The organism is Stenotrophomonas rhizophila (genome assembly GCF_003651185.1).
In the GTDB taxonomy this organism is placed as follows: domain Bacteria; phylum Pseudomonadota; class Gammaproteobacteria; order Xanthomonadales; family Xanthomonadaceae; genus Stenotrophomonas; species Stenotrophomonas maltophilia_Z.
In genome coordinates, this window is sequence record NZ_RCDC01000010.1 from 1 (window position 1) to 46,298 (window position 46,298).

44 protein-coding genes and 4 tRNA genes are annotated in these 46,298 nt (G+C 67.2%); 22 read left to right on the plus strand and 26 right to left on the minus strand.

The window, feature by feature from the left end:
* The 6 genes from BCL79_RS19645 to BCL79_RS19670 form a co-directional block, all read right to left on the minus strand.
* Nucleotides 1-560: GTP-binding protein (locus BCL79_RS19645; protein WP_121044542.1), on the minus strand; the 560-nt coding region annotated here is incomplete at its 3' end.
* A 41-nt stretch (nt 561-601) separates the two neighbouring features.
* Nucleotides 602-677: transfer RNA gene (locus tag BCL79_RS19650), tRNA-Thr, on the minus strand.
* Between the two features lie 47 nt (nt 678-724).
* Nucleotides 725-798 (minus strand) — tRNA-Gly (locus tag BCL79_RS19655).
* A gap of 28 nt (nt 799-826) precedes the next feature.
* Nucleotides 827-912, minus strand: a tRNA-Tyr gene (locus BCL79_RS19660).
* A 138-nt stretch (nt 913-1,050) separates the two neighbouring features.
* Nucleotides 1,051-2,064, minus strand: coding sequence for an isoaspartyl peptidase/L-asparaginase family protein (locus BCL79_RS19665; RefSeq protein ID WP_183073842.1), 1,014 nt, complete (start codon nt 2,062-2,064; stop codon nt 1,051-1,053).
* A 111-nt stretch (nt 2,065-2,175) separates the two neighbouring features.
* Nucleotides 2,176-3,219: a cyanophycinase gene (locus tag BCL79_RS19670; protein ID WP_121044545.1), complete on the minus strand. Its 1,044-nt coding sequence runs from the start codon at nt 3,217-3,219 to the stop codon at nt 2,176-2,178.
* A 141-nt stretch (nt 3,220-3,360) separates the two neighbouring features.
* Here BCL79_RS19670 and BCL79_RS19675 point away from each other — a divergent pair, with 141 nt between their 5' ends.
* Nucleotides 3,361-6,108 carry a TonB-dependent receptor plug domain-containing protein gene (locus BCL79_RS19675; protein WP_121044548.1) on the plus strand — a complete coding sequence of 916 codons (2,748 nt, stop codon included), beginning with the start codon at nt 3,361-3,363 and terminating at the stop codon, nt 6,106-6,108.
* Between the two features lie 567 nt (nt 6,109-6,675).
* On the opposite strand, the gene ychF is transcribed toward BCL79_RS19675, so the two are convergent.
* The 8 genes from ychF to BCL79_RS19715 all read right to left on the minus strand — a co-directional run bounded on the left by ychF (nt 6,676) and on the right by BCL79_RS19715 (nt 13,667).
* Nucleotides 6,676-7,767: a redox-regulated ATPase YchF gene (gene ychF, locus BCL79_RS19680; protein ID WP_088434937.1), complete on the minus strand. Its 1,092-nt coding sequence runs from the start codon at nt 7,765-7,767 to the stop codon at nt 6,676-6,678.
* 121 nt (nt 7,768-7,888) lie between these two features.
* Nucleotides 7,889-8,467, minus strand: coding sequence for an aminoacyl-tRNA hydrolase (gene pth / locus BCL79_RS19685; RefSeq protein WP_121044551.1), 579 nt, complete (start codon nt 8,465-8,467; stop codon nt 7,889-7,891).
* Nucleotides 8,468-8,548: 81 nt separating this feature from the next.
* The gene (locus tag BCL79_RS19690) at nt 8,549-9,163 is read right to left on the minus strand and encodes a 50S ribosomal protein L25/general stress protein Ctc (protein ID WP_102789571.1); all 615 of its coding nucleotides are present in this window, start codon (nt 9,161-9,163) and stop codon (nt 8,549-8,551) included.
* A gap of 111 nt (nt 9,164-9,274) precedes the next feature.
* Nucleotides 9,275-10,234 carry a ribose-phosphate diphosphokinase gene (locus tag BCL79_RS19695; protein ID WP_026070235.1) on the minus strand — a complete coding sequence of 320 codons (960 nt, stop codon included), beginning with the start codon at nt 10,232-10,234 and terminating at the stop codon, nt 9,275-9,277.
* 136 nt (nt 10,235-10,370) lie between these two features.
* Nucleotides 10,371-10,447 (minus strand) — tRNA-Gln (locus BCL79_RS19700).
* Between the two features lie 9 nt (nt 10,448-10,456).
* Entirely contained in the window at nt 10,457-11,326 is an 870-nt protein-coding gene (gene ispE, locus BCL79_RS19705; protein WP_183073843.1) for a 4-(cytidine 5'-diphospho)-2-C-methyl-D-erythritol kinase, read from the minus strand.
* Complete coding sequence (gene lolB / locus BCL79_RS19710) at nt 11,323-11,982, minus strand: lipoprotein insertase outer membrane protein LolB (RefSeq protein WP_121044557.1); 660 nt, start codon at nt 11,980-11,982, stop codon at nt 11,323-11,325. Before lolB ends, ispE begins: the two co-directional genes overlap by 4 nt.
* A complete protein-coding gene (locus tag BCL79_RS19715; RefSeq protein ID WP_183073844.1) occupies nt 11,979-13,667 on the minus strand; it encodes a tetratricopeptide repeat protein in 1,689 nt (562 codons plus the stop codon). The genes lolB and BCL79_RS19715 overlap by 4 nt, the downstream gene beginning before the upstream one ends.
* A 65-nt stretch (nt 13,668-13,732) precedes the next feature.
* Between BCL79_RS19715 and hemA the strand changes: the two genes are divergently transcribed.
* The 4 genes from hemA to ppk2 are packed head-to-tail and all read left to right on the plus strand — an operon-like array spanning nt 13,733 to nt 18,660.
* Nucleotides 13,733-15,031, plus strand: coding sequence for a glutamyl-tRNA reductase (gene hemA / locus BCL79_RS19720; protein ID WP_121044563.1), 1,299 nt, complete (start codon nt 13,733-13,735; stop codon nt 15,029-15,031).
* Nucleotides 15,009-16,094 (plus strand): peptide chain release factor 1, encoded by a 1,086-nt coding sequence (prfA, locus tag BCL79_RS19725; protein ID WP_121044566.1) that lies wholly within the window; start codon nt 15,009-15,011, stop codon nt 16,092-16,094. The genes hemA and prfA overlap by 23 nt, the downstream gene beginning before the upstream one ends.
* Nucleotides 16,095-16,119: 25 nt before the next feature.
* Nucleotides 16,120-17,829 carry a tetratricopeptide repeat protein gene (locus BCL79_RS19730; RefSeq protein ID WP_121044569.1) on the plus strand — a complete coding sequence of 570 codons (1,710 nt, stop codon included), beginning with the start codon at nt 16,120-16,122 and terminating at the stop codon, nt 17,827-17,829.
* Nucleotides 17,830-17,880: 51 nt separating this feature from the next.
* Nucleotides 17,881-18,660 (plus strand): polyphosphate kinase 2, encoded by a 780-nt coding sequence (ppk2, locus tag BCL79_RS19735; RefSeq protein WP_121044572.1) that lies wholly within the window; start codon nt 17,881-17,883, stop codon nt 18,658-18,660.
* A 76-nt stretch (nt 18,661-18,736) separates the two neighbouring features.
* Here ppk2 and BCL79_RS19740 read toward each other — a convergent pair whose 3' ends face one another.
* Both BCL79_RS19740 and BCL79_RS19745 read right to left on the minus strand, forming a co-directional pair.
* Nucleotides 18,737-19,300: a TlpA family protein disulfide reductase gene (locus BCL79_RS19740; protein WP_121044575.1), complete on the minus strand. Its 564-nt coding sequence runs from the start codon at nt 19,298-19,300 to the stop codon at nt 18,737-18,739.
* Nucleotides 19,297-20,571: a YihY family inner membrane protein gene (locus BCL79_RS19745; protein WP_121044578.1), complete on the minus strand. Its 1,275-nt coding sequence runs from the start codon at nt 20,569-20,571 to the stop codon at nt 19,297-19,299. The genes BCL79_RS19740 and BCL79_RS19745 overlap by 4 nt, the downstream gene beginning before the upstream one ends.
* 105 nt (nt 20,572-20,676) lie before the next feature.
* Here BCL79_RS19745 and wrbA point away from each other — a divergent pair, with 105 nt between their 5' ends.
* The 3 genes from wrbA (at nt 20,677) to BCL79_RS19760 (ending at nt 22,200) form a co-directional block, all read left to right on the plus strand.
* Complete coding sequence (gene wrbA / locus BCL79_RS19750; protein ID WP_019186096.1) at nt 20,677-21,267, plus strand: NAD(P)H:quinone oxidoreductase; 591 nt, start codon at nt 20,677-20,679, stop codon at nt 21,265-21,267.
* Nucleotides 21,264-21,611: a DUF2069 domain-containing protein gene (locus BCL79_RS19755; RefSeq protein ID WP_121044581.1), complete on the plus strand. Its 348-nt coding sequence runs from the start codon at nt 21,264-21,266 to the stop codon at nt 21,609-21,611. Before wrbA ends, BCL79_RS19755 begins: the two co-directional genes overlap by 4 nt.
* 103 nt (nt 21,612-21,714) lie before the next feature.
* Nucleotides 21,715-22,200: an asparaginase domain-containing protein gene (locus BCL79_RS19760; protein ID WP_121044584.1), complete on the plus strand. Its 486-nt coding sequence runs from the start codon at nt 21,715-21,717 to the stop codon at nt 22,198-22,200.
* A gap of 65 nt (nt 22,201-22,265) precedes the next feature.
* Here BCL79_RS19760 and BCL79_RS19765 read toward each other — a convergent pair whose 3' ends face one another.
* The 3 genes from BCL79_RS19765 to sufT all read right to left on the minus strand — a co-directional run bounded on the left by BCL79_RS19765 (nt 22,266) and on the right by sufT (nt 26,107).
* Nucleotides 22,266-24,011, minus strand: coding sequence for a S8 family peptidase (locus BCL79_RS19765; RefSeq protein WP_183073845.1), 1,746 nt, complete (start codon nt 24,009-24,011; stop codon nt 22,266-22,268).
* A gap of 389 nt (nt 24,012-24,400) precedes the next feature.
* A complete protein-coding gene (locus tag BCL79_RS19770) occupies nt 24,401-25,498 on the minus strand; it encodes a branched-chain amino acid aminotransferase (protein WP_121044587.1) in 1,098 nt (365 codons plus the stop codon).
* A 57-nt stretch (nt 25,499-25,555) separates the two neighbouring features.
* A complete protein-coding gene (sufT, locus tag BCL79_RS19775; RefSeq protein WP_019182393.1) occupies nt 25,556-26,107 on the minus strand; it encodes a putative Fe-S cluster assembly protein SufT in 552 nt (183 codons plus the stop codon).
* A gap of 118 nt (nt 26,108-26,225) precedes the next feature.
* On the opposite strand from sufT, the gene BCL79_RS19780 reads away from it, so the two are divergent.
* On the plus strand, nt 26,226-26,645 hold the full coding sequence (locus BCL79_RS19780; RefSeq protein WP_121044590.1) for a hypothetical protein: 420 nt from the start codon (nt 26,226-26,228) through the stop codon (nt 26,643-26,645).
* Nucleotides 26,646-26,865: 220 nt separating this feature from the next.
* On the opposite strand, the gene BCL79_RS19785 is transcribed toward BCL79_RS19780, so the two are convergent.
* Both BCL79_RS19785 and BCL79_RS19790 read right to left on the minus strand, forming a co-directional pair.
* On the minus strand, nt 26,866-28,320 hold the full coding sequence (locus BCL79_RS19785) for an NAD(P)(+) transhydrogenase (Re/Si-specific) subunit beta (RefSeq protein WP_121044593.1): 1,455 nt from the start codon (nt 28,318-28,320) through the stop codon (nt 26,866-26,868).
* Nucleotides 28,317-28,625, minus strand: a complete 309-nt coding sequence (locus BCL79_RS19790) for an NAD(P) transhydrogenase subunit alpha (protein ID WP_121044596.1) — start codon at nt 28,623-28,625, stop codon at nt 28,317-28,319. Before BCL79_RS19790 ends, BCL79_RS19785 begins: the two co-directional genes overlap by 4 nt.
* A 130-nt stretch (nt 28,626-28,755) precedes the next feature.
* Between BCL79_RS19790 and BCL79_RS19795 the strand changes: the two genes are divergently transcribed.
* From BCL79_RS19795 to BCL79_RS19805, 3 genes are read left to right on the plus strand one after another with little or no spacing between them, the layout of a single operon-like run.
* A complete protein-coding gene (locus BCL79_RS19795; RefSeq protein WP_121044599.1) occupies nt 28,756-29,331 on the plus strand; it encodes an RNA polymerase sigma factor in 576 nt (191 codons plus the stop codon).
* Nucleotides 29,328-29,663, plus strand: coding sequence for a hypothetical protein (locus BCL79_RS19800; protein ID WP_428999478.1), 336 nt, complete (start codon nt 29,328-29,330; stop codon nt 29,661-29,663). Before BCL79_RS19795 ends, BCL79_RS19800 begins: the two co-directional genes overlap by 4 nt.
* Nucleotides 29,663-30,082: a DUF3106 domain-containing protein gene (locus BCL79_RS19805; protein ID WP_121044604.1), complete on the plus strand. Its 420-nt coding sequence runs from the start codon at nt 29,663-29,665 to the stop codon at nt 30,080-30,082. Before BCL79_RS19800 ends, BCL79_RS19805 begins: the two co-directional genes overlap by 1 nt.
* Nucleotides 30,083-30,171: 89 nt before the next feature.
* Here BCL79_RS19805 and BCL79_RS19810 read toward each other — a convergent pair whose 3' ends face one another.
* On the minus strand, nt 30,172-31,254 hold the full coding sequence (locus BCL79_RS19810; protein WP_121044607.1) for an NAD(P) transhydrogenase subunit alpha: 1,083 nt from the start codon (nt 31,252-31,254) through the stop codon (nt 30,172-30,174).
* Nucleotides 31,255-31,325: 71 nt separating this feature from the next.
* The gene (locus tag BCL79_RS19815; RefSeq protein ID WP_121044611.1) at nt 31,326-33,644 is read right to left on the minus strand and encodes a DUF1631 domain-containing protein; all 2,319 of its coding nucleotides are present in this window, start codon (nt 33,642-33,644) and stop codon (nt 31,326-31,328) included.
* A gap of 331 nt (nt 33,645-33,975) precedes the next feature.
* Between BCL79_RS19815 and BCL79_RS19820 the strand changes: the two genes are divergently transcribed.
* Genes BCL79_RS19820 through BCL79_RS19835 form a run of 4 tightly spaced genes read left to right on the plus strand, consistent with a single transcriptional unit; the run spans nt 33,976 to nt 36,868 of the window.
* Nucleotides 33,976-34,551, plus strand: a complete 576-nt coding sequence (locus BCL79_RS19820; RefSeq protein WP_121044615.1) for a nitroreductase family protein — start codon at nt 33,976-33,978, stop codon at nt 34,549-34,551.
* A gap of 1 nt (nt 34,552) precedes the next feature.
* Nucleotides 34,553-35,518 (plus strand): 5'-3' exonuclease, encoded by a 966-nt coding sequence (locus BCL79_RS19825; RefSeq protein ID WP_226956695.1) that lies wholly within the window; start codon nt 34,553-34,555, stop codon nt 35,516-35,518.
* A complete protein-coding gene (locus tag BCL79_RS19830) occupies nt 35,515-36,066 on the plus strand; it encodes an NUDIX hydrolase (RefSeq protein WP_121044619.1) in 552 nt (183 codons plus the stop codon). The genes BCL79_RS19825 and BCL79_RS19830 overlap by 4 nt, the downstream gene beginning before the upstream one ends.
* Nucleotides 36,059-36,868 carry an N-formylglutamate amidohydrolase gene (locus BCL79_RS19835; protein WP_183073846.1) on the plus strand — a complete coding sequence of 270 codons (810 nt, stop codon included), beginning with the start codon at nt 36,059-36,061 and terminating at the stop codon, nt 36,866-36,868. The genes BCL79_RS19830 and BCL79_RS19835 overlap by 8 nt, the downstream gene beginning before the upstream one ends.
* Nucleotides 36,869-36,907: 39 nt before the next feature.
* On the opposite strand, the gene BCL79_RS19840 is transcribed toward BCL79_RS19835, so the two are convergent.
* Nucleotides 36,908-38,344, minus strand: a complete 1,437-nt coding sequence (locus BCL79_RS19840) for an MFS transporter (RefSeq protein WP_121044623.1) — start codon at nt 38,342-38,344, stop codon at nt 36,908-36,910.
* A gap of 110 nt (nt 38,345-38,454) precedes the next feature.
* Between BCL79_RS19840 and BCL79_RS19845 the strand changes: the two genes are divergently transcribed.
* Nucleotides 38,455-39,342, plus strand: a complete 888-nt coding sequence (locus tag BCL79_RS19845) for a LysR family transcriptional regulator (RefSeq protein ID WP_121044627.1) — start codon at nt 38,455-38,457, stop codon at nt 39,340-39,342.
* 88 nt (nt 39,343-39,430) lie between these two features.
* Here the strand turns inward: BCL79_RS19845 and pip are convergent, their stop codons facing one another.
* Both pip and prmC read right to left on the minus strand, forming a co-directional pair.
* Nucleotides 39,431-40,375: a prolyl aminopeptidase gene (pip, locus tag BCL79_RS19850; RefSeq protein WP_121044630.1), complete on the minus strand. Its 945-nt coding sequence runs from the start codon at nt 40,373-40,375 to the stop codon at nt 39,431-39,433.
* Between the two features lie 102 nt (nt 40,376-40,477).
* Nucleotides 40,478-41,326, minus strand: a complete 849-nt coding sequence (gene prmC / locus BCL79_RS19855; protein ID WP_121044633.1) for a peptide chain release factor N(5)-glutamine methyltransferase — start codon at nt 41,324-41,326, stop codon at nt 40,478-40,480.
* A 426-nt stretch (nt 41,327-41,752) separates the two neighbouring features.
* Between prmC and ahpC the strand changes: the two genes are divergently transcribed.
* From ahpC to BCL79_RS19880, 5 genes are all read left to right on the plus strand, one after another.
* Nucleotides 41,753-42,316 carry an alkyl hydroperoxide reductase subunit C gene (ahpC, locus tag BCL79_RS19860; RefSeq protein WP_121044636.1) on the plus strand — a complete coding sequence of 188 codons (564 nt, stop codon included), beginning with the start codon at nt 41,753-41,755 and terminating at the stop codon, nt 42,314-42,316.
* Nucleotides 42,317-42,467: 151 nt separating this feature from the next.
* Nucleotides 42,468-44,060 carry an alkyl hydroperoxide reductase subunit F gene (ahpF, locus tag BCL79_RS19865; RefSeq protein ID WP_121044639.1) on the plus strand — a complete coding sequence of 531 codons (1,593 nt, stop codon included), beginning with the start codon at nt 42,468-42,470 and terminating at the stop codon, nt 44,058-44,060.
* A 91-nt stretch (nt 44,061-44,151) separates the two neighbouring features.
* Nucleotides 44,152-45,108, plus strand: a complete 957-nt coding sequence (oxyR, locus tag BCL79_RS19870) for a DNA-binding transcriptional regulator OxyR (protein WP_121044642.1) — start codon at nt 44,152-44,154, stop codon at nt 45,106-45,108.
* A gap of 138 nt (nt 45,109-45,246) precedes the next feature.
* Entirely contained in the window at nt 45,247-45,654 is a 408-nt protein-coding gene (gene rnk / locus BCL79_RS19875) for a nucleoside diphosphate kinase regulator (protein WP_019182413.1), read from the plus strand.
* Nucleotides 45,655-45,706: 52 nt separating this feature from the next.
* On the plus strand, nt 45,707-46,298 hold a 592-nt coding region (locus tag BCL79_RS19880), incomplete at its 3' end, for a transaldolase family protein (protein WP_310793650.1).

Genomic DNA, 46,298 nt, shown 5'->3' on the forward strand with positions numbered 1-46,298 from the left:
CCGATCTCGCTCTGGTCGCCTTCCAGCGCCAGGCGGGCCGAACCCGAGATGATCGGGGTGTCATCGCCCGGGAAGTCGTACTTGCTCAGCAGCTCGCGGACTTCCATCTCGACCAGTTCCAGCAGCTCGGCGTCATCGACCATGTCTGCCTTGTTCAGGAAGACGACGATGTACGGCACACCGACCTGACGCGAGAGCAGGATGTGCTCACGGGTCTGCGGCATCGGGCCGTCAGCAGCCGAACAGACCAGGATCGCGCCGTCCATCTGGGCAGCACCGGTGATCATGTTCTTGACGTAGTCAGCATGGCCCGGGCAATCGACGTGGGCGTAATGACGTTCGGTGGATTCGTATTCGACGTGTGCGGTCGAGATCGTGATGCCACGTGCCTTTTCTTCCGGCGCGGCGTCGATCGACGAGTAGTCCTTGAACTCACCGCCAAAGCGCTCGGCACCGATCTTGGTCAGTGCGGCGGTCAGCGTGGTCTTGCCGTGGTCAACGTGACCGATGGTGCCGACATTGACGTGCGGCTTGGTGCGCTCGAACTTACCCTTGGCCATGGCTGCTTATCTCGAAATCGTCTGAATTGGTAGCACTTAGATGGTGCTCACGAAAGGAATCGAACCTTCGACCTCCTCCTTACCAAGGAGGTGCTCTACCGACTGAGCTACGTGAGCGAGTTTTGTATTATGGCACGAATTTGAATATATTCAAACTCATTCAATGGAGCGGGAGACGGGGATCGAACCCGCACCATCAGCTTGGAAGGCTGAGGTTCTACCATTGAACTACTCCCGCATCGGAAGCTCTTGCCACAACATGAAACTGGTGGAGGGAGGTGGATTCGAACCACCGAAGGCGTAAGCCAGCAGATTTACAGTCTGCCCCCGTTGGCCGCTTGGGTATCCCTCCTTACCACCCTGTCCCGTGGCGCCGAAGCGTTTTCGGTGTGGGGTGGAAGAGCCGTGAATTTTGGGGATAAACGGGGGTTCTGTCAACAACCTTTTTGAATTTTTTCACATGATTGTCCAATTGCCTTGTCGGGACGGGCTATTGGCCCGGCAACGGCAGTGTTTCGCTGGCGAAGATCGCCACATGCGGCACGCCATCGGCACCGATCCAGCCGCGATACATGCCCTGGGTGTTGAACGGCGTCGCCGCGCGACCGTCGGCGGCGAGCACGATCGCGCCGCCATCGCCACCGAGGGCGGGAATGCGCTCGTTGATCACCGCACGCCCCGCGTCCACCGGGCCCTGCTTGAGGTACTGCATGCGCGCACAGATATCGTGCGCGGCTGCAGTGCGGATGTAGTACTCGCCCCAGCCCGTCCCCGATACCGCGCATCCTGCATCGGCATAGGTGCCCGCGCCGATGATCGGTGAGTCGCCCACACGGCCATAGCGCTTGTTGGTCATCCCCCCGGTGGAGGTGCCGGCGGCGAGCTTGCCGTCCTTGTCCAGCGCGACCGCCCCGACGGTGCCAAAGTGGCGCGCCGTTTCCAGATCCGCATGGGCCTGGCCGCTGGCCTCTTCCTTCAGCGCCTTCTGCAGCTGCTGCCAGCGCTTGTCCGTGCGGAAATACGACGGATCCACCAAGGGAATTCCCTGGGTGCTGGCGAAGGCCTCCGCGCCCTGCCCCACCATCATTACGTGCGCAGAGTGCTGCATCACCGCCTCGGCGAGCAGGATCGGGTTGCGCACGCGCTGCACACCGGCCACCGCGCCAGCCTTGAGCGTGGCGCCGTCCATCAGCGAGGCATCCAGTTCGTTGCGGCCATCGTGGGTGAACACCGCGCCCTTGCCTGCATTGAACGTGGGATCATCCTCGAGCACGGTGATCGCCGCAGTGACCGCCTCCAGCGCCGGCTTGCCGGCCGCCAGCGCGGCATGCCCTTTGAGCAGCGCCTGCTGCAGGGCCGCGCGTGCGGCCTTCTCCTCGGCGGGCGACAGATCCCCGCGCTCCACCCCCGCGCCCCCATGGATGACCAGCACCGGCTCGGCAGCGGTGGCCGCCAGCGGGAGCGACAGGCACAGCGACAACATCACCACAGCAGAACGCGACATGGGCAGGCACTCTCAAGGGACGAGGCCTCATCATGGCACGCGCGTCGGGCCATCCACGCGCGTGGCCATGACCTCGAAACGCACGCCACAGCATCCACGCATGGCGTGGATCTACCGGCGCAGCTGCAGGCGCCCCTCCCGGATATCCGCCGTCATCTCGAACGCCGCGTCGTCCACCCGGAAGCCATCCAGGTGCAGGCGACTGCCCTCGCCTACACCGGTCACCGGGATGGCGAGAAAATCCAGCGGTTTACCACCGCGCAGGCGATCGGCGGTGTGCTGCGGCATCACCAGCCACGCATAGCCGCCATCGCGGCTGAACACCCGGCCGGTGCCGTCGGCCTCCACGCACAGCGCGGTGTCTTCATCCACGCCGAGGCCGACCATGCCCTGCTGCCCGCTGCGCTGGGCGGCACGGGCCACGAAGACGATCAGGCGGCCGAGCCGGTCGCGCTTGCCGAAATGGGTATCGGTGACCACGTTGGCCAGGTACGGCATGGCCAGGAAATCACTGTCCAGCGTCACCGCCCGGCCCATGGGATCGCGCAGGGCGCGCCGGGACGTCACGCTGCCGCCATCCAGGGCGCCGTAGCTGTAGCCCCCCAGGATGGCCAACCCGGCACTGGTCCCGGCGATCGGCCGCCCGGCGCGGACGTGCGCATTGAGCGCCGCGTTCACCGCCGTGCCCTTCCAGAAACGGATATAGCGCGACTGGTCGCCGCCGGCGATGAAGATCGCATCGGCGGCGGCGATCACCCCCAGCACCGCCGGGTCGTCGGCCGCGCGCCGGCTGTTGAACACCAGGGTCTGTACCGAGGCCGCCCCACCGATCTCCCGGTAGAGCCGGTTCTGCAGCTCATCGGCACCGGAGGCGCGCAGGATCACCACCCGGCCATGGCCGGCACGCGCCAGCCACCACTGGAAAGCGGCCGGCACCCATTTGCCACCGCCCATCAGCATCATCGCCGGCTCGGTATGGGTGGCGCGCGGGGCATCCAGGGCGCCCACCTCGTAATAGCGATAGCCCTGGTCCTGCAGACTGCGCGAATCCTGGGCGTGGAGGGGGAGCGGGAGCGCGGCGAGCAGCAGCCACAGGAGGGAATGGATCGGCCGGAAACCCTTGTGCACGTTGACCTCCCCGAATAAAAAGGGCATGTAAGCGCTTTCACTCTTTGCCAGAGAAATTGGCAGTGGTCAACCCCGTAAAAAAGGCGTTAAATGCGCGCCGTCCATTCGCGAAATGTGAATGGGGGACAGGCCTCCCTCGAGGCCGACACTTTCTTCTCGAGAATTCTCATGCGTAAACAGGCGATGGCGTGGTCGATCCAGCTGGCGTTGATGGGTGTGGCCGCAACCGCGGGCGCCCAGACGCCCGACCCCGGGGTGCAGCAACTGGATACGGTGCAGGTCACCGGCTCGCGCATTCCGCGCGCGCAGGTGGAGGGGCCAGCCCCGGTCACCGTCATCACTGCCGAGCAGATCCAGGCCAGCGGCTTCACCAGCGTGCCGGACGTGCTGCGCTCGATGACCCAGAACGGGGGGGAGACCCAGAGCCAGCAGTCCTCCAGCGGCGCGGACTTCTCGCCCGGTGCGCAGCAGGTCGACCTGCGCGGCCTGGGCCCCAACCACACCCTGGTGCTGGTCAACGGCCGCCGCATCGCCGATTTCCCGATGCCCTTCCAGGGCCGCAGCAACTTCACCGACGTCTCCAACATCCCGATCGGGATGATCGAGCGCATCGAAGTGCTGACCGGCAGCGCCTCGGCGATCTACGGCTCGGACGCCATTGCCGGCGTGGTCAACTTCATCCTGAAGAAGCAGGTCGATGGCACCACGGTCGACATGCGCATGGGCACCACCAGCGAAGGCGGCGGTGAGTCCTTTGACATGAGCATCGCCAGTGGCTTCGACGCCGGCCGCTTCAGCGCGGTCTACAGCCTGGAACTGCAGTCCCAGACCCCACTGTGGGCGTATGAGCGCAGCCAGCAGGATTCCACCCTGGATGCACCGACCGAGAGCGCCCGCGCCTTGCGTCGCGCCTACCTGCGCACCGACTACAACGACGACTACCTGGACCCGGGCCAGGCCACCTGCGATGCGCTGGCCGGCCAGAACAACGGCAGCACCCAGTACGCCGAGCGTGCGCGGTACGGCTTCTACTGCGGCAGCGACCGCTCGATCGGCTACGGCACGATCCTGAGCAAGCGCCGCGGTGCCAACGGCTATGCCGCGCTGCGCTACGCCTTCGACAACGGCGCAGAATGGTTCGCCGATGTGCAGATGGGTTACCACGACCTGGCGCTGATGCGCGATGTCACCCAGTGGGGCCGCATGGCCGCCGACGGCAATGAAGACGGCTACTTCTACAACCAGGCCACCGACCAGGTGGAGTTCTGGCAGCGCCAGTTCTCTCCGGAAGAGATGGGCGGGTTGAACAACGGCATGGTGCGCAGCACCCAGAAGACCTTCAGCGTGACCACCGGCTTCAAGGGCGCCCTTGGTGCGGACTGGGAATACGAGGCTTCGCTGAGCCATTCGCAGTATCAATCCAGCATCCGCTGGCCGCAGATCATCGCCGCCAAGGCCAATGCGCTGTTCCTTGGCGAGCAGCTGGGCGAGTACACCGATGACGACGACAACGTGTTCCCGGTGTTCAACGCCGACCCGGCGCGCCTGTACCGGCCACTGAGCCGCAGCGAGTACGATTCGATCGCCGCACGCACCACCTATACCCCGAAGTCGCGTACCGATACCGCCGCGCTGACCCTGACCAACGGCGAGCTGTTCGAGCTGCCGGGCGGCAAGGCCGGCTTCGCGGCGACCGCCGAGTTCGGCAATCAGTCCTACGCACTGAATCCGGACCCGCTGGCGACGCAGTACTACTACTACAGCTGGAAGGATTCGGACGGCCACGGCAGCCGCAACCGCTGGGCGACCGCGGCCGAGCTGCGCCTGCCGCTGCATGACACGTTCAACGTCAGCGTGGCCGGGCGCTTCGACCAGTACCGCTACTCCGGCAACACGATCGGCAAGGCGACCTGGAGCGGTGGTCTGGAATGGCGCCCGATCGAGACCCTGCTGGTGCGTGGCTCCTACGGCACCGCCTTCCGCGCGCCAGACCTGCACTACGTGTATGCCGGCCCGGGCAATGATGAAACCAGTGCCAACGACTACTACGCCTGCGCGGTGGACGGCAGTGATGACTGCTCGGATTACGAGGAGAACCTGATCCGCACGCGCGAAGGCAATCGCCAGCTGGATCCGGAAACGAGCACCTCGTGGAGCGCTGGCTTTGTGTGGTCGCCGGCAGCGGGGCTGGACCTGTCGGTGGACTGGTTCGATATCGACATGCGCGACCAGGTGCAGGACATGGATGTGAGCACCATCCTGCGCGACGAGGCGGCCTGCCGCCTGGGCGGCGCCGATGCGGCCTCGCCGACCTGCGTGGATGCGATCAGCCGGGTTACCCGCACCAGTGATGGCCGCCTGTATGGTGTGCACGTGAGCCCGATCAACATCGCGCGCGAAACGACCCGCGGCATTGATGTGGGCCTGCGCTACCGCCTGAGCACCGGGATCGGCGATTTCATCCTCAGCGGCAACCACACCTGGGTGAAGACGCACGATTTCCAACAGTTTGACGGCGATGTGGTCGAGGACCAGTTCGCGATCAACAGCGGTTTCGACATTCCGCGCACCAAGACCAGTGCGAGTGTGACGTGGGAGAACGCGGCGTGGTCGGCCACGCTGTACGGCTCACGGCTGGGCAAACTGCCCACCTACGACAGCTACGACCAGAGCTTTGATCCGGACAGCGGTGACAGCCCGTGGATCGCGGCGACGTACCGCTACAACGTGTCGCTGCAGTACCGCTTCGATGACCATTCGCGCCTGTCGCTGTCGGTGGTGAACGTGGGCAACAAGATGCCGCCGAAGGACGCGACGTACACGCCGTATCCGTACTACGACGTCTCCTGGTTCGACACCGTGGGCCGGACGCTCAATCTCCAGTACACCCACAAGTTTGGCGGTACGGCGCTGTAAGCGCCGCTTCCGCTGGTCAGGGGATCAAAGACGGAGGCAGTGCCTCCGTCTTTTTTTTGTTCTGCGGCCGGCGGCCTGCGGCACCCGTTGCCGGGTGCGCTGTCTTTGTTTTCCACATGCGTCGTGGAAAGCCATGGGGGTTTGGTGTGGACAAGTCCATGCAAGCCATGCAGCGCAACGCTTTCAGGACGTGGCTGTTTTTTGTCCAAACACCATCGCGGTTTTCCACACACACCGTGGAAAGCGATGGGGGTTTGCTGTGGACAACCCTGTGTGAGCGATGCACTGCAACGGTTTTCAGTGGTGGTCAGAAATTGTCCACATCGCCTGCGGGCGGGTCAGATGGGTTGCCGGCCAGCGGCCGGCACTACCGCACGCGGGTTTTCCACATGGTGCGTGGAGAGGCGTGGGGGTTTGTTGTGGACAAGTGAGGCGGAGGCATACCAGGCAAGCATTTCGGTGCCTGGTCATTTTTTATCCAGCCTGTTCATGGCGTGGAAGGTGCTTCTCCCGAACGCAAACGCCCCGCTCAAGGCGGGGCGTTGCGGGCATCAACGTGCGATGGAATCAGACGTTGAAGCGGAAGTGCAGGATGTCGCCTTCCTGGACGCGGTATTCCTTGCCTTCCAGGCGCAGACGACCCGCTTCCTTGGCACCGGCCTCGCCCTTGTACTTGATGAAGTCGTCATACGCGATGGTTTCGGCGCGGATGAAGCCCTTCTCGAAGTCGGTGTGGATCACGGCGGCGGCCTGCGGGGCGGTGGCGCCCTTGCGCACGGTCCATGCACGGACTTCCTTCACGCCTGCGGTGAAGTAGGTCTGCAGGCCCAGCAGCTGGTACGCGGCGTAGATCACGCGGTTCAAGCCCGGCTCGGACAGGCCCAGGTCGGCCAGGAAGGTATCGCGGTCTTCGTCGTCGAGCTGGGACAGCTCTTCTTCGATCGCAGCCGAGACCGGCACCACCTGCGCACCCTCTTCGGCGGCACGGGCGCGCACGGCATCCAGATGCGGGTTGTTCTCGAAACCGTCTTCCAGCACGTTGGCGATGTACATCACCGGCTTGAGGGTCAGCAGGAACAGGTCACGGACCAGCGCCTTCTCTTCCTCGTCCAGGCCGGCGGTACGACCCGCCTTGCCGTCGGCCAGCGCGGCCTGCAGCTTGGCCAGCACCGGCTTGCGGGCCGCGGCTTCCTTGTCGCCCCCCTTGGCAGCGCGCTCGGCGCGGTTCAGCGCCTTCTCGACGCTGTCCAGATCGGCCAGGGCCAGCTCGGTATCGATGGTGTCGATATCCGACAGCGGGTCGACCTTGTTGTTGACGTGGATGACGTCGGCGTTCTCGAAGCAGCGCACCACGTGGGTGATCGCATCCACTTCGCGGATGTGGGCCAGGAACTTGTTGCCCAGGCCTTCACCACTGGCCGCGCCGGCGACGAGGCCGGCGATGTCGACGAACTCCACCGCGGTCGGGATGACCTTCTGCGGGTTGATGATGGCAGCCAGCTCGTTCAGGCGCGGATCCGGCACCGGCACGATGCCGACGTTCGGTTCGATCGTGCAGAACGGGAAGTTGGCCGCCGCGATGCCCGCCTTGGTCAGCGCATTGAACAGGGTCGATTTGCCGACGTTGGGCAGACCGACGATGCCGCATTTGATACCCATCTTTGACAACCTCTGGGGTGAAAGTGATTGGGGAAGCAGCGACGTTCGGCGCTGCTTTTCCAATCATTTTCCGTACCGACCCGCGGTCGGTACCTACCGGTAACGTCAGTCACCGGTCACGTTACTTCGGGGTGTGCAGCCGCTTCATCGCTTCGCTGAAATCGCCCTTCACTGCCAGCGGCAGGACGTCGATCGCATCGTTGACGGCATGACCGATCAGCACATCATCGTCCTTGCTGGCACGCCCCAGCACCCACGGGACCACGCGGTCCTTATGGCCGGGATGGCCAATGCCGATGCGCAGGCGGTGGAACCGGCCATGGCCGAGCAGGCGGATGGTGTCGCGCAGGCCGTTCTGGCCGCCGTGGCCACCGTCGAACTTGAGCCGTGCCACGCCGGGCGGCAGGTCCAGCTCGTCGTGCGCCAGCAGCGTCTCTTCCGGTTCGATCTTCCAGAAGCGCTGCGCCGCGGTGACCGATTTGCCACTGAGGTTCATGAAGGTGGCGGGCTTGAGCAGCCACACCGGCTGGCCGGCGATGTCGACCTTGGCGGTCTCGCCGAACAACTTGCTGTCCACGCTCCAGCGCGCACCGGCCTGTTCGACCAGGGCGTCAATGAAACGAAACCCGGCATTGTGCCGGGTCTGGGCGTGCTCGGGTCCGGGGTTGCCCAGACCAACGATCAATCGCAATCCTGTCATTACTCTTCTTTCGTCGGTACCCGCCCTGTGCCGGTACATACAGAAACGGCGCCTGCCCCGAAGGACAGGCGCCGCAATCACTTACTCTGCAGCGGGCGCTTCGTCGGCAGCTTCTTCCTTGCCGAGCTTGGCGGTGACGATCGCATCGTCATGGTCCTTGCCCTGGGCCAGCGCCGGGATCTCGACGCCCTTCGGCAGCTTGATGTCCGACAGGTAGATCACGTCACCAGCCTTCAGGTCGGCCAGGTCGACGTCGATCGATTCCGGCAGGTCCTTCGGCAGGCAGGTGATGCTCACTTCCTTCAGTTCGTGGGTGACCACGACGTCGGCAGCCTTGCCGGCCGGCGAGGTGTCTTCGTTGATGAAGTGCAGCGGGACGTTGGCGGTCAGCGCTTCGTTCTCGTTCACGCGCAGGAAATCCAGATGCAGGATCAGCTGCTTGAACGGGTGGCGCTGCATGTCACGCAGCAGCACCTTGGTGACCTTGCCATCCAGGTTCAGGTCCAGGATGGACGAGTAGAACCACTCGTTCTGCTGGGCCAGCCAGATTTCGTTGTGGTTGAGCTGGATGACGCTCGGCTCGACGTCGCCGCCGTAGATGATCGCCGGGATCTGGCCAGCGCCACGCAGGCGGCGGCTCGCACCCTTGCCTTGCAGTTCGCGCTGGACGACCTTGATTTCATGATTCTTGGCCATGCTGATTTACTACCTTCGTTGTTTGCCGCGCCATGATGGCGAGGCGATGAGGGGAGATCCGCGACCAGATCTCCCCGGGAAACCACCCACCGTTGCCGGTGGGCGGAAAAATCAATCCACGTACAGCGAGCTGACCGACTCACCGAAGGCGATGCGGCGCATCGTCTCGGCCAGCATTTCCGCCACGCTGAGCTGGCGGATCTTGCTGCACACCCGCGCCTCTTCACGCAGCGGGATGGTGTCGGTCACCACCAGCTCATCGAGCTGGGAGTTGTTGATGTTGTCCACCGCCGGGCCCGAGAGCACGGCGTGGGTGCAGTACGCGGCGACCTTGAGGGCGCCACGCGCCTTCAGGGCTGCAGCGGCCGCACACAGGGTGCCGGCGGTATCGACGATGTCATCGACCATTACGCAGGTCTTGCCTTCGACGTCACCGATGATGTTCATCACGGTGGAGACGTTGGCGCGCGGGCGGCGCTTGTCGATGATCGCCAGATCGGCATCGTCCAGGCGCTTGGCGACGGCGCGCGCGCGCACCACACCGCCCACGTCCGGGGACACCACGATCAGGTTTTCCGTGCCGTAGGCGCGCCAGATATCGGCGAGCAGCAGCGGCGAGGCGTATACGTTGTCCACCGGCATGTCGAAGAAACCCTGGATCTGATCGGCATGCAGATCCACCGTCAGTACCCGGTCAGCCCCGACAGCGCTGAACATCTTTGCGGCCACCTTGGCGGTGATCGGCACGCGCGAGGAACGCATGCGGCGATCCTGGCGCGAGTAGCCGAAATACGGCACCACGGCGGTGACACTGTTGACCGAAGCGCGCTTGAGCGCATCGATCAGGACCAGCAGTTCCATCAGGTTCTCTGCGCTGGGCGCACAGGTCGGCTGGATCACGAACACGTCCTGCTTACGGACGTTTTCCTCGATCTCGACCTGCACTTCACCATCGGAGAAGCGCGACACCAATGCCTTGCCAGGCCGCACCCCCAGTTCCTTGCAGATGCTCTGCGCAAGGCGCTTGTTGGCGTTGCCGGAAAATACCAGCAGGTTGGGGTGTTCTTGCATCATGACGGTCTCGGGCGGGAGCGATTGGCGGAGAACTGGGCCGCCGGCACCCGGAGGTGTCTGCGGTGACAACACCGCGGCGTATGCACCGCGCCCGCGCAGACATGCGCATGGAGTCGCGGCAGATATCCGCTAGTGGCAGGGGCGGGAGGATTCGAACCTCCGAATGCCAGGATCAAAACCTGGTGCCTTGGGCCTCTTGGCGACGCCCCTGCATCAAAATCAGTAACGCTCGAGTACATCAAGCAGTGGCGAGCGCTCCACGCCCGCAGCCACCCATGCCCGCAGTTCCTTCGGCAATTGCGCCAGGCCCTGCTCTGCAGCAGCGCGCGTGGCGAACTCGACGAAACAACCGCTTCCCGACCCGGTGAGTCGTGCCCGGCCGATACTGCTCAACGCTGCGAGCGCTGCCTCTACGGCAGGTTCGCGGCGGCGCAGGACCGGCTCGAACGCATTCCCGAGCAAAGACCCGGAAGCGAAGTCCGCTATTTTCGCCACTGGGGCATCCCGCGTCAAATCCGGTGATGCGAAAAGTGCGGGAGTCGGCACGTGAACGCCGGGATGGACCAGCACAAACCAGGCCGGCGGCAGGGCGATCGGGGTCAGCAGTTCGCCCACGCCCTCGGCCCAGGCGTTGTGCCCGCGCACGAAGACCGGCACATCCGCGCCCAGCTGCAGACCCAGCGCGGCCAGCGCGTCGACGTCCAGGCCGGCGTTCCAGAGGCGGTTGAGCGCGACCAGGACGGTGGCGGCATCGGACGAACCGCCGCCGAAGCCGCCGCCCGCCGGAACGCGCTTTTCGACGCCGATATCGGCACCTTGGCCGATGTTTGCTGCATCCTTCAACAGGTGCGCGGCGCGGATCGCCAGATCATCCGCCTCGGCAACGCCGGCCGCGGAGGTGCCCTCACGGCGGATCCGGCCATCGTCGCGGACACGCAGATGGATCCGATCACCCCAATCCAGCAGGCGGAACACGGTCTGGAGCTGGTGGTAGCCATCCGGACGCCGCCCGGTGATGTGCAGGAACAGGTTCAGCTTGGCCGGGGCCGGCCAGGTCGACCCGCCGTCGGCCGTCTCCAGCATGCTCATGGGCCGCCCAGCACCCAGCTGTCGACCACCAGGCGGACCTTGGCGTCGCCATTGACTGCTTCGATCCTGCGCGGCAGCACCGGGCGACCGGCCTCGGCCGGGTACCAATCCAGGTACTGGATCTCCCAGCCCAGCTGCTCCACGCGACGCGGGCGGCCTTCACCGTCGCGCTCGATGCGCTCGGCCGGGGCCGCATCGGCGACCAGGCCGCGCACCCAATCGGGCAGCTGGTTGACCGGGATATCCCAGCCGGTGGCGTCCAGCAGGACCTGCTGGGCATCGTCGCCCTCGCGCGTGCCGCCTTCCAGACCCTCCAGGCGGCCGCCTTCATGATGGCTGTCGCCGGTCAGCTTCCAGCTCTGCCGGGTGACCGGGGCGCTGAGTTCCACCACATATCCCTGGCCCTGCTGCTGCCAGTCGATGCGGCCGTTGCCGCCGTTGCGGCCCTTGCTGATCGCCACCCGGCCCTGGAACGACCAGGCCGGCTGCGCGCGTACCGCAGTGACGCGCTCGGCCTCGGCCTGCTGCGCAGCGGGAGAGACGGTGCTGACCACGGTCGGGGCGGAAGGGGCCTTGCGCTCATCGAGGGACACGCACGCGGAAAGCGACAACGCCACGGCCGCGGCAAACGCGACCTTCAGGGACAGCAGATTCATACGCCGTATTTCTCGATCACGCGCTGCAGGGCGCGGTTGTCCGGGTCCAGCTTGCGGGCCTCTTCAAAGAAGTGGCGCGCTTCGTCCTTCTTGTTCAACACCCACAGCACCTCGCCCACATGCGCGGCGATTTCCGCATCCTTGGCCAGCGTCCAGGCGCGGCGCAGCTGCACCAAGGCTTCTTCGTTGCGGCCCAGGCGATACAGCACCCAACCGTAACTGTCGACGATGGCGGCGTTGTCCGGCTCGGCCACGCGCGCGCGGTCGATCAGTTCCAAGGCTTCCTGATAACGCTGCGTGCGGTCGGCCAAGGTGTAGCCCAGCGCATTGAGCGCGGCGATGTTCTCCGGATCGGTGACCAGCACCTTGCGCAGGTCGGCCTCGGCGCGCGGGATGTCGTCGCGGCGCTCCCAGGCCAGCGCGCGGGCATACAGCAGCGCGTTCTCATCCGGATACGCGGCCAGGCCACGGGCCAGGGCGTCCAGTTCGCCAGCATCGTCGTTGCCGCGCTGGCGCAGCTCGGCCTCCAACAGATAGGCATCCCGGCGGGCATCGTCATCAACGGTGGCATCGGACTGGATCGCGTGGACTTCGGCCAGCGCCTTGTCGGTGCGGCCCAGTTCGTTCTGCGCATTGGCTGCGCGCAGGCGCGACTCATCGCGCTCCGGGCCACCGGGCACGCTGTGATACCAGTTGACCGCTTCCTCGTAGCGCTTGAGGTACTCGGCGATCTTGCCCAGCAGCAGGCGCTGGGCCGGATCCGGCTTGGTCGCCTGCCTGGAAAGCTCGGTATACAGGGCCAGCAGGCCCGGGTCGTCCTTCTGCTTGGCCAGCAGCGAGGCGCGCATGCCGTAGGTCTGCACATCCTGCGGGCCGACCGCCAGCACGCGCTCGGCCGCAGCCGGCTGACCCATCAGGTCATAGGAGATCGCCACCGCGTTACGCAGCTCGGGGTCCTGCAGGGTCTTGGGCTCCACGCCCTTCAACAGGGCCAGCGCCTCATCGGACTTGCCGGCCTGGGTGAGCTGACTGGCGTGCAGCAGGGCCACGCGCGGCTCATCCGGGAAGCGCTTGACCACCTCATCGACCATGCGCCGGGCCAGCTCGGGCTGCTCCATGCGCATGGCCAGACGGCCGAACTCCTGCCAGACCTCCAGGCGGTCGGGGATGGCATTGGCATCCACCAGCTCGCCCAGCACCTGGGCCGGGACCTTTGGATCGCTGCCGCCGCTGATCAGGGCGCCGATCGCGAACTTCCAGGCGGTGGGGTCCGGGTCCTTGAGCAGCGCCTGCAGTTCGGTGCGGGCGGCCTTCACCTTGTTCTGGCGCATGTCCAGCGCGGCGGTGCTGCTGCGCATGGCCAGTGAGCGCGGCGCACGCTGCTCCCACAGGGCCAGCGCGCGGGCGGCGCGCTTGTCATCGTTGGCCAGCATGGCGATCCGGGAGGCGCGCTCGGCCAGGCCGGCATCGCCTTCACTGGCCTCGGCCGCCTCTAGGTACCAGCGCGCGGCGTCGCCCAGTTTGCCTGCCTGCAGGGCGAATTCGCCCGCCATGACCGGGGCCAGGGGGACCGCCTCGGCCGTGCTGTTCTTGGCCTTCGCCGGGGCTGCCGGGGGGGCGGCCAGGGCGTTGGCAGTGAACAAAGACAGCAGCAGAACGCTGGAGATGCGAATCAATGCGGGCATCGGGGGCATCTGAGCCTTAAAATGACGACTTGAATGGCCAGCAGCTTATCGCAAGCAACTGAACAATGACCCTGTGGGTGCTCGGACTGAATCACCAGACCGCGCCAGTGGAGCTGCGCGAACGCGCCTCCTTTGGCGGCGACGCCCTGCCCCAGGCATTGGCGTCGCTGCGCGATACGCCACAGGTGGCCGAGGCGGTCCTGCTCTCCACCTGCAACCGCACCGAGCTGTACGCGGTGGCCGAATCCGGTGACGCGCTGGCGCAGTGGCTGGAGTCACAGGCCGGCACCTTGCATGGGTACCTCTATCAGCACGCCGACGCCGACGCGGTGCGCCACCTGTTCCGGGTTGCCACCGGGCTGGACTCGATGGTGCTGGGCGAACCGCAGATCCTGGGCCAGGTGAAGGATGCCTGGGCCCTGGCCCGTGATCATGGCCTGCTCGGCCAGCGCCTGGACCGGCTGTTCCAGCAGACCTTCTCGGTGGCCAAGCGCGCCCGCACCGATACCCGCGTGGGCGCCAACCCGGTGTCGGTGGCCTCCACCGCGGTGCGCCTGGCGCAGAACTCGTTCGCGCGGCTGGACGATTCCACCGTGCTGCTGGTCGGCGCCGGCGAGACCATCGAGCTGGCCGCGCGCCATCTCAGCGAAGGGCGCGTGCGGCGGCTACTGATCGCCAACCGCACCCTGGCCCATGCGCAGGAGCTGGCCAGCCGTCATGGCGGCGTCGCCCTGCCCCTGAGTGAGTTGGACCGCCATCTGGGCGAGGCTGACGTGGTGTTCTCGGCCACCGCCGCGCGTGAGCCGGTGATCACCCGCGCGCACGTGGCCGCCGCACTGAAAACCCGCAAGCACAAGCCGATGCTGCTGTTCGATCTGGCCGTGCCCCGCGATATCGAGGCCGGCGTGGGCGAACTGGCCGACGCCTTCCTGTACACCGTGGATGATCTGGAGCGCGCGGTCGAAGACAACCGCCGCAGCCGCCGTGAAGCCGCGGCCGAGGCCGAAGCAATCATCGAGCTGCAGGTCGCCCGCTTCGTGGAAACGCTGCAGGCCAGCGTGCACCAGGCCCCGCTGCGGCAACTGCGCGCCTATGGTGAAGCGACCCGCGTGGAGATGCTGGAGAAAGCCCGCCAGCAGCTGGCCCACGGCAAATCACCGGAAGAGGTGCTCGAGCTGCTCGCGCACGGCCTGACCAACCGCCTGCTGCACCCGCCGACCGCCGCCCTGCGCGCGGCCGCGCTCAGCGGCGATACTGAACTCACCCGCGCCGCCGAGCGCCTGTTCCCGGCCAGGCCGGGTTACCAGCACCCTGCCGTGCGTACCGATGTAGCGAGGGACGATGACGCCGACCCTGCGCCGTAAGCTGGAAGCGCTGGCCGAGCGCCGCGAAGAACTGGAACGCCTGTTGTCCGACCCGGCCGTGGTCGGCGACAACGACCGTTTCCGCGCGCTGTCGCGCGAGTTTTCGCAGCTGGAGCCGGTCGCCAACGCGCTGGCCGACGAAGCCCGTGCCAAGGCCGATCTCGCCGCCGCAGAAGCGATGCGCGAGGACCCTGACCTGCGCGAGCTGGCCGAGGAGGAAATCACCGCCGCGCAGCAGCGCCTGCAGCAGCTGGACGAAGCACTGGCCCTGTTGCTGGTGCCGCGCGATCCGCGCGATGACGGCAACCTGTTCCTGGAAGTCCGCGCCGGTACCGGCGGTGACGAGGCAGCGATCTTCGCCGGCGACCTGTTCCGCATGTACGCCCGCTATGCCGAGCGCCAGGGCTGGAAGGTCGAGATCGAATCGGACAACCCGGGCGAACATGGCGGCTACAAGGAAGTGGTGGCGCGCGTGGTCGGCCGTGGCGCCTTCTCACGCCTGAAGTTCGAATCGGGCACGCACCGCGTGCAGCGCGTGCCGGCGACCGAGTCGCAGGGCCGCATCCATACCTCGGCCGCGACGGTAGCGATCATTCCCGAGGCGGATGACGTCGAGGACGTGGTGATCAACCCGGCCGACCTGCGCGTGGACACCTACCGCTCCTCCGGCGCCGGTGGCCAGCACGTCAACAAGACCGAGTCGGCGATCCGCATCACCCATCTGCCCACCGGCGTGGTGGTGGAATGCCAGACCGAGCGCAGCCAACATGCCAACCGCGACAAGGCGATGAAGCGTCTCAAGGCACAGCTGCTGGATACCGAACGCAGCAAGCAGGCTGCCGCGCAGGCCGAAAGCCGCCGGCTGCAGGTCGGCAGCGGCGACCGCAGCCAGCGCATCCGCACCTACAGCTTCCCGCAGGGACGGATCACCGACCACCGCGTGGAAGGGCTGACCCTGTACGACCTGCCCAACATCCTGACCGGCGATCTTGATGCACTGGTCAGCCGGCTGACCCACGAACACCAGGCCGACGAGCTGGCCCGGCTCGCGGAAGGCAGCTGAGCATGCCCGCCCCGGCGCGGCAGCGATGAGTATCGATCCGCAGCGTCTGCAGTTGCGCCAGGTGGTGCAGCGGCAACCGGCCGATTTCATTGCGTGGGTGATGCTGGCCGATGCGGAGCTGGAAGCCGGCGATGTGCGCGCCGGCGAACAGGCCGCCACCCGTGCACTGCAGCTGCGCGGCGACCATCCCGAGGCCCTGGCCCGGCTGGGGCGCGCACGCTGGATGCAGGGCCGCCATGGCGAGGCCGCCACACTGCTGCGCCAGGCGGCGGACCGCGCGCCCCAGCACCCCGGCATCACCCTGTGGCTGGGCCACGCACTGGAAGACGCGGGGCAGCCTGAGGCGGCCGCCGATGCGTATCGCAATGCGCACCGTCTGCTGCCGGGCGAGCCCTACATCACTGCGCAGCTGCTCAACTGGCAGCGCCGGCTGTGCGATTGGCAGGATCTGGAGCGATTGTCGGTGCTGGTGCGCCAGGCCGTCGCGCAGGGCCAGGCGGTGGTCGAGCCGTTCGCCTTCCTCAGCGAAGACAGCAGCGCCGCCGAGCAGCTGGCCTGCGCCCGCCAGCGCGCGGCGGCGCTGGCCGAGGGCATCCCGCGGTTGCCGCCGGCCACCGTGCGCCCGCACGGCACGCTGCGGGTCGGCTTCCTCTCCAACGGTTTCGGCGCGCATCCCACCGGGCTGCTGACCGTCGCCCTGTTCGAACAGCTGCGCGCGCTGGGCACGCTGGAACCGCATCTGTTCGCGCTCAGCGCGGACGACGGCAGCAGCATCCGCCAGCGTCTGCAGCAGGCCGCCCACACGTTGCACGATGTCAGCGCGCAGCCGCATCAGGTGATCGCCCGGCGCATCCGCGAGGCTGGCATCGATGTGCTGTTCGATCTGCGCGGCTGGGGCGGCGGTGGCACCCCGCAGGTACTGGCGATGCGCCCGGCCCCGGTGCAGATCAACTGGCTGGCCTACCCGGGTACCTCCGGCGCGCCGTGGATCGATCATGTGCTGGCCGATGCCTTCGTGCTGCCCGACGCGCTGGCACCGGCCTTCAGCGAGAACGTGCGGCGCCTGCCGCGCGCGTTCCAGCCCTCGGACAACACCCGCGTGCTGGAGCCGGTGCCCTCGCGCGGGGACTGCGGCCTGCCTGCGCAGGGCGTGGTGCTGTGCTGCTTCAACAACAGCTACAAGCTCAATCCGCGCAGCATGCAGCGGCTGTTCGCAGTGCTGCACGGCGTGCCCGGCAGCGTGCTGTGGCTGCTCTCCGGCCCGGGCAACGCCGACGCGCGCCTGCGCAGCGCGGCACGCCAGGCGCAGCTGGATCCGGCGCGACTGGTGTTCATGCCACGCCTGCCGCACCCGCAGTACCTGGCGCGTTACCAGCACGCCGACCTGTTTCTGGACACGCATCCGTACAACGCCCACACCACCGCCTCCGATGCGCTGTGGGCCGGCTGCCCGGTGCTCACCTGCCCGGGCGCGACGTTCGCCTCGCGCGTGGCCGGCAGCCTCAATCATCACCTGGGCATGCACGCGTTCAACGTGGCCGATGACGCGGCGTTCGTGGCCGCCGCCATCCGGCTCGGCAACGACCCGGCCGCGCTGCAGGCCGCGCGCGCCACGCTGGCGCAACGGCGCGAGGACAGCGGCCTGTTCGACATGGCCGGTTTCGCGCGCGACATCGCCGAGGTGATCCAAACGCTTGCGCGCGAACGCGGCTGGCAGGGCCCACACATCGCCTGAGCATCGGCTGCGCTAGGCTCGGGCTTCCCTGTGAATCACCGAGGCACGCCGATGGGCAAGCTCAAGCGCAAGGACTACCAGGCCCTGCTGGAACCGATGCAACTGGAACTGGCGGCGATGGCGCGCTGGGTGCAGCACACCGGGCAGCGCGTGCTGGTGCTGTTCGAAGGCCGCGACACCGCGGGCAAGGGCGGTGCGATCCAGGCGATCGCCGAGCATCTCAATCCGCGCCAGTGCAAGGTGGTCGCGCTGCCCAAGCCGACCGACCGCGAAAGCACGCAGTGGTATTTCCAGCGCTATGTCTCCCACCTGCCTGCGGCCGGCGAGATCGTGCTGATGGACCGCAGCTGGTACAACCGCGCGGGCGTCGAGCATGTCATGGGCTATTGCACCGAAGCGCAGTACCGCAGCTTCCTGGCGCAGACGCCGGTGTTCGAGAAGCTGCTGATCGACGATGGCATCGTGCTGTTCAAGTACTGGCTCAGCGTGGACCAGGCACAGCAGGAAAAGCGCTTTGCCGAGCGCCACCTCGATCCGCTCAAGGGCTGGAAGCTGTCGCCGGTGGACCTGAAATCACGCAGCAAGTACAGCGCCTATACCGAGAGCCGCGAAGCGATGCTGCGCGCCACGCATAACGATGATGCCCCGTGGACGCTGGTGGACTTCAACGACCAGAAGCGCGGGCGGCTGGGCCTGATCCGCAACCTGCTCGATCGTCTGCCCGATACCCGCGTGGACGAACCGGTACTGGCGCTGCCGCCGTTGAAGGGCAAGCTGCACAAAGAGCACTTCGGGGTCTTGAAGCCGATCGAACCCTTCGTCGTCGGGTAGATCCACGCATGGCGTGGATTTACCGGGCACAGCGAGGCACAGGCATGCCGGGTATCAGCCGGCACTGCCGTGAGGCTCAGCCTTCCTTGATCCGCGCTTCGATGTCATGCGCGGTGACCGGCCCGAGGAACTCCTTGGCGACCTTGCCGTCCGGCGCGATCAGGTAGGTCATCGGCAGGCCGCGCGGGATCGCGAAGTCTTCCGGCGGGTTGTACGTATCCACGATCACGATCGGATAGGTGACCGGACGCTTCTCCAGGAAGGCCTTCATCTCGGCCGGTTCGATGTCCTCGAAAGCCAGCCCGACCACCTCGATTTCATTGCGCATCGCGTGCAGCGCGGAGAGCTCGGGCATTTCCTTGCGGCACGGGGCGCACCAGGTTGCCCAGAAGTTCACCACCACCCACTTGCCGCGGTGCGCCGCCAGATCGTAGTCGGTGCCGTCCAGCGCCTTGGCTTTCAGCGTCGGCTGTTCGACGGTCTTGCGCTCGGTGGCCGGCACGGCGTCGGTCGGCGGCGCGGCGGGTTCGTTGATCGGGGCCGGGGCGGCAGGCGCGGCGGCCTCGCTCTGTGCGGCGGGCTTGTTGCAGGCGGCCAGCGTCAGCAGGCCCAGGGCCAGCAGCAGGGGCTTGGCGGTCATGGTTTGTCTCCGGGGGTCGAGTAGATGTCGCTGACGCGGCGTTTGAGCAGTTCGCGCAGCGGCAGGCGCAAGGTGTCCAATGCGGCCACCGAGGCCGTGCCCAGGCTGTCGTCGCGATACGGCAGGTAGGCCTCCTTGATCGGGATCCGCATCTGCGTGGTCTCGTACAGGTCGGCCAGGGTGAGTTTGTCCAGGTCGCGCGCGAGCAGCCATTCGCCCTGCTCGTCGCGGCGCACCACGCGGATCGCTTCCAGGTCGCAGAGCAGCGTCTGCAGCAGCGAATCGGTCAGCATCGGCTCCAGCCGCAGGATCTCGTCGTCATCCAGGCTGCGCCCTTCGGCACGCGCCTGGTGGAAGCGGCCGATAAGGCGCAGCAGGCCATAGATCTCATAGCCCACCGGCAGGCGCAGGTCGGCTGGCTGGTAGCGGAACGCGGCGATCGAGGAGGCGAGCGATGCACCGAGCAGCACCGAGACCCAGCACAGGTAGATCCACAGCAGCAGGATCGGCACGAAGGCGACGGTGCCGTAGAGCTTCTGGTAGGACTGGAAGCTCCCCAGGTAAGCGCCCATGCCCCACTTCACCAGCTCCAGCATGATCGCAGCCAGGATCGCGCCGGGGACGGCATGGCGCCATTTGACCGTGTGGTGCGGCACTACGCGGTAGACCAGCATGATGCAGACGAACTCGATCAGGATCGGCGCGACCGTCAGTGAGACGTTGGCCAGCCAGCGGCCTTCGCTGGTGCCGAACAGCGGCAGCGCGAACACCCGCGCCGAGACCGCCAGCGAGGCCGCAGCGAGCATCGCGCCGAGGGTGAGCACGGTCCAGTACACGAGGAAGCGGGTCAGCTTCGGCCGGGTCGAACTCACCCGCCAGATCTGGTTGAAGGTTTCTTCCACGCTGTTGAGCGTGATCAGCAGCGAGACCACCAGGGCGATGAAGCCAGCGGCGGTCAATTGCCCGGCACTGGCTGAGAACTGTCGCAGGTAGCCTTCGGCGGCGCGCGCGGCGTTGGGCACGAAGTTGGAGAAAACGTAGTCGCTGAGGGTGTCGCTCCAGCGGTCGAACACCGGGAACGCCGAGAGCACCCCGAACACCACGATGGCCAGCGGCACCAGCGCGAACACGGTGGTGTAGGCCAGCGAGGCGGCCGCCTGGAACAGGCGGTCATCCAGGAAGCGGCGCCACAGGAAGCGGCCGAAGCTGATCGTGCGCGCGCGGTCCCGGACGCGTTCGATCCACAGGTTGATCGTATCGAGAGGTTCCATCGGCGCAAGGGTACCCGATGACGGGTGTGGGGCATGCACGGACCTCGCCCTGAGCGGGCTGCGTTGCCATACTGCCCGCATCGGACGCAATGAGATGAAAGCGAAATGGCGGAGATCCTGGTGCTGTACTACAGCCGTGGCGGTTCAGTGGCACGGCTTGCCCGCCAGATTGCGCGCGGCATCGGCGAGGTGCCGGGCATGAGCGCGCGGCTGCGCACCGTGCCCCCGGTGGCGGCGGTGACGCAGACCGCGCTGCCCCCGGTGCCCGAGGACGGCGCACCGTATGTCAGCGTGGCCGACCTGGCCGAATGCACCGGGCTGCTGCTGGGCAGCCCGACCCGCTTCGGCAACATGGCCGCGCCGGTGAAGCACTTCCTGGACGGCCTGGGCGCGGAATGGGTCAACGGGACATTGGCCGGCAAGCCGGCGGGCGTGTTCACCTCGACGGCCTCACTGCACGGTGGGCAGGAGTCGACGCTGTTGTCGATGCAGGTGCCGCTGCTGCACCACGGCTGCCTGATCGTGGGTATCCCATTCACCGAGCCGGCGCTGAGCCATACCACCACTGGCGGCACGCCGTATGGCGCCAGCCATGTGGCCGGGGCGGACGACAACCCGGTGCCGAGCGAGGATGAGAGCATCCTGGCGCGGGCGCTGGGGCGGCGGGTGGCCGATATCGCACGGCGGCTGGCGTGAGTACGCGCGCCCAGGAGATCGTGCTGGCCCTGCTGCTGGTGGCGCTGGCGGTGCTGTTCGCGGTCTGGTTCGCGCAGGACAAGCATTGGCTGGCCACCCAGCTGGTGTTCACCCTGCCGCCGCTGCTGCTGGCGCTGGGCGTGCTGGTGCGGCGTGGCAAGGCGATGTTCTGGGCCGGCGTGCTGGCGCTGTTCTGGTTCAGCCACGGGGTGATGAGCGCCTGGAGCCATCCGGAGGTGGCGCTGTGGGCCTGGCTCGAGCTGGGGCTGGCGCTGGCGGTGATCGGGGTGGCCAGCACGCCAGGGCTGCGGCGCCGCTTCGGGCGCAGGACGCCGGCCGGCTGAGGCCGCTGCGGCGCGCGCCTGCATCGGGCCGTCGGCGGCCGTATCATCTACCGGTCGGCGCGGCGGTTCCGTGCCCTTCTGTCTGGTACCCAGGATGCTTGCAATGGAAGAACTACTGATCATCACCACCGGTGGCACGATCGACAAGATCTACTTCGACGACAAGTCGGACTATCAGATCGGTGATCCGCAGATCGGGATGATCCTGCGCGAACTGGGCGTGACCTTCCGTTTCAATGTGATCCCGATCCTGCGCAAGGATTCGCTGCACATCACCGACGATGACCGTGAGTTGATCCGGGCGACGATCGCCGCGCAGCCGACGCGCCATGTGCTGGTCACGCACGGCACCGATTCGATGGTGCAGACGGGCCAAGTGTTGAAGTCGATCACCGACAAGACGATCGTGATGACCGGTGCGTTGAGCCCGGCGCGCTTCCGCGGCTCGGATGCGGAGTTCAACATCGGGTGTGCGATCGGTGCGGTGCAGTCGTTGCCGAGCGGTGTGTACATCGCGATGAACGGCCGGATCTGGAATCCGGAACAGGTGCGCAAGAACGTGGCGGCCAACCGGTTCGAAGCGGCGTAATCACTGTTGATTGAACGAACGCCCCGGCATGCCGGGGCGTTCTGCGTTGGTGCGACAAAAAGCGATCAGTACTGCGCGGTGAGGGTGACCCCGGAGAAGGTCGAGTAGGCCTTCACCCGCACGTGCCAGGTGCCGGCCGCCGGTGAGGTGATCGTGCAGGTTTCGTTGTTGCCGCTGAGGTAGGGGCGGCAGGTGTAGACGGTGTCGGTCGGGGCGCTGCCGGAACGGACGTAGAGATCGGCATCGCCACTGCCGCCGGCGAGGGTGACCTTCAGCTGGCTGCGGCCGGACGGCACGGTCACGGTGTAGGCCAGCGACGCACCGCTGGTGGCGCCGAGGCCGGTGACCGGGACGTTGTTCTGCAGCACGTTGCCGGTGCCCGGGTTGGGGTTGGTCCCGCCCAGGGCGGCCGTCACCGCCGCGTCGGCATCGACGATGCCCGCGCCGCAGCCCCCGGAGCAGGCGCCCGGCAACGGCCGTGCGGTGCTCTTGAGCAGGCTTTCGATGGCGGCCGGGCTCAGCGCGGTGGGGGCAACGGACTGGATCAGCGCGACCACGCCGGCCACGTGCGGGGCCGCCATCGAGGTGCCGTTGTAGGAGGCATACGATGCGCTGCCCGGCACCGTGGTGCCGCTGTTGAGGGTGGAGAGGATGCCCTGCCCCGGGGCCGAGATGTCGATGCCGGTGCCGTAGTTGGAGAAGCTGGCGCGGGCGCCGGCCGAGGTCGTCGCGGCGACCGCGATGACGTTGGCGCAGTTGGCCGGCACCGAAGAGGACACGTTGGTATTGCTGTTGCCGGCCGCGACGACCACGGTAGTGCCGCGCGAGACGGCGCCGTTGATCGCGGTCTGGTAGGTGGTGGAGCAGCTGCCACCGCCGCCGAGCGACATGTTGATCACTTCGGCCGGGTTCGCGTTGGCCGGGACGCCACTGACGGTCCCGCCGGACGCCCAGACGATCGCATCGGCGATATCGGAGGTGTAGCCGCCGCACTTGCCGAGCACGCGCACCGGAACCACCTTGGCGTTGAACGCGGTGCCGGCCACGCCGGTGCTGTTGTTGGTCACCGCCGCAACGGTGCCGGCCACATGCGTGCCGTGCCAGCTGGAATTGGAGGCCGGAATGCCCGCGCCACACTCGTTGGCGGCGTACCAGTCGCCTTCGTCGTTGGGGTTGTTGTCGCGGCCACCGCCGTCGCGCGCCATCGCCGCATCGCTGATGAAGTCATAGCCGGGCAGGATGTTGGCGTTGAGGTCGGGGTGGTTGGTGATGCCGGTGTCGATCACCGCGACCACCACGCCGGTGCCGGTGGCCTTGTCCCAGGCAGGGCGCACGTTGATCGAGGCGTTACTGGTGCCGAAGCCCCACTGCTCGGAGAAGCGGGTGTCGTTGGGCACCAGGGTGGCCTGCATCAGCTGATCGACTTCGACGTATTCCACGCCCGGGTCGGCGGCCAGGCGACGCATCAGCAGCTCGGCTTCAGCACGGTCCAGTGGCCGGTCGGCCTTGACCACGGTCGGGCCGATCGCCAGCTGGCGCAGCTTCTGCAGGCCCAGCGCGCGGCCCTGGGCCGCCGGCACGGCGGCGGCGGCGGCCTTCAGCGAACTGGCCAGTGCGGTCGGGGTGGCGACCTCGCTGCTGCCATCCTTGTATTTCACGATGAAGCGCTGGTGGGTCGGCGCCGAGGACAGGCCGCTCAACTGCACATCGCCGGCGAACGCCGGCGTGGCCAGCAGCAGGGTCGACAGAACAGAGGCGCCCAGTACAACCAATGCACGCTGACGCAAACGGTGTTGCGAGACATGAGACATCGGATTTCCTTTCAGACAGTGAATGCCGTCGTCGCGGCTGAGAATCCAGGTCCGGTCCGGGGGCTGCTGAAGCGATGGCGCGGATCGGCCCGGTGAGTGAGTCGACGCTAATAGCTTGCTGGCGGATGAACAATGTTTCAGCCGTGCTTCCATGACATGAAATGTCGGATCTGTGACTTTCCGGGTCGAGGGTTTGTGAAAGTGAAGGCGCGCCGGCCATTTTGAACGGTCGAGTTACGTCAACGAATGTCCGAAATGGCTGTCACTGTCCCCGACACCCGGACAACGCTTGCGCATCAATGGCTTGCGACGCTGCCACCGCAGGACAGGCAATAAAAAACCCGCCTGTCGCCAGGCGGGTTTCTTTGCTGCGCTCGGATCGGCAGGGATCAGGCGTCCAGGCGGACCAGCCAGCCGTGGCGGTCCGGCAGGCGGCCGTACTGGATGTCGGTCAGTTCCTTGCGCAGGGACATCGTCACTTCGCCGGCCGGGGCGTTGATGTCGCCCACCGAGAAGCCCTCGCCCTTGAGCTGGCCGATCGGGGTGACCACTGCCGCGGTGCCGCAGGCGAACGCTTCCACGATCTCGCCGGAGGTCACGCCGTCCTTCCACTCCTCCAGGGTGACCTTGCGCTCTTCGACCTTCATGCCGCGGTCGCGCGCCAGCTGCAGGATGCTTTCGCGGGTGATGCCTTCCAGGATGCTGCCCGACAGCGACGGGGTCACCAGGGTGCCGTCCTTGTAGACCAGGAACACATTCATGCCACCCAGTTCTTCCAGGTACTTGCCCTCGACCGGATCCAGGAACAGCACCTGCGAGCAGCCCTGCGCCTGCGCCTTCTGCTGTGGCAGCAGCGAGGCGGCGTAGTTGCCACCGCACTTGGCCGCGCCGGTGCCGCCCTTGCCTGCGCGTGCGTAGTCGGTGGACAACCAGATCGCCACCGGGGCCACGCCCTTGGCGAAGTACGGGCCGGCCGGGCTGGCGATCACGTAGTAGCCGGCCTTGTGCGCGCCACGCACGCCGAGGAAGGCTTCATCGCCGATCATGAAGGGACGGAAATACAGGCTGGATTCGTCGGCCGACGGCACCCAGCTGGCGTCCACGGCAATCATCTGCTTGAGCGATTCGACGAAGATATCCACCGGCAGTTCCGGCAGCGCCAGGCGCTGGGCCGAACGCTGCAGGCGGCGGCCGTTGGCCTCCGGGCGGAAGGTCCAGATCGAGCCGTCGGCGTGGCGGTAGGCCTTGATGCCTTCGAAGATTTCCTGGCCGTAATGCAGCACCGCGGCGGCCGGATCCAGCTGCAGCGGGCCATACGGGCGCACCACGGCATCGTGCCAGCCGGTGTCCTTGTCCCAACGCACTTCCACCATGTGATCGGTGAAGTGCAGACCAAAACCGGGGGCGGCCAGGATGCGTTCACGCTCCTCGCTGCTGCGCGGCTGGGCGGAACGGGTGGTGTTGAAGCTCACGGAAGACTGGGACACCGGATATTTCCTGTTCTGGTTACGGGGAACGCCGTGACGCCGGCTGGCGATGGGCGGTTACAGCATGCCGGTTTCGAGCCGGGCGGCCTCGGACATCATGTGACGGCCCCACGGCGGGTCGAACACCAGCTCGACGTCGGCCTCGGCCACCGTCGGGATCATTTCCAGCTTGCTGCGCACGTCATCGACGAGGATCTCGCCCATGCCGCAGCCGGGCGCGGTCAGGGTCATCTTGATGTCGACCTCGCGCTGGCCATCGTCCAGGTGCTTGAGGTCCACTTCATAGACCAGCCCCAGATCGACGATGTTGAACGGGATTTCCGGATCGAAACAGGTGCGCAGCTGCTGCCACACCAGTTTTTCGACCTCCTCGTCGGAGGCATCGGCGGGCAACTCCAGCGCCGGGGGCGCCTCCTTGCCGATGGCATCGCCATCCTTGCCGGCGATGCGGAACAGATTGCCTTCGACAAAGACGGTATAGCTGCCACCCAGGGCCTGGGTGATATAGCCATAGCTGCCAGCGGGCAGCGTGACCGTTTCGCCCTGCGGGACCATGACGGCCTCGCAGTCGCGTTCGAAGTGGACAGGTTCACTGCTACGGGAATACATGTGGATCGATATGGGGGTCGCGGCCAATTCCCGCAAGGCGACCATTTTAGCCCAGTGGCCGCCCACGCGCCGGTCACCGCGCAAGCCGGTATCCTGTGGGGACTTACAGGAAGATTGCATGTCGCCCACGTCCGTGCCTGTCCGGAGCCGCCACTGGCTCTGGCCCCCGCTGTTTCTGCTTGGTGTCGTCACGGCCGTGCTGGCCTGGTTGTTCATCGCCCTGCTCACCGGCCGCCAGGCCGGCTGGATGGCGGTTCTGGCGGCGTTGGAGATCGCCTTCATGCTGCGTCTGGGCACCCTGCGCGCCGGTACCGCCCGGGTGGTGCTGACCCTGCTGGCCACCGTGCTGGTGGCGCTGGCAGCCAACTGGGGGATCGCTTCGGCCTACCTCGGCGGCGCGATGGGGCTTACCCCGTGGGAATCAGCGTTGCGCATGGGGCCCTATCTGGCCTGGACCCTCAGCGGCCTGGCCAACGGCGCGGTCGAATGGCTGTGGCTGGGCGTGGCGCTGGTCGTGGGTTGGTGGGTGGCGAGGTAACACCCCCTGCACGCTGCCGCCGAATGCGATCGGTAGTGGCGGCCCGCTGGCCGGCTCCTCATGACATCAGAACGGAAACGCGCTGGCATTCAGGCATCGCGTTGAGCCGGCCAGCGGCCGGCACTACCGCAGGTCCGGAGTCGCCGCAGGTCCAGTGTCGCCGTAGATCCGGGGTCGCCGGTAGGTCACGACCGTTGGTCGTGACCCTTGCATCCGCGCCTCAGTGCCCGCCGTCGAGCGCCTTGAGCTCACTGACCAGCGCGCTCGCCGCACCCGCACCATCGCCGTACAGCATGCGGGCGTTGTCGGCATAGAACAGCGCATTCTCGATGCCGGCAAACCCGGTACCCTTGCCGCGCTTGATCACCACCACGTTGCGGGCGTTGACCACGTCCAGGATCGGCATGCCGTAGATCGGGCTGGCAGGGTCGGTGCGCGCGACCGGATTGACCACGTCGTTGGCGCCGATCACCAGCACCACGTCGGTGTTCGGGAATTCCGGGTTGATGTCGTCCATGTCGGCGATCAGGTCGTAGGGCACGCCCGCTTCGGCCAGCAGCACGTTCATGTGCCCCGGCATACGCCCGGCCACCGGGTGGATCGCGAACTTCACCTTGATGCCGCGATCGATCAACCGCTGCGCCAGCTCCCACACCTTGTGCTGCGCCTGGGCCACGGCCATGCCGTAACCGGGCACGATCACCACACGCTCGGCGAAGGCCAGCATCGCCGCCACATCGCTGGCCTCGATGGGCTTCTGCGCGCCGCTGATTTCCTGCGCGACACCGCCGCCGCCGAAGTTGGAGAACAACACGCCGCTGATCGGGCGGTTCATCGCCTTGGCCATCAGGCGGGTCAGCAGGATGCCCGCCGCGCCGACCATCATTCCGGCGATGATCAGCGCCTCGTTGCCGAGCACATAGCCTTCGAAGGCCACGGCCAGGCCGGTGAACGCGTTGTACAGCGAGATCACCACCGGCATGTCGGCGCCACCGATCGGCAGCGTCATCAGTACGCCCAGCGCGAGTGCGACCACGAAGAAGCTGATGATCGCCACCGGGCTCAGGGTGACCGCAGCCCAGATCCCCAGCACCACCATCCCCAGCGCGACCAGCAGGTTGAACACCTGCTGCCCCGGGAAGGTGACGCGGCGGTCGAGCCGACCATCGAGTTTGGCCCAGGCGATGATCGAGCCGGACAGCGACACCGCGCCGATCGCCGAACCGATCACGGCCAGCGCCAGCACCGTCGCCGACGGCTGGCGCGCGGCGAGGTCGGCCAGCGCCTGCTCGCTCCAGTGCGTGGTATCGCGGTTGGTCAGGAACGAGAAGCGCAGCAGTTCCACCGCACCGATCGCCGCCGCCGAGCCGCCGCCCATGCCGTTGTAGAGCGCCACCATCTGCGGCATGTCGGTGATCGCCACGCGCTTGGCCGACCACCACGCCACGCCGGTGCCGATCGCCACCGCCGCCAGGATCAGCGGGATGTTGTGCAGCTCGGGCAGGAAGAACGTCGCCACCGTGGCGATCAGCATGCCCAGCCCGGCCCAGCGGATGCCGCTGCGCGCGGTCATCGGCGAGGCCATGCGCTGCAGGCCCAGCAGGAACAGGGTTGCGGCCACCAGATAGCTCACCTGGACCAGCCACTGCAGCAGTTGCGCGGTGGTCACGTTCAAGGCGTCTTCTCCCCGGCGTCGCGCTTGGCGCTGGGCTTGAACATGTCGAGCATGCGTTCGGTCACCACGTAGCCACCGGCCGCATTGCCCGCGCCGAGCACCACCGCGATGAAGCCGATGATCTTCTCCAGCGGGGTCTGCGCGTGCCCCAGCACCACCATCGCCCCGATCAGCACGATGCCGTGGATGAAGTTGGAGCCGGACATCAACGGGGTATGCAGGATCACCGGCACCCGCGAAATGATCACGTGGCCGGCAATGGCGGCCAGCATGAAGATATACAACGCCACGAACCCGTCGCTCATTGCAGTCACTCTCCCAGGCGGTCATCCCGTCCCCTGCATCATAACCATGCGCTGAACCAATCGGGCGGGCCGGTCAACCGCGACCGCCCTGGGGCGTTCTCACGGTATCCCCCTGCCGGACCGCTACCCTGTGCTGGTGAGCTCTCCCCTACCGTCGACGGATGCCGACCTGCCCGCCACTGCCGAGGTGGCGCTGCCGGTGTCGCTGGATGCCTTCCTGGCCGGCATCGGCCCGCGCGCGTTCCGCTTCGCCGAGGCCGGCCTGCGCCAGCGCGAGGACGCGCTGGATGCGGTGCAGGACAGCATGCTGAAGATGCTCGGCTACCGCGACAAACCTGCCGCCGAGTGGGCACCGCTGTTCTGGAGCATCCTGCGCCGCCGCGTCGTGGATCTGCAGCGCCGCCGTGGCTTCCGCCTCAAGTTCTGGCGCAGCAGCGACGAGGCCGGCGGCGAGCATGACATCGACTGGGCCGACCACGCGCCCGGCCCGGCCCAGGCCCATGAGCAGCGCGATCAGTACGCACAACTGGTGCAGGCGCTGCGGGAGCTGCCCGCGCGCCAGCGCGAGGCCTTCACCCTGCGCGTGCTGCAGGACCTGGACGGCGCCACCACGGCCAAGGCCATGGGCTGCAGCGAAGGCGCGGTCAAAACCCATCTTTCGCGCGCCCGCCAGGCGCTGCAGCAGTCTTTGGAGATCGCCCTGTGAACCGACCACTGCCCCCTTCGATGCATGACGATGCCGCCCTGGGGCAGCTGCATGCGCAGGCGCTGGATACGCTCTCGCCGGCCACGCTGGCGCGGTTGCGCAGCGCGCGCCATGCGGCCTCGCCGGCCAAGCGGCATGCGCCGTCCTGGTGGATGGCCACCGCCTGTTCGGCGGTGGTCGCGCTCGCGTTGGGCTACAGTTTCCTCCTCGGCGAAGCGACCGCCCCGCCGGCACCGGTGGTGGCGAGCGCGGCCGATGACGGCAGCGACGTTCTCGACGAAAATCCCGATCTGTATGTGTGGCTGGGCAGTACCGACCTGGCAATGGAGTGATGATGAAACTGCGACTGTCCCTGGGGCTGATGTTGCTGACGCTGAGTGCGGCCGGCTGGGCGCAGACCGCCCCGCTGCCGGACTGGGACACACTCAGCCCCCAGCAGCGCGAAGCGTTGATCGCGCCCGTGCGTGACCGCTGGAACGACGCGCCGGCGCCGCAACGCGAGCGCATGCTGCAGCACGGCCAGCGCTGGCTGACCATGACCCCGGAGCAGCGCGCGCAGGCGCACAGGGGCCGCCATCGCTTCGAGAACATGACGCCGGAGCAGCGCGAGCAGGCGCGCGCACTGTTCGGCCAGATGCGCAGCATGACGCCGGAGCAGCGGCAGGCGCTGCGCGACCGCTGGGCGCGGATGACCCCGGACGAACGCAAGGCCTGGCTCAAGGCCAACCCAGCACCGCCGCCGAAGCGCTGAGCCGTTAACGGCGTTAACGGGGACGGCGTTAACGGGGACGGAGGGGATTATTAACTACCTCCGTCCCTGTTATTTCAGTCCCTGTTATTTCAGGCGGCGACCCAGCGGGTTTTGGCGAGCAGTTCGTCGTCCCAGTCGAAGGTGACCGCGCCGTCTTTCAGGAACAGCGCGACAAAGTTGTAGACGTTGCGGGCGTACATCTCGCTGGCGTGGACCGCGCCCTGGCTGGCCAGGTTGAGCGGGCCATCGATGAGCACGCCGTCCAGATCCACTACCTCGCCCGGCTGGGTGGCTTCGCAGTTGCCGCCGGTTTCGGCGGCGAGGTCGACGATCACGCTGCCCGGCTTCATCCCCCGCGCCATCGCGGTACTGACGATTTTCGGCGCTGGCCGCCCAGGCACCGCGGCGGTGCAGATCACCACGTCCACGGTGCGCAGATGCTCGCCAAGGCGACGCTGCTGCTCGGCACGCTCTTCATCGGTCAGGGGCCGCGCGTAACCGCCTTCGCCGACCGCGCTCACGCCCAGATCCAGGAATTTGCCGCCCAGCGATTCGATCTGCTCGCGGGTTTCCGGGCGCACATCGAAGCCTTCCACCTGCGCACCAAGACGACGGGCGGTAGCAATCGCCTGCAGGCCGGCCACACCGGCACCGACCACCAGCACCTTGGAAGGACGGATCGTGCCGGCGGCGGTGGTGAGCATCGGGAAGAAGCGCGGCGCGCGCTGGGCCGCGATCAGGGTGGCCTTGTAACCGGCCATGCCGGCCTGCGAACTGAGGACATCCATCGATTGGGCGCGCGTGGTGCGCGGCAGACGCTCCAGCGGGAACGCCTGCAGGCCACGTGACTGGATCAGGCCCGCGCGTTCGGCATCGCCCTGCGGGTGCAGCATGCCGATCAGGCTGGCACCGGACTTCAACCGGGCAAGGCGGTCATTGGACGGTGGCTGCACGCACAGCACGATGTCGGCCTGGGCCAGGCGGGTGTCATCGGCCGGCTGGGCCCCCACGTCCTGATAGACCGCATCAGGGAAGCCCGCCGCCAGCCCGGCACCGGGTTCGAATGCGACGCTCGCCCCCAGCGCGATCAACTTGCGCGCCGTTTCCGGCGTCATCGCCACGCGCCGTTCCCCCGGCGCATGTTCCTTTACCACCAACACCTCGACAGCCATGCCTGTCCCCGACGATCAGCGGAATGTGGGCTGATCGTAACCTGATCGTCCGGCCAGAGTGGCCCCCGGGGTCAATGCACGGTCGCGTTCTTGGTATCCAGGCGATCGATCACGCCCTGCATGGCACTGTCGAAGGCGCCATCGTCGATATGCGCGCGCAGGCGGCCCAGGCGCACCATCACGGCCAGTTCTTCCGGCGAGGCGACGCAGAACCGCACCCCGCGCCGGTTGACGAACAGCAGGCGCTGCGAAATCGGGCTCACCCAGGACAGCTTGCCGGCCTGGACCTTGCCGTCCTTGTCGACGAAATCCAGCCAGCTGCCGATCTCCAGGCCGCGGAAGCGGTCGGCATCGGCATTGTCGAAATCGCTGACATCCACCTTGCTGCCCAGCTGCACCGCCGCCGATTCCTGCGCAGGCGGCGAAGGCAACGCCACCTGCGGCAGCTCGGGCAGCGCGCGTTCCAGTTCGGGGCGCGATTCGGCGATGCCCTGCAGGGTGTCGTGCAGCGCGTCGATGGCACTGGTGGCCGCGTCGGCATGCACACCGACACTGGCGAAGACCTTGCGCAGCGCGGGGTGCCAGGCCTGCAGCCACGGCTTGCCGACGATATGCCGGCGCGCCTCGGCCACCTCATCCAGCATCCCATCGGCCAGGCCCAGTGCCTCACCGACCGAGGCGCCGTCTTCGCCTTCGCGCAGCACGGTCAGGGTCAGGTGGTGCTGCCAGGGCTGACGCAGGAATTCACCGATCGCCTGCGGCAAGGTGGTGTCGCCAATCCGCCGGTCCAGCTCGGTGCTGGCCCGCTGGCGCGCCATTTCGAGCTTTTCCTGGCCGCGCTGGGTCTCGGCGGCACGGCGCTCGGCGATCTCGATCCGGCGCCGGTGCTGGGTCAGGAACTCGCGGAATTCTTCTTCCAGGGTCAGGAAGATCGCCAGGTTCTCGTTGAACTCGGCCACCAGGCGCTCGATGATCTCCTCGACCTTGCCCATCAGCACGCGCTCGGCCTGGCTTTCGCCGGTGTTGCCTTCGCAGGCCTCGGCCAGCGAGTTGAGCAGCTTGCGCGCCGGGTGGGTCTTCTGCACGAACATGCGGCGGTCGAGCATGGCCACCTTGACGAAGGGCACCACCAGCCGGCCGATCAGCTCGCGCGAGCGGCCCTCCAGGTCGCGCTCATCGAGCATCACGTCGAACAGCATGCCAACCAGATCGATCGCGTCTTCATCCTGCGGGTCCAGCCGCGCCTGCGCGGGATCGACCCCGAGCCGGGTCGCGCCGGACAGCACTTCACTCTTCAACCGCTGTGCCAGCGACTCACCGTCTTCACCGATCGCCGCGCGCAGGGTCGCACTGGGCGTGGCCTGCAGCAGCGACAGCACCGACATCATTTCGCGCTGGCTCAGCGGGCGTTGCTGGCCGACCGCGACGCTGGCCGCCGAGGTGGCGTCCTCGCGTACATGACGGGTCTGCTGCAGCAGTTCGTGCAGGGCATCAAGCAGCATGCCCTGGTTGCCGCCGAGGCTGTCACCGCCCTCGCCCGGGCCTTCATGTGCTGCATGCGGTCCGCCCTGGAGGCGGCCACGGCTCTCGGCCCAGCGGTCGGCGAAGCGACGGGCCCAGGCCGGTGCCTGGCCCTCTTCGCCCGCCGATCCCATGCTGCTCTCGGGCTCAAAACCCTCGAAGGCATCGCGGTCCTCGCGCGGCGGCGAGGGCGCGCGCGGAGCAGGACGGCGCGCGGCCATCTGCGGCATCACGCCCGCTGCGGCCAGTTGTTCATCCAGATACTCGTAACGCTTGCCGATCGGCTGCTGCAGATCGCGCTCGCACAACTTGATGAGCACCAGCCGCACTTCCGGGGCCAGTTCACAATCGGCGAAGGCCTCGTGGATCGCCACGCCGAGGTGCTCGGGGCTGATCGGATTGGTATCGGCCTGCAGTTCCAGCCCCCCGGCGATCATGCCCAGGCGGCGGTCCAGACGCGACAGTACCGGCTTGAAGTCACGCAGCAGCACGGTGGCGAAATTGCGCACCGCCAGCCGGGACTCCAGCACGTGTTCGGGCACCAGGCTCAGCCCATCCTCGATCTGGCCGGCCAGGGTGGCCTCGGCAGACAGCGGCTCGCCCCGCTCCAGCGCCTCCCAGGCCTGGGCCAGGTGGGCGCGGAAGCCAGCCACGATGTCGTCCCGGCGGCGGCGCAGCTCGCGCATGCCATCCAGGAACAGCAACTGCGACGCGCCGGCGGTACCGGCACGGTCAAACAGCACGTCGTCGAAGCGCGCCAGCACCGTCGAAAACGACTCGACCAGCCCCGGCAGCACGGCCTCACGGGCCATCGTCAACAACGCCGGGTCACGGCCCGGGTGCCCCCCTACATTGGGCGTGGCAATCATGCGAAAAGGCTCCCCACCCTCGCAGGCACTGAGTACAACATGGATACAACGAACGCCGGCGCACCCCATGCGCCCACGTTCGGATGGTAGGCCGGCCGACCGGTCAGAGACAGTGAAACAGTCGACACTTTAAACCTCGTTACCGGTGGCCCGGCAGGCTTTGTATCGTAAGCGGAGCAGGCCGTGGAAGCGAGTACAGCCACGTGAAGGAAGTCCGCTGATTAGGTGATGTTCATCACGTTTTGTCGCAAATTGCACCGAGATCGCCCAAGGCCGTGTCACAAACGGGCGCGACTATAATCGGGGCACCGTGAAGCCAGATTGAGAGCCCATGTCCGTCCCCCCCGCTCTGCACGCCCTGGACGCCCGCCGTTCGGTCCCCGCCAAGCAACTGGGTGAACCCGGGCCCGACCCGGTGACCCTGATGCGGATGCTGAGCTCGGCCGTACGCGTGCCGGACCACGGCAAGCTGGTGCCGTACCGCTTCCTGCGGATTGCCGGCGATGCACGTCACAGTCTGGGCGCCTTCCTGGCCCAGCGCGCCGTCCAGCGCGACCCCCAGGTCTCACCGGCCCAGTTGGACAAAGACCGCCAACGCTTCTCCCACGCCCCGCTGATCATCACCGTCATCGCCAGCCCGCGCCCGAACCCCAAGGTGCCGGAGGCCGAGCAGCTGATGACCGCCGGCTGCGTCTGCTTCGCCCTGCTGCAGGCCGCGCAGGCGCTTGGCTTCGGCGCGCAGTGGCTGACCGCCTGGATGGCCTTCGACCCGGCGGTGCACGCCCACCTGGGCCTGGCCGAGGGTGAGCAGATCGCCGGCTTCATCCATATCGGCACGCCGAAGACCGCGGTCCCCGAACGCGAGCGCCCCGACCCGGCCGCGCTGCTGCAGGACTGGGAGGGCTGAGATGTCCGCCCTTCCCGCCGGCCCCGGCATGGCGCCCCCGCCGCTGCGTGCGCCGCTGTACCTGGTCGATGCCAGTCTGTACGTGTTCCGCGCGTGGCATTCGATGCCCGATGAGTTCCAGGATCAGCAGGGCTGGCCGACCAATGCCGTGCACGGCTTCGCGCGCTTCCTGCTCGACCTGCTCGAGCGCGAACGCCCCGCCAACATCGCCATCGCCTTCGATGAAGCCCTGGACAGCTGCTTCCGGCACCGGATCTACGCGGCCTACAAGGCCAACCGCGATCCCGCGCCGGACGCGCTGCGCCGCCAGTTCGCCCACTGCAAGGCGCTGTGCACCGCGCTCGGCCTGGCGGTGCTGGCCCACCACGAGTACGAGGCCGATGACCTGATCGGCAGCGCCCTGCATGCACGCCGCGATGCCGGCATGCGCGGGGTGATCATCTCCGCCGACAAGGATCTGTCGCAGTTGCTGTTCGAGCATGACGAACAGTGGGATTACGCGCGCAACCAGCGCTGGGGCATGGCCGGTGTCAAAGCCCGCCACGGCGTGCATGCGCACCAGATCGCCGATTACCTGGCCCTGTGCGGTGATGCGGTCGACAACATCCCGGGCGTGACCGGGGTGGGGGCTAAATCCGCTGCGGTGCTGCTGGCCCATTTCGGCAGCCTGGACGTGCTGTACGAGCGCCTGGATGAAGTGCCCTTCCTGCGCCTGCGCGGCGCGGCGCAGATGGCAGTGCGACTGCGCGAACAGCGCGAGCATGCGCTGCTGTGGCGCCAGCTGACCACCATCGCGCTGGATGCGCCGCTGGACGGTGCCGCCGTCGATTTCAGCCGGGGCGTGGCCGATGCACAGATGCTGCAGGGCCTGTGCGATGCACTGCGGTTCGGGCCGTTGACCCGCCGCCGCCTGTTCACCGCCGCCGGCCTGTCCGATTCCTCTTCCGTTGCCAGCGAGTTCGCATGAGCCCCAATACGCAAGCCCCGAAGGTCGTTTTTGAAGGCAAGTACCAGCGCATGGTGGTGCGCGGCACGTGGGAGTACAGCGAGCGCACCCACGCCGGCGGCCTGGCCGCGATCATCATCGCAGTCACCCCGGACGACACGGTGCTGTTCGTCGAACAGTTCCGCGTGCCGCTGCAGGCCAGGACCATCGAAATGCCGGCCGGCCTGGTCGGCGACATCGATGCCGGCGAGTCGATCGAGGTCTCGGCCGTGCGCGAGCTGGAGGAAGAAACCGGCTGGACCGCCGATCACGCCGAGGTGCTGATGATCGGCCCGACCTCCTCCGGTGCCAGCAGCGAAAAAATCGCCTTCGTGCGTGCCACCGGCCTGCGCAAGGTCGGTGAGGGCGGTGGCGATGCCAGCGAAGACATCACCGTGCACGCGATTCCGCGCACCCGCGCCGCCGCCTGGCTGGTCGAGAAGATGGGCCAGGGCTATGAGCTGGACGCCAAGCTGTGGGCCGGCCTGTGGATGATCGAACATCACCTGGACGGCACCCCGCGTGGCTGATGCGTTCACCCCTCCGCACACCGGGGCATTACTGCTGGGGCCGGCCGACCCGGCGCCGTTCACCGTGCATCAGGCGCAGGGCCGCTCGCCCTATCTGCTGATCGCCGACCATGCCGGCCAGCAGGTGCCGGCGTCACTGGCCGGCCTCGGCCTGCCGCAGCACGAGCTGGACCGCCACATCGGCTGGGACATCGGCATCGCCGTGGTCACGGTTGAACTGGCGCGCCTGCTCGATGCGTGGGCGATCACGCAGACCTACTCGCGGCTGGTGATCGATTGCAACCGGCCGTTGGCGTCGCCCACGCTGATGCCGGCGGTCAGTGACCTCACCGTCGTACCCGGCAACCAGCGCCTGTCAGCGCTGCAGCGCCAGCAGCGCATCGAGGCGATCCATGCGCCCTACCATGCGCGCATCGATGCCGAGCTGGACACCCGCCAGGCGCAGGCCCGGCCAACGCTGCTGGTGATGATGCACAGCTTCACCCCGGCGATGAATGATGCCGCGCGGCCCTGGCATGCCGGCGTGCTGTACCACCGGGACACGCGCTTTGCGCTTGCGCTGCTGCAGGCGCTGCGCGAGGAAGGCGACCTCGTGGTGGGTGACAACCAGCCCTACGCGGTCAGCAGCACCAGCGACTATGCTGTGCCGGTGCATGGCGAAGGCCGCGGGCTGGTGCACGTGGAGCTGGAGATCCGCCAGGACCTGATTGCCGATGCCGCCGGCCAGTTGGCCTGGGCGCAGCGCTTGGCCCGCATCTTCACCGCCCTGCAGCCGCAGCTGGTCGCCTTGCCGCCTGGGTGATGCCGGCCGTCAGCCGGCTGCGCGCCCACCCGCGCGGGTTCATTCGAGGCACGGCCTGACAGGCACGGCCTCCGGCTGCGGCCGCAGCCACAGCGCCACGGCCACACCCAGCAGCGCGAACAACGCTGCACCGTACTGCGCATGGATCATGCCCTGCAGCGCCGCCTCACTGCTGGCGCCGGCACTGCCACGACCGGCATTGGCCACCATCACCAGCAGCGCCAGGCCCAGCGCGCCGCCAATCTGCTGCGCCGTGGCAGCCATGCCCGAAGCCACGCCCTGCTGCGCGGCGGGCACGCCCTGCCCGGCCACGATCCACATCGCCGTCCAGGTGATGCCCTGGCCAAGGCTGAGCACCACGATGCCCGGCAGCAGCGCCCAGTAGGTCGCGCCGTACGGCAGCGCGACGGCGACCGCGGCGATGCCGATCGCGCCGGCCAGCATGCCCACCGTCAGCACCTGGCGCGGCGAACGCTGCGCGAGCATGCGCTCGGCGATGCGGATGCCGAAGGTGCACACCAGGGTCGGCGGCAGGAACGCCAGGCCCGCCTGCAGCGCGCTCCAGCCGTAGCCATCCTGGTAGTACAGCGCCAGGAAGTAGTACTGCACGCCGTAGCTGCTCATGAACAGCATCGTCAGCAGCATCGCCGCACGCAGGCTGCGCAGGCGCAGCAGCGAGAACTGCATCAGCGGGTCGCGGCTGCGGCGTTCGATCTGCACGAAGGCGGCCAGCATCACTGCCGACACGAGCAGGCAGATCAGCGTGAGCGGCGCCGACCAGCCCCATTCCGGGCCCTGCACCAAGGTGGTCACCAGCAGGCTGCCGCCGAGGGTCACGGTGACGCAGCCAGCCAGATCGAACGAGCGGCCCGCCAGCGGCGCAGGATCGCGCGGCAGCCACCAGCCGCCCAGCAGCGCGCAGCCACCGGCGAACGGCACGATCACCAGCAGTACCGAGGCCCACCCGAAGCTCTGGGTCAGCACGCCGCCGAGCAGCGTGCCCAAGGCCAGGCCGCCGGCGCTGGCCATCGACCAGATCGCCAGCGCGCGATTGCGCGGCGCGCCTTCGGCGTAGATCGTGTTGATCAGCGCCAGCGTGGCCGGGAACAGCAACGCCGCGCCGATGCCCTGCACCGCGCGGGCCGCGATCAGCAGCCACGCACTGTTGCTGAAACCACCGACCAGCGAGGCCAGCGCGAACAGCGCCATGCCCAGCCGATAGACCCGGCGGCGACCGAGCAGATCAGCCGCCCGGCCGCCCAGCAGCAGGCACCCGCCGAAGGCCACCGTGTAGCCGCTGACGATCCACTGCAGCTGCTGGGCATTGATGCGCAGCTGCGCGCCCATCTCGTGCAGGGCGACGAAGATGATCGTGGAATCCAGCGCGATGATCAGCTGGGCGGTGGCCAGCAACGCCAGGGCCAGGCGAGGAAATGCGGGCGCCGGCGCGCCAGCGGGAGACAGGGGGGAGGTCATGCCGACTCGGTACTGCGTAAGAAGGTGGGCAGTCTCATTGATGACGCTGCAGAAATAAACCCGGATACTTCGATATCTGTCATGCATATCCGCATGAATCGGAGACATCCATGGACCTCAATGCCGTGCGCATGCTGGTGCAGGTGGCCGACGCGCGCAGCTTCACCGTCGCCGCCGGGCAGCTGGGGATCAGCCAATCCGGGCTGTCACGGGCGATCAGCCGGCTGGAGAGTGCCCTGGGTGTGCGGCTGCTTCACCGCAATACCCGCAACGTCAGCCTGACCCCGGATGGCCGCCAGTTCGTCGAGCACTGCGCGCCGCTGCTGAGTGGGCTGGAGGATGCCGAGCGCCGGCTGGGTGATCGCCCCTCCACACCCTCGGGCGTGTTGAAGCTGACGGCGCCCTCGATGTTCGGGCGCAAAGTGCTGGTGCCGCTGGCCGGGCAGTTGATGGCGGCGCACCCGCAGCTGCAGTTCGAGCTGGTGCTCAACGACCGGCTGGTGGATCTGGTCGAAGAAGGCTTCGATGCCGCACTGCGCACCGGGCCGATCAGCGACGTGCGGATGGTGGCCCGCCCCCTGCGGCCGTTGAACTGGGTCACGGTCGCCTCCCCGGCTTACATCGCGCAGCACGGGGAACCGGCCACGGTGGATGCGCTGCACGATCACGCCTGCCTGGCGGTGCGCAATCTGCGCAGCGGGCGGCTGGTGGATTGGCAGTTCCGCGAGGCAGAGGGCCAGCTGCGCGAGTTCACCCCGCCGGCGCGGACGGTGTTCGACAGCGGCGACCCGCTGGTGGAAGGGGCGCTGGCCGGGATCGGCATCGTGCAGGTGATGGATTTCGCGGTGGCCGATGCGCTGGCCGACGGGCGGCTGCAGCGGGTGCTGCAGCCCTTCGAGGGCCGCAGCCGGGTGCTGTCACTGGTGTATCCCCCCTCGCGGCAGGCGTCGCCGAAGCTGCAGGTGCTGGCGGAGGCGTTGTTGGGCGGGGATTGGTAACCCGCCGCATCACGACCAACGGTCGTGATCTACCGCGCGACGTCAGGGGTAACACGGTAGGTGCCGACCGTTGGTCGGCACGCCTCCATCAACCCGCGAAACGATCCGTCGCCCGCACCAGCGCGTCGACGTTCTCCGCTTCGAACGCGGAGTGACCCGAGGCCGGGCTGATTTCCAGGGTCGATTTCGGCCACGCCTTGTGCAGCTCCCACGCGCTCTGCAGCGGGCAGACCACGTCGTAGCGGCCGTGCACGATCACGCCCGGGATATCGGCGATGCGGTGCGCGTCGCGCAGCAGCTGTTCTTCCACCTCGAAGAAGCCACCGTTGACGAAGTAGTGGTTCTCGATGCGGGCGAAGGCCAACGCGAACTGCGGGTCCTGATGGCTGTTCACGAAGTCGTCGTCCACGTGCAGGAAGCTGGTCGCGCCTTCCCACACACTCCACGCCTTGGCTGCGGCCAGGCGGGTGGCTTCATCGTCGCTGGTCAGGCGGCGGTGGAAGGCCGAGATCAGATCGTGGCGCTCCACGGCCGGGATCGGCTGGAGGTAGTGCTCCCACGCATCCGGGAACAGGCGGTTGGCGCCTTCCTGGTAGAACCACTCCAGCTCCCAGCGGCGCAGCATGAAGATGCCGCGCAGGACCAGTTCGGTCACGCGCTGCGGGTGGGTCTGCGCGTAGGCCAGCGCCAGGGTCGAGCCCCAGCTGCCGCCGAAGACCTGCCAGCGGTCCACCTTGAGGTGCTCGCGCAGCTTCTCGATATCGGCGACCAGGTCCCAGGTGGTGTTGTCGACCAGGTCCGCGTGCGGCGTGGAACGGCCGGCACCGCGCTGGTCGAACAGGATGATCCGGTACTTGGCCGGGTCGTGGAACTGGCGCATTTTGTCGCTGCAGCCGCCGCCCGGGCCACCGTGCAGCATCACCACCGGCTTGCCGTCGGGATTGCCGCACTGCTCGAAGTACAGCGTATGGCGGTCATCGACCTTCAGGGTGCCGACGTCGTAAGGGGTGATGGCGGGATACAGCGTACGCATGACAGGAACTCCATGTGGAATGACAGTCGCCGCATCACGCTGCGCGGCGGCCCGGTGGACAGGCCATTTTAGCCTCGGGGTCGCCGCAGGGCCGGCACGCACTCAGGCGGGCAGACAGCCCAGGCTCACCCGGTCACGCTGTTCCAGATCGTGCTCAGTGGCGACCGACTGGAAACCGGCGTCCCGCAGCAGCGCGCGGATCGCCTCGCCCTGGTCCCAGCCGTGTTCGATCAGCAGCCAGCCGCCGGGAAGCAGGTGTGCTGCTGCACCGGCGATGATCAGCCGGATGTCGTCCAGCCCATCAAGACCGGCGGCCAGCGCGGTGGCCGGTTCGAAGCGCAGGTCGCCCTGGGCCAGGTGCGGGTCGTCGCTGGCGATGTACGGGGGATTGGTGGCGATCAGATCGAAACGCTCACCCGCCAGCGGCGCGTACCACGCACCCTGCCGGAACTGGACGTTGCCCAGTGCGTGGCGCTGCGCGTTGCGTGCCGCCACCGCCAGGGCCGCCTCGCTGAGGTCGGTCGCCACTACCCGGGCCTGCGGCCGTTCGCTGGCCAGCGCCAGCGCGATCGCGCCACTGCCGGTGCCAAGGTCGGCGACCCGCAAGGCGGTAGCGTCGGGCAACCGTGCCAGCGCCAGCTCGACCAGCAGCTCGGTCTCCGGGCGCGGGATCAGGGTGGCCGGGCTGACCTCAAGATCCAGGGTCCAGAAGCCGCGGCGGCCCAGCAGGTACGCCACCGGCTCACCGGCCAGGCGTTTGGCCAGCAGCGCCTCGAACGCCGCCACCTGCGCCGGCTCGACCGGATCGGTGGCATGCGCGAACAGCCAGCTGCGCTCGCGTTCCAGCACCTGCAGCAGCAACAGTTCGGCCTCATGGCGGCCTTCCACGCCGGGCAATCGGGTGGCGGCGTCGGCGAGCAGCTGGCGGACAGGTGGCGGGGTGGCGGTCATGGCGGGAGGGAGCAACATCGGGGCGCGCAGTGTAGTGCACCGGCCCTTGCGCCCCGGGTGCGCGCGCCGGCCGTCCGCGACCGGCAGCTTGATTGAATCCAAGCATGGCAACTCACATATACATGCATGTGCACTATCGATTTCCGCCTGACATCGGGCCGGATCGGCACCGCGTCGCCTGCGATCGTTCAGCTTTCCCCCACAACGAATATGCAGAAGCTATTGCACTGATCACACGCTCCGGCGCCTGGTCATTGCGCTGCAACGGTTCTGACGGATCTGGCCCTCATCATTCATCGCAGGATCAGACCACTTTGATAGCCTATGACTATCGCATAGATGCAATCAATGGATTGTTCTTATGGGAACGGAGCCGCTAACCTGTGTTGGTCGCTTCACCCACCCCCTTCACCAAGAGGAACAACGATGTCGCTCATCAACACCCAGATCCAGCCGTTCGAAGCCAACGCCTACCAGAACGGCGAGTTCATCAAGGTCTCCGACAGCACCCTGAAGGGTCACTGGTCCGTGCTGATCTTCATGCCGGCCGCGTTCACCTTCAACTGCCCGACCGAGATTGAAGACGCCGCCGATCATTACGCCGAGTTCCAGAAGGCCGGCGCCGAGGTCTACATCGTCACCACCGACACGCACTTCTCGCACAAGGTGTGGCACGAAACCTCGCCGGCCGTCGGCAAGGCCCAGTTCCCGCTGGTCGGCGATCCGACCCACCAGCTGACCAACGCCTTCGGCGTGCACATTCCGGAAGAAGGCCTGGCCCTGCGCGGCACCTTCATCATCAACCCGGAAGGCGTGATCAAGACCCTGGAGATCCACTCCAACGAGATCGCCCGTGACGTCTCCGAGACCCTGCGCAAGCTGAAGGCTGCCCAGTTCACCGCCGCCAACCCGAACCAGGTGTGCCCGGCGAAGTGGAAGGAAGGCGAAAAGACCCTGACCCCGTCGCTGGACCTGGTCGGCAAGATCTAAGCCGCTCCTCATCCCCATCCCCGCCCGCCGGGGATGGGGGTGAACCCAAGCCGGTGCCCCACGCGCCGGTTTCGGTTCACCCCCATGTCGCGCAGATGCACCCGCGGGGTGCGTCGACGCTGCCACCTTGCCTGATTCAAGGAGTTTTTCGATGTTGGATGCCAACCTCCAGTCCCAGCTGAAGACCTATCTGGAACGTGTCACCCGTCCGATCCAGATCACGGCGCACGTGGATGACGGCGCCAAGTCGCAGGAAATGCTCGAGCTGCTGAACACGCTGACCACGCTCTCCACGCAGATCCGCCTGGACGTGCGTCGCGACAGCAACGAGCGCACGCCCTCCTTCGCACTGACCACGCCGGGTCAGGACATCCATCTGGTGTTCGCGGGCCTGCCGATGGGCCATGAGTTCACCTCGCTGGTGCTGGCGCTGCTGCAGGTCGGTGGTCACCCGTCCAAGGCCACCGCCGAGCTGATCGAGCAGGTGCGCAATCTGGAGGGCGAGTACCGCTTCGAAACCTATTTCTCGCTGTCCTGCCAGAACTGCCCGGACGTGGTCCAGGCACTGAACCTGGCAGCGGTGTTGAACCCGCGCATCCAGCACGTGGCGATCGATGGCGGCCTGTTCCCGGCCGAGGTCGAAGCGCGCCAGATCATGTCCGTGCCGACCGTGTACCTCAACGGCGAGGTGTTCGATCAAGGCCGCATGACGCTGGAGCAGATCGTGGCCAAGCTGGACACCGGCGCTGGCAAACGCGATGCCGAAAAGCTGAGCGCCAAGGCCCCGTTCGATGTGCTGGTGGTGGGCGGTGGTCCGGCCGGTGCAGCCGCGGCGATCTATGCCGCACGCAAGGGCATCCGCACCGGTGTGGCCGCTGAACGTTTCGGTGGCCAGGTGCTGGATACGATGGCGATCGAGAACTTCATTTCCGTCAAGGAAACCGAAGGTCCGAAGCTGGCCGCGGCGCTGGAACAGCATGTGCGCGAGTACGACGTGGACATCATGAACCTGCAGCGCGCCACCGCGCTGGTGCCCGCCGGCGATGACGGCCTGGTCGAGATCACCCTGGAGAATGGCGCGTCGCTGAAGTCGCGCTCGGTCGTCTTGTCCACCGGTGCGCGCTGGCGCCAGATGAACGTGCCCGGCGAAGATCAGTACCGCAACAAGGGCGTGGCGTACTGCCCGCATTGCGACGGTCCGTTGTTCAAGGGCAAGCGCGTGGCGGTGATCGGCGGGGGCAACTCCGGCGTGGAAGCGGCGATCGATCTGGCGGGTCTTGTGACGCATGTGACCCTTCTGGAATTTGATGACAAACTGCGGGCCGATGAAGTACTGCAGAAGAAGCTGCGCAGTCTGGGCAACGTCACCATCATCACCAGCGCCCTGACCCAGGAAGTGCTGGGCGATGGCCAGAAAGTGACGGGCCTGGTCTACCAGGACCGCGTCGGTGGCGATTCGCACCGGGTGGAACTGGAAGGCATCTTCGTGCAGATCGGTCTTCTGCCGAATACCGAGTGGTTGAAGGACACGGTGGCCCTGTCACCGCGTGGCGAGATCCTGATCGACGACCGCGGCCAGACCAGCGTGCCGGGTGTCTTCGCCGCAGGCGATTGCACGACCGTTCCGTACAAGCAGATCGTCATCGCGATGGGCGCCGGTTCCACTGCGGCACTGAGCGCCTTTGATCACCTGATCCGCACCTCCGTTCCCAAGAGCAGCGGCGCTGTCGCCGAAGCTGCCTGAAACGTCCGGTTCCCGGTTCGCCGGGAACCTTGTCTGTCTGCTGGGTAAGCCACGCCATCACCCGGTCCATTACCGTTAGAGGTCCAAGGAAATGAACCTACGTGATTTGAAGTATCTGGTGGCGCTGGCCGACCACCGCCATTTCGGCAAGGCGGCCGCCGCCTGCTTCGTCAGCCAACCCACCCTGTCCACCCAGATCCGCAAGCTCGAGGACGAGCTGGGGTTGCCGCTGGTTGAGCGTGCACCGCGCAAGGTCATGCTCACCCCGGCCGGGGTGGAAGCGGCCGCGCGTGCCCGCACCATCGTGGCCGAGGTGGAGCAGATGAAAGAAGCCGCGCGGCGCAGTCGCGATCCGGAAGCCGGCACGGTGCGGCTGGGGATCTTCCCCACGCTGGGGCCGTACCTGCTGCCGCACGTGATCCCCAACATCCGCGAGCGCTTCCCGCAACTGGAACTGCTGCTGGTCGAGGAAAAGAGCGACGAGCTGCTGACCCGCCTGCGCGAAGGCAAGCTGGATGCCGCCCTGTTGGCACTGCCGCTGGATGATGACCAGCTGCACGCCGAGTTCCTGTTCGAAGAGCCCTTCCTGCTGGCGGTCTCCCAGCAGCACCCGCTGGCACGCCGCCAGCATCTGGATGTACAGGAACTGTCCTCGCAGAAGCTGTTGCTGCTGGAAGACGGGCACTGCCTGCGCGACCAGGCGCTGGCGGTCTGCCGGTTGTTCGGTGCCAACGAAAAATCGGAGTTCCGCGCGACCAGCCTGGAGACGCTGCGGCAGATGGTGGCCGCCGACGTGGGCATCACCCTGCTGCCGACGCTCTCGGTCAAGCCGCCGGTGCCGCGCTCGGACAACATCCGCCTGCTGGATTTCAGTGGCGATGACCGTCCCAGCCGCCGCATCGCGATGGCCTGGCGCCGCAGTTCGGCGATGACCGGCTTCCTGGAGCAACTGGCCCAGCAGTTCAAACGGCTGCCGCAGGGCCTGTTCGCACTGGAGACGACCGATGTCCCGGCGGTCGCGGCCACGCCGCTTCCACGCGCCGGCTGAGCCTGGCTGAACCGGCCGGCGGGGCCGATATGCCGGACGGGTCGCATCCGTCTACGATTGTCAGCACAATAGAACGAGGCGGTGCCAGCAGGCGCCGCCTTTTTGCATGGGTCTTCCACAAACGCAAGGAGCTACACCATGTCCACTTCCAGCGGACTGCCCCCTTCGATCATCGTTTCAAGCCACGACATGGACCGCCTGGATGCCATGCTCGAGTCTCCCGCCGTCAGCCAGACCCCCGCCGGGATCGCCCTGGCCGAGGAACTCAACCGCGCGACCGTTGTGGCGCCGGACCAGGTTCCCGAGGGCACCGTCATGATGCATTCGCGCGTAGAGTGCGAAGATGAGCTGCAGAACGAAAAGCACGTTCTGACGCTGGTCTATCCGCGTGAAGCCGATGTTGAACAGGGCAAGGTATCGATCCTGGCACCGGTGGGCACCGCCCTGCTCGGCCTGTCGATCGGCCAGACCATGGATTGGGTGGCACCGGGCGGGCGCAAGCTGCGCCTGCGGGTGACCGCCGTCCATCACCAGCCCCACGCCTGACCCTGCCTGCTGCGATCCGCGCAGGTTCCACCGTTTCGTCCCAGGAGTTGCAATGAGCACCGTTTCGCTGTCCAAACTCTCCCAGCTGCGTGATCTGTCCGTGGTGGTTGCCGATACCGGCGACTACGAGGCGATCAAGCGCTTGAAGCCGGTCGACTGCACGACCAACCCCACCCTGGTGAAGAAAGCGCTGGACCTGCCGGTATATGCCGATCTCATCGAGCGCGCGCTGGCCTGGGGCCGCGGGCAGGCGGGCGAACGCGAGACCATCGTGCACGCGGTGGCCGATCGCCTGACCGTGGGCGTGGGCACCCTGCTCAGCACGCTGGTGCCGGGCCGGGTCTCGACCGAGGTCGATGCCGACCAGGCACATGACACCGCGGCCACGGTGGCCAAGGCGCGCCAGTTCATCGCCATGTACGAAGCGGCCGGCGTGCCGCGCAGCAAGGTGCTGATCAAGATCGCGGCAACCTGGGAAGGCGTGGAAGCGGCGCGCCAGCTGCAGGCCGAAGGGATCGACTGCAACCTGACGCTGATCTTCAATCCGACCCAGGCGCTGGCCTGCAGCGAGGCCGGGGCGTTCCTGATCTCGCCGTTCGTGGGCCGCATCCTGGATTGGTACGTGGCCAACGGCCAGGCGCCGG

Bases quoted from the DNA above. Each gene is read 5' to 3' on its own strand.
- BCL79_RS19805 (WP_121044604.1), top strand. From the start codon at position 29,663: ATGATGAAACTGCGACTGTCCCTGGGGCTGATGTTGCTGACGCTGAGT.
- BCL79_RS19740 (WP_121044575.1), bottom strand. From the start codon at position 19,300: ATGACCGCCAAGCCCCTGCTGCTGGCCCTGGGCCTGCTGACGCTGGCC.
- BCL79_RS19765 (WP_183073845.1), bottom strand. From the start codon at position 24,011: ATGTCTCATGTCTCGCAACACCGTTTGCGTCAGCGTGCATTGGTTGTA.
- BCL79_RS19745 (WP_121044578.1), bottom strand. From the start codon at position 20,571: ATGGAACCTCTCGATACGATCAACCTGTGGATCGAACGCGTCCGGGAC.
- hemA (WP_121044563.1), top strand. From the start codon at position 13,733: ATGACCCTGTGGGTGCTCGGACTGAATCACCAGACCGCGCCAGTGGAG.
- BCL79_RS19780 (WP_121044590.1), top strand. From the start codon at position 26,226: ATGTCGCCCACGTCCGTGCCTGTCCGGAGCCGCCACTGGCTCTGGCCC.
- BCL79_RS19695 (WP_026070235.1), bottom strand. From the start codon at position 10,234: ATGCAAGAACACCCCAACCTGCTGGTATTTTCCGGCAACGCCAACAAG.
- ahpF (WP_121044639.1), top strand. From the start codon at position 42,468: ATGTTGGATGCCAACCTCCAGTCCCAGCTGAAGACCTATCTGGAACGT.
- BCL79_RS19670 (WP_121044545.1), bottom strand. From the start codon at position 3,219: ATGCCCTTTTTATTCGGGGAGGTCAACGTGCACAAGGGTTTCCGGCCG.
- prmC (WP_121044633.1), bottom strand. From the start codon at position 41,326: ATGACCGCCACCCCGCCACCTGTCCGCCAGCTGCTCGCCGACGCCGCC.
- BCL79_RS19665 (WP_183073842.1), bottom strand. From the start codon at position 2,064: ATGTCGCGTTCTGCTGTGGTGATGTTGTCGCTGTGCCTGTCGCTCCCG.
- BCL79_RS19675 (WP_121044548.1), top strand. From the start codon at position 3,361: ATGCGTAAACAGGCGATGGCGTGGTCGATCCAGCTGGCGTTGATGGGT.
- BCL79_RS19815 (WP_121044611.1), bottom strand. From the start codon at position 33,644: ATGATTGCCACGCCCAATGTAGGGGGGCACCCGGGCCGTGACCCGGCG.
- BCL79_RS19845 (WP_121044627.1), top strand. From the start codon at position 38,455: ATGGACCTCAATGCCGTGCGCATGCTGGTGCAGGTGGCCGACGCGCGC.
- rnk (WP_019182413.1), top strand. From the start codon at position 45,247: ATGTCCACTTCCAGCGGACTGCCCCCTTCGATCATCGTTTCAAGCCAC.
- lolB (WP_121044557.1), bottom strand. From the start codon at position 11,982: ATGAATCTGCTGTCCCTGAAGGTCGCGTTTGCCGCGGCCGTGGCGTTG.
- wrbA (WP_019186096.1), top strand. From the start codon at position 20,677: ATGGCGGAGATCCTGGTGCTGTACTACAGCCGTGGCGGTTCAGTGGCA.
- ychF (WP_088434937.1), bottom strand. From the start codon at position 7,767: ATGGGTATCAAATGCGGCATCGTCGGTCTGCCCAACGTCGGCAAATCG.
- pth (WP_121044551.1), bottom strand. From the start codon at position 8,467: ATGACAGGATTGCGATTGATCGTTGGTCTGGGCAACCCCGGACCCGAG.
- pip (WP_121044630.1), bottom strand. From the start codon at position 40,375: ATGCGTACGCTGTATCCCGCCATCACCCCTTACGACGTCGGCACCCTG.
- oxyR (WP_121044642.1), top strand. From the start codon at position 44,152: ATGAACCTACGTGATTTGAAGTATCTGGTGGCGCTGGCCGACCACCGC.
- ppk2 (WP_121044572.1), top strand. From the start codon at position 17,881: ATGGGCAAGCTCAAGCGCAAGGACTACCAGGCCCTGCTGGAACCGATG.
- BCL79_RS19810 (WP_121044607.1), bottom strand. From the start codon at position 31,254: ATGGCTGTCGAGGTGTTGGTGGTAAAGGAACATGCGCCGGGGGAACGG.
- BCL79_RS19690 (WP_102789571.1), bottom strand. From the start codon at position 9,163: ATGGCCAAGAATCATGAAATCAAGGTCGTCCAGCGCGAACTGCAAGGC.
- BCL79_RS19715 (WP_183073844.1), bottom strand. From the start codon at position 13,667: ATGCCCGCATTGATTCGCATCTCCAGCGTTCTGCTGCTGTCTTTGTTC.
- BCL79_RS19830 (WP_121044619.1), top strand. From the start codon at position 35,515: ATGAGCCCCAATACGCAAGCCCCGAAGGTCGTTTTTGAAGGCAAGTAC.
- BCL79_RS19820 (WP_121044615.1), top strand. From the start codon at position 33,976: ATGTCCGTCCCCCCCGCTCTGCACGCCCTGGACGCCCGCCGTTCGGTC.
- BCL79_RS19840 (WP_121044623.1), bottom strand. From the start codon at position 38,344: ATGACCTCCCCCCTGTCTCCCGCTGGCGCGCCGGCGCCCGCATTTCCT.
- BCL79_RS19790 (WP_121044596.1), bottom strand. From the start codon at position 28,625: ATGAGCGACGGGTTCGTGGCGTTGTATATCTTCATGCTGGCCGCCATT.
- BCL79_RS19730 (WP_121044569.1), top strand. From the start codon at position 16,120: ATGAGTATCGATCCGCAGCGTCTGCAGTTGCGCCAGGTGGTGCAGCGG.
- ahpC (WP_121044636.1), top strand. From the start codon at position 41,753: ATGTCGCTCATCAACACCCAGATCCAGCCGTTCGAAGCCAACGCCTAC.
- BCL79_RS19760 (WP_121044584.1), top strand. From the start codon at position 21,715: ATGGAAGAACTACTGATCATCACCACCGGTGGCACGATCGACAAGATC.
- prfA (WP_121044566.1), top strand. From the start codon at position 15,009: ATGACGCCGACCCTGCGCCGTAAGCTGGAAGCGCTGGCCGAGCGCCGC.
- ispE (WP_183073843.1), bottom strand. From the start codon at position 11,326: ATGAGCATGCTGGAGACGGCCGACGGCGGGTCGACCTGGCCGGCCCCG.
- BCL79_RS19825 (WP_226956695.1), top strand. From the start codon at position 34,553: ATGTCCGCCCTTCCCGCCGGCCCCGGCATGGCGCCCCCGCCGCTGCGT.
- sufT (WP_019182393.1), bottom strand. From the start codon at position 26,107: ATGTATTCCCGTAGCAGTGAACCTGTCCACTTCGAACGCGACTGCGAG.